The organism is Bacillus paranthracis (assembly GCF_001883995.1).
GTDB classification, from domain to species: Bacteria; Bacillota; Bacilli; order Bacillales; family Bacillaceae_G; genus Bacillus_A; species Bacillus_A paranthracis.
In genome coordinates this window covers 57672-111843 of record NZ_MACE01000008.1, presented here as the reverse complement: position 1 = coordinate 111843, position 54172 = coordinate 57672, and the positions used below count along the sequence as shown (strand labels likewise).

At 36.2% G+C, this 54172-nt stretch carries 56 protein-coding genes and 2 pseudogenes; 23 read left to right on the top strand and 35 right to left on the bottom strand.

Annotation, left to right across the window (positions count from 1 at the left end):
• Positions 1-55: 55 nt before the first annotated feature.
• The 7 genes from BAQ46_RS02285 to BAQ46_RS02255 form a co-directional block, all read right to left on the bottom strand.
• Positions 56-802, bottom strand: coding sequence for a YjbA family protein (locus BAQ46_RS02285; protein ID WP_061131542.1), 747 nt, complete (start codon positions 800-802; stop codon positions 56-58).
• 143 nt (positions 803-945) lie between these two features.
• Complete coding sequence (locus BAQ46_RS02280) at positions 946-1734, bottom strand: DUF2268 domain-containing putative Zn-dependent protease (protein ID WP_000539323.1); 789 nt, start codon at positions 1732-1734, stop codon at positions 946-948.
• A gap of 106 nt (positions 1735-1840) precedes the next feature.
• Complete coding sequence (fabF, locus tag BAQ46_RS02275) at positions 1841-3079, bottom strand: beta-ketoacyl-ACP synthase II (RefSeq protein WP_000412651.1); 1239 nt, start codon at positions 3077-3079, stop codon at positions 1841-1843.
• Positions 3080-3110: 31 nt separating this feature from the next.
• The gene (gene fabH, locus BAQ46_RS02270) at positions 3111-4043 is read right to left on the bottom strand and encodes a beta-ketoacyl-ACP synthase III (RefSeq protein WP_001100536.1); all 933 of its coding nucleotides are present in this window, start codon (positions 4041-4043) and stop codon (positions 3111-3113) included.
• Positions 4044-4293: 250 nt separating this feature from the next.
• Positions 4294-4470, bottom strand: coding sequence for a ComZ family protein (locus BAQ46_RS02265; protein WP_009879752.1), 177 nt, complete (start codon positions 4468-4470; stop codon positions 4294-4296).
• Between the two features lie 53 nt (positions 4471-4523).
• Entirely contained in the window at positions 4524-5396 is an 873-nt protein-coding gene (locus tag BAQ46_RS02260) for an NAD-dependent epimerase/dehydratase family protein (RefSeq protein ID WP_061131540.1), read from the bottom strand.
• Positions 5397-5425: 29 nt separating this feature from the next.
• Positions 5426-6160, bottom strand: a complete 735-nt coding sequence (locus BAQ46_RS02255) for a lipase family protein (protein WP_000028699.1) — start codon at positions 6158-6160, stop codon at positions 5426-5428.
• 156 nt (positions 6161-6316) lie between these two features.
• Here BAQ46_RS02255 and BAQ46_RS02250 point away from each other — a divergent pair, with 156 nt between their 5' ends.
• A complete protein-coding gene (locus BAQ46_RS02250) occupies positions 6317-6499 on the top strand; it encodes a YjzD family protein (RefSeq protein WP_001211114.1) in 183 nt (60 codons plus the stop codon).
• Between the two features lie 37 nt (positions 6500-6536).
• On the opposite strand, the gene clpB is transcribed toward BAQ46_RS02250, so the two are convergent.
• Positions 6537-9137 carry an ATP-dependent chaperone ClpB gene (clpB, locus tag BAQ46_RS02245; protein WP_071741568.1) on the bottom strand — a complete coding sequence of 867 codons (2601 nt, stop codon included), beginning with the start codon at positions 9135-9137 and terminating at the stop codon, positions 6537-6539.
• A 211-nt stretch (positions 9138-9348) separates the two neighbouring features.
• On the bottom strand, positions 9349-9528 hold the full coding sequence (locus tag BAQ46_RS02240; RefSeq protein ID WP_000531418.1) for a YjzC family protein: 180 nt from the start codon (positions 9526-9528) through the stop codon (positions 9349-9351).
• A 280-nt stretch (positions 9529-9808) separates the two neighbouring features.
• On the opposite strand from BAQ46_RS02240, the gene BAQ46_RS30875 reads away from it, so the two are divergent.
• The 4 genes from BAQ46_RS30875 to BAQ46_RS02220 all read left to right on the top strand — a co-directional run bounded on the left by BAQ46_RS30875 (position 9809) and on the right by BAQ46_RS02220 (position 11274).
• Positions 9809-10009 (top strand): hypothetical protein, encoded by a 201-nt coding sequence (locus BAQ46_RS30875; RefSeq protein WP_211275841.1) that lies wholly within the window; start codon positions 9809-9811, stop codon positions 10007-10009.
• Between the two features lie 11 nt (positions 10010-10020).
• Positions 10021-10830, top strand: coding sequence for a Cof-type HAD-IIB family hydrolase (locus BAQ46_RS02230; protein ID WP_001041235.1), 810 nt, complete (start codon positions 10021-10023; stop codon positions 10828-10830).
• Between the two features lie 105 nt (positions 10831-10935).
• Positions 10936-11076 carry a hypothetical protein gene (locus BAQ46_RS02225; RefSeq protein WP_000516816.1) on the top strand — a complete coding sequence of 47 codons (141 nt, stop codon included), beginning with the start codon at positions 10936-10938 and terminating at the stop codon, positions 11074-11076.
• Positions 11077-11274 (top strand): DUF3813 domain-containing protein, encoded by a 198-nt coding sequence (locus BAQ46_RS02220; protein ID WP_000527400.1) that lies wholly within the window; start codon positions 11077-11079, stop codon positions 11272-11274.
• Between the two features lie 25 nt (positions 11275-11299).
• Here BAQ46_RS02220 and BAQ46_RS02215 read toward each other — a convergent pair whose 3' ends face one another.
• A complete protein-coding gene (locus BAQ46_RS02215) occupies positions 11300-12157 on the bottom strand; it encodes a YitT family protein (protein WP_000364453.1) in 858 nt (285 codons plus the stop codon).
• 100 nt (positions 12158-12257) lie between these two features.
• Between BAQ46_RS02215 and BAQ46_RS02210 the strand changes: the two genes are divergently transcribed.
• On the top strand, positions 12258-12389 hold the full coding sequence (locus BAQ46_RS02210) for a DUF3941 domain-containing protein (protein WP_001120845.1): 132 nt from the start codon (positions 12258-12260) through the stop codon (positions 12387-12389).
• Positions 12390-12518: 129 nt separating this feature from the next.
• Positions 12519-13376, top strand: coding sequence for a peptidylprolyl isomerase PrsA (prsA, locus tag BAQ46_RS02205; RefSeq protein ID WP_001214229.1), 858 nt, complete (start codon positions 12519-12521; stop codon positions 13374-13376).
• A 49-nt stretch (positions 13377-13425) separates the two neighbouring features.
• Here the strand turns inward: prsA and BAQ46_RS02200 are convergent, their stop codons facing one another.
• On the bottom strand, positions 13426-14280 hold the full coding sequence (locus BAQ46_RS02200) for a CvfB family protein (RefSeq protein ID WP_000281266.1): 855 nt from the start codon (positions 14278-14280) through the stop codon (positions 13426-13428).
• 245 nt (positions 14281-14525) lie between these two features.
• Here BAQ46_RS02200 and BAQ46_RS02195 point away from each other — a divergent pair, with 245 nt between their 5' ends.
• Positions 14526-15017, top strand: a complete 492-nt coding sequence (locus BAQ46_RS02195; protein ID WP_001040153.1) for a YajQ family cyclic di-GMP-binding protein — start codon at positions 14526-14528, stop codon at positions 15015-15017.
• Between the two features lie 840 nt (positions 15018-15857).
• Here the strand turns inward: BAQ46_RS02195 and BAQ46_RS02190 are convergent.
• Positions 15858-16742: a helix-turn-helix domain-containing protein gene (locus BAQ46_RS02190; RefSeq protein ID WP_071741567.1), complete on the bottom strand. Its 885-nt coding sequence runs from the start codon at positions 16740-16742 to the stop codon at positions 15858-15860.
• A 316-nt stretch (positions 16743-17058) separates the two neighbouring features.
• Positions 17059-18360, bottom strand: coding sequence for an alpha-amylase family glycosyl hydrolase (locus tag BAQ46_RS02185; protein ID WP_050552161.1), 1302 nt, complete (start codon positions 18358-18360; stop codon positions 17059-17061).
• Positions 18361-18573: 213 nt separating this feature from the next.
• On the opposite strand from BAQ46_RS02185, the gene BAQ46_RS02175 reads away from it, so the two are divergent.
• Positions 18574-19806, top strand: a complete 1233-nt coding sequence (locus tag BAQ46_RS02175; protein WP_001091646.1) for an ammonium transporter — start codon at positions 18574-18576, stop codon at positions 19804-19806.
• Positions 19807-20081: 275 nt separating this feature from the next.
• Here BAQ46_RS02175 and katB read toward each other — a convergent pair whose 3' ends face one another.
• The 3 genes from katB to asnB all read right to left on the bottom strand — a co-directional run bounded on the left by katB (position 20082) and on the right by asnB (position 24603).
• Positions 20082-21548, bottom strand: a complete 1467-nt coding sequence (gene katB, locus BAQ46_RS02170) for a catalase KatB (protein ID WP_001069173.1) — start codon at positions 21546-21548, stop codon at positions 20082-20084.
• 59 nt (positions 21549-21607) lie between these two features.
• Entirely contained in the window at positions 21608-22567 is a 960-nt protein-coding gene (hemH, locus tag BAQ46_RS02165; RefSeq protein ID WP_071741566.1) for a ferrochelatase, read from the bottom strand.
• A gap of 188 nt (positions 22568-22755) precedes the next feature.
• Positions 22756-24603: an asparagine synthase (glutamine-hydrolyzing) gene (gene asnB, locus BAQ46_RS02160; RefSeq protein WP_071741565.1), complete on the bottom strand. Its 1848-nt coding sequence runs from the start codon at positions 24601-24603 to the stop codon at positions 22756-22758.
• Positions 24604-24841: 238 nt separating this feature from the next.
• On the opposite strand from asnB, the gene BAQ46_RS02155 reads away from it, so the two are divergent.
• Complete coding sequence (locus tag BAQ46_RS02155) at positions 24842-25396, top strand: DUF2777 domain-containing protein (protein WP_061131532.1); 555 nt, start codon at positions 24842-24844, stop codon at positions 25394-25396.
• A gap of 60 nt (positions 25397-25456) precedes the next feature.
• Here the strand turns inward: BAQ46_RS02155 and BAQ46_RS02150 are convergent, their stop codons facing one another.
• The gene (locus BAQ46_RS02150; protein ID WP_000233491.1) at positions 25457-25822 is read right to left on the bottom strand and encodes a YisL family protein; all 366 of its coding nucleotides are present in this window, start codon (positions 25820-25822) and stop codon (positions 25457-25459) included.
• Positions 25823-25972: 150 nt separating this feature from the next.
• On the opposite strand from BAQ46_RS02150, the gene rocD reads away from it, so the two are divergent.
• Complete coding sequence (gene rocD, locus BAQ46_RS02145; protein WP_000616655.1) at positions 25973-27163, top strand: ornithine aminotransferase; 1191 nt, start codon at positions 25973-25975, stop codon at positions 27161-27163.
• A gap of 110 nt (positions 27164-27273) precedes the next feature.
• Positions 27274-27558: a hypothetical protein gene (locus tag BAQ46_RS02140; RefSeq protein WP_000926868.1), complete on the top strand. Its 285-nt coding sequence runs from the start codon at positions 27274-27276 to the stop codon at positions 27556-27558.
• Positions 27559-27594: 36 nt separating this feature from the next.
• Here the strand turns inward: BAQ46_RS02140 and BAQ46_RS02135 are convergent, their stop codons facing one another.
• The gene (locus BAQ46_RS02135; protein ID WP_000945298.1) at positions 27595-28497 is read right to left on the bottom strand and encodes a fumarylacetoacetate hydrolase family protein; all 903 of its coding nucleotides are present in this window, start codon (positions 28495-28497) and stop codon (positions 27595-27597) included.
• Between the two features lie 244 nt (positions 28498-28741).
• On the opposite strand from BAQ46_RS02135, the gene BAQ46_RS02130 reads away from it, so the two are divergent.
• The 7 genes from BAQ46_RS02130 to gerPF all read left to right on the top strand — a co-directional run bounded on the left by BAQ46_RS02130 (position 28742) and on the right by gerPF (position 31003).
• Positions 28742-28921, top strand: a complete 180-nt coding sequence (locus tag BAQ46_RS02130; RefSeq protein ID WP_071729538.1) for an aspartyl-phosphate phosphatase Spo0E family protein — start codon at positions 28742-28744, stop codon at positions 28919-28921.
• A gap of 96 nt (positions 28922-29017) precedes the next feature.
• Positions 29018-29239: a spore germination protein GerPA gene (gene gerPA / locus BAQ46_RS02125; RefSeq protein WP_001111188.1), complete on the top strand. Its 222-nt coding sequence runs from the start codon at positions 29018-29020 to the stop codon at positions 29237-29239.
• 14 nt (positions 29240-29253) lie between these two features.
• Entirely contained in the window at positions 29254-29460 is a 207-nt protein-coding gene (gene gerPB, locus BAQ46_RS02120; RefSeq protein ID WP_001012508.1) for a spore germination protein GerPB, read from the top strand.
• 67 nt (positions 29461-29527) lie between these two features.
• On the top strand, positions 29528-30142 hold the full coding sequence (gerPC, locus tag BAQ46_RS02115) for a spore germination protein GerPC (protein WP_001070747.1): 615 nt from the start codon (positions 29528-29530) through the stop codon (positions 30140-30142).
• Between the two features lie 6 nt (positions 30143-30148).
• Positions 30149-30343, top strand: coding sequence for a spore germination protein GerPD (gene gerPD / locus BAQ46_RS02110; protein WP_001052802.1), 195 nt, complete (start codon positions 30149-30151; stop codon positions 30341-30343).
• Between the two features lie 15 nt (positions 30344-30358).
• Entirely contained in the window at positions 30359-30745 is a 387-nt protein-coding gene (locus tag BAQ46_RS02105; RefSeq protein WP_061131530.1) for a spore germination protein GerPE, read from the top strand.
• A gap of 42 nt (positions 30746-30787) precedes the next feature.
• Positions 30788-31003: a spore germination protein GerPF gene (gerPF, locus tag BAQ46_RS02100; protein WP_001141566.1), complete on the top strand. Its 216-nt coding sequence runs from the start codon at positions 30788-30790 to the stop codon at positions 31001-31003.
• Positions 31004-31107: 104 nt separating this feature from the next.
• Here gerPF and BAQ46_RS02095 read toward each other — a convergent pair whose 3' ends face one another.
• The 7 genes from BAQ46_RS02095 to BAQ46_RS02065 all read right to left on the bottom strand — a co-directional run bounded on the left by BAQ46_RS02095 (position 31108) and on the right by BAQ46_RS02065 (position 41673).
• A complete protein-coding gene (locus tag BAQ46_RS02095) occupies positions 31108-31395 on the bottom strand; it encodes an RNA polymerase alpha subunit C-terminal domain-containing protein (RefSeq protein WP_061131529.1) in 288 nt (95 codons plus the stop codon).
• A gap of 12 nt (positions 31396-31407) precedes the next feature.
• Positions 31408-35133, bottom strand: coding sequence for a helicase-exonuclease AddAB subunit AddA (gene addA / locus BAQ46_RS02090; protein ID WP_071741564.1), 3726 nt, complete (start codon positions 35131-35133; stop codon positions 31408-31410).
• Positions 35130-38645 (bottom strand): helicase-exonuclease AddAB subunit AddB, encoded by a 3516-nt coding sequence (gene addB / locus BAQ46_RS02085; RefSeq protein ID WP_071741563.1) that lies wholly within the window; start codon positions 38643-38645, stop codon positions 35130-35132. The genes addA and addB overlap by 4 nt, the downstream gene beginning before the upstream one ends.
• Before the next feature lie 116 nt (positions 38646-38761).
• The gene (gene lepB / locus BAQ46_RS02080; protein WP_000751900.1) at positions 38762-39325 is read right to left on the bottom strand and encodes a signal peptidase I; all 564 of its coding nucleotides are present in this window, start codon (positions 39323-39325) and stop codon (positions 38762-38764) included.
• Between the two features lie 56 nt (positions 39326-39381).
• Positions 39382-39975, bottom strand: coding sequence for a TVP38/TMEM64 family protein (locus BAQ46_RS02075; RefSeq protein ID WP_000347516.1), 594 nt, complete (start codon positions 39973-39975; stop codon positions 39382-39384).
• Positions 39976-40281: 306 nt separating this feature from the next.
• Positions 40282-40878, bottom strand: a complete 597-nt coding sequence (locus BAQ46_RS02070; protein ID WP_071741562.1) for a DUF4306 domain-containing protein — start codon at positions 40876-40878, stop codon at positions 40282-40284.
• Between the two features lie 213 nt (positions 40879-41091).
• Positions 41092-41673: a competence protein ComK gene (locus BAQ46_RS02065; RefSeq protein WP_000444431.1), complete on the bottom strand. Its 582-nt coding sequence runs from the start codon at positions 41671-41673 to the stop codon at positions 41092-41094.
• Between the two features lie 284 nt (positions 41674-41957).
• Here BAQ46_RS02065 and BAQ46_RS02060 point away from each other — a divergent pair, with 284 nt between their 5' ends.
• Positions 41958-42143, top strand: coding sequence for a hypothetical protein (locus BAQ46_RS02060; protein WP_048557245.1), 186 nt, complete (start codon positions 41958-41960; stop codon positions 42141-42143).
• Positions 42144-42450: 307 nt separating this feature from the next.
• Positions 42451-42654, top strand: a complete 204-nt coding sequence (locus BAQ46_RS02055) for a hypothetical protein (RefSeq protein WP_000412673.1) — start codon at positions 42451-42453, stop codon at positions 42652-42654.
• On the opposite strand, the gene BAQ46_RS30870 is transcribed toward BAQ46_RS02055, so the two are convergent.
• On the bottom strand, positions 42655-42840 hold the full coding sequence (locus BAQ46_RS30870) for a hypothetical protein (protein WP_211275840.1): 186 nt from the start codon (positions 42838-42840) through the stop codon (positions 42655-42657).
• A 14-nt stretch (positions 42841-42854) separates the two neighbouring features.
• A complete protein-coding gene (gene cspA, locus BAQ46_RS02050; RefSeq protein ID WP_000301522.1) occupies positions 42855-43058 on the bottom strand; it encodes an RNA chaperone/antiterminator CspA in 204 nt (67 codons plus the stop codon).
• Between the two features lie 284 nt (positions 43059-43342).
• Here cspA and BAQ46_RS02045 point away from each other — a divergent pair, with 284 nt between their 5' ends.
• On the top strand, positions 43343-43837 hold the full coding sequence (locus tag BAQ46_RS02045; RefSeq protein WP_071741561.1) for a DUF6584 family protein: 495 nt from the start codon (positions 43343-43345) through the stop codon (positions 43835-43837).
• A gap of 19 nt (positions 43838-43856) precedes the next feature.
• A complete protein-coding gene (locus tag BAQ46_RS02040; protein ID WP_071741560.1) occupies positions 43857-44648 on the top strand; it encodes a phosphotransferase in 792 nt (263 codons plus the stop codon).
• 183 nt (positions 44649-44831) lie between these two features.
• Here the strand turns inward: BAQ46_RS02040 and aceA are convergent, their stop codons facing one another.
• The 8 genes and pseudogenes from aceA to BAQ46_RS02000 form a co-directional block, all read right to left on the bottom strand.
• Positions 44832-46109, bottom strand: coding sequence for an isocitrate lyase (gene aceA / locus BAQ46_RS02035; protein WP_000787354.1), 1278 nt, complete (start codon positions 46107-46109; stop codon positions 44832-44834).
• 23 nt (positions 46110-46132) lie between these two features.
• Positions 46133-47722, bottom strand: coding sequence for a malate synthase A (gene aceB, locus BAQ46_RS02030; protein ID WP_071741559.1), 1590 nt, complete (start codon positions 47720-47722; stop codon positions 46133-46135).
• A 204-nt stretch (positions 47723-47926) separates the two neighbouring features.
• Positions 47927-48705: pseudogene (locus BAQ46_RS02025) on the bottom strand (S-layer homology domain-containing protein).
• Positions 48706-48834: 129 nt separating this feature from the next.
• Positions 48835-49491 (bottom strand): S-layer homology domain-containing protein, encoded by a 657-nt coding sequence (locus BAQ46_RS02015; protein WP_061131522.1) that lies wholly within the window; start codon positions 49489-49491, stop codon positions 48835-48837.
• Positions 49492-49885: 394 nt separating this feature from the next.
• Complete coding sequence (locus tag BAQ46_RS02010; protein ID WP_071741558.1) at positions 49886-50788, bottom strand: DMT family transporter; 903 nt, start codon at positions 50786-50788, stop codon at positions 49886-49888.
• A 212-nt stretch (positions 50789-51000) separates the two neighbouring features.
• On the bottom strand, positions 51001-51792 hold the full coding sequence (locus BAQ46_RS31635; RefSeq protein WP_404978332.1) for a methyl-accepting chemotaxis protein: 792 nt from the start codon (positions 51790-51792) through the stop codon (positions 51001-51003).
• Positions 51793-51948: 156 nt separating this feature from the next.
• Positions 51949-52728, bottom strand: a pseudogene (locus BAQ46_RS31630) (MCP four helix bundle domain-containing protein); the annotation flags it as partial.
• Positions 52729-52864: 136 nt separating this feature from the next.
• Positions 52865-54133 (bottom strand): M48 family metallopeptidase, encoded by a 1269-nt coding sequence (locus BAQ46_RS02000; RefSeq protein ID WP_061403220.1) that lies wholly within the window; start codon positions 54131-54133, stop codon positions 52865-52867.
• Positions 54134-54172 lie beyond the last annotated feature (39 nt).

Here is a 54172-nt window from a genome sequence, read left to right as displayed (position 1 = left end):
CTTGCCGCTGGAGCTAGACTACAACAAATAAAAAAAACCGCCAATCGGCGGTTTTTTAATTTACCTTTTGCTCGTTTTCCATTTCCCATAACTTTTCAAAAAATGGCTGTCCTTTTACGAGACGCTCGCATAATTGTTCGTGCTTCTCAGACCAACCTGCTTTCGCTTCATCATACAGCTTAGCCCAAATATCTTCAAATTCCATATGTTGAACCATTCCGTATGCTGATGGATCCCACTCTGTGAACCAATAGCGAATTTCTGCTGTGTTTTTCGTTGTATGTAATTGATCTAACGCCATAAATAATAATTGTTTAAGCTGTCTTTCTTTACGAGTTAAGCCATTCATAATGAAAGGTGATGGTGATAAAATATGATGTTCTTTTTCCATTTCTTCTACTTGGAACTCATACTTTTCTGCTTGTACGTTTTCTACCATCTCATATACCATCTGCTCTTGGCGCGGTATAAGTCTGCTCTTTCGAATTGGCACATTGTAACCAATTGTATCGATTGCAATAATTCCTTTTCCATCTGTAACTACAAAGCAATACTCTTGCTGCAAACGTTCATGATTTTTACGAATATAAGCCTTATGATGTACGTCTTCCAACATTTTTTGCGGAAGCTCTAACAATTCGTTCTCGATGTAATGATATAATGTGGAATCTACTTTTAATAATGGCACTTGATCTAATAGCTCAATCGTATCATCTTTCCGCCATTCGTAAAAATGACAAACGTTATACCCATTTTCTTCACCTTCAAACCAATTTACCCATACATCATGTAGATATAACATTCACTACCCCTCACTTCACTACTGTTTGTATCCATCATTATGTTCAATTTTTCTTAACTTTATTCCACCTAAGGAAATATATTCTAATTATTATTTTTTCTTCTATTAATACTAAAAAAACAGGAAAGAGAGCTCCTGTTTTTTTATATATGAAATGTTTTTGCTTTATTCAATATTTCTTTTGCATCTATAGGTAATAAAGAAAGTGTATCTTCTCCTTCCAAAGTTACACAATCTTTGACAATATGAAATCCAAGCGCATAGCCAAGCATCTTCGGATAAGAGTGAAATCCATTTAATAAGATGTCGTGCTCCCTTGTTCCTCGCTTTATACTTATTCTTTCATATACAACGTTTTTCCAATAATATATAGCCTCTTCTTTTGAAAGATACGTCGTCCACGGTGCATTGTTTTTTTCTGAATATCTTTCCGTTACCGCTTGCTCAGCTAACCCTTCCATAATCATCGTATCAAGTAATGTATATTCCGTTTCTTTCGTCTCAATTTGATGCAACCTGCATATATGATGATATTCATGCGCCAATAGCACTTTTAATTCTTCCACCGAATTCCGTCCACATACGAATAAGAAAATAACGTGACGCATAGATAATCCAGCCCTGCCGTTATACTCTTCTTGTACAGTTCGATTATAGGAATCTGATAATAGAATAAAGACAGGGACATCTGGACCTTTTAACCAATTTTTCAGTTTCTCATACTCTGCACGTAACTCTTTCCAAACTTCCTTTTTCTCTAACTCTTTAATTTCTCGTTCTCCTCGCATAACAGGGCGATACATACCTTTAGAAATTAAAAAGCGATACAACCTTTCTTTTGGCAGCGGGATATACTTCGTAAACTTCTCACACAGCTTTTCTGGCCGTCCATAATATAGATGTAACCACTCAGCAGTTTCAACAACCCCCATCTTTATCCCTCCTTTTTCTTATGTATATGCAAAAAGAGAAAAAGACGTAAAAATAAATAAGGAGTTTTTTCGCAATATATCGCGAAAAAACTCCTTATCTCATCTATTATTTATACGCTTTAAATACTAATACTGCGTTATGACCACCGAATCCTAATGAATTACTTAACACCGCGTTTACTTCTTGATGTCTCGCATTATTCGGTACGTAATCTAAGTCACATTCTGGATCTGGTGTCTCATAGTTAATTGTTGGAGGAATTACTCCGTCTGTAATTGATTTAATAGAGAAGATCGCTTCAACAGCACCAGCTGCTCCTAATAAGTGACCTGTCATTGATTTCGTTGAGCTGATTGCTACTTTATACGCATGCTCTCCGAACGTTTCTTTAATTGCCATCGTTTCATACTTTTCATTCGCATCCGTACTTGTACCATGCGCATTAATGTAATCAATATCTTCTGGCTGTAGACCTGCATCCGCTAAAGCTTGACGCATTGCGCGCACGCCGCCTTCACCGCCAGGAGCTGGCATTGTAATATGGAATGCATCACCAGTTGCACCGTAACCAGCGATTTCCGCATAAATGTGAGCACCACGAGCTAATGCGTGCTCTAATTCTTCAAGAATTAAAATACCTGAACCTTCACCCATTACGAAACCACTACGGTTTTTATCGAATGGACGGCAAGCTGTTGCTGGATCTTCATTGAATGTTAATGCTTTCGCTGAGCTAAATCCTGCGAATGCCATACTTGTTAACGGCGCCTCTGCCCCGCCCGTAATCATTGCATCAGCATCACCACGCTGAATTGCTTTAAACGCATCACCAATTGAGTTTGCACCAGATGCACAAGCCGTTACAGAACAAGTGTTAATTCCTTTTGCTCCTGTTGCGATTGATACTTGGCCTGCTGCCATATCTGGAATCATCATCGGTACGAAGAATGGGCTCACGCGGCGCGGGCCTTTCTCAGTAAAAATCTTAAATTGTTCTTCGTATGTTTCCATACCACCAATACCAGAACCAATCCATACACCAATTCGAGGTCCATTTTCTTCTGTAATCTCAAGCTTTGCATCTGCAACTGCCATTTTCGCTGCTGCTACTGCATATTGTGTAAAGCGATCCATACGACGCGCTTCTTTTTTATCAATATATTTCTCGACTTCAAAATCGTTAATTTCTGCTGCTACTTTTGCTGGAAATAGTTCCGGATCAATTCTTGTAAGTCGTCCGATTCCAGATACACCTTTTTTAATGTTTTCCCACGCTGTTTCAACATCTGTACCGACCGGTGTAACAGCTCCTAATCCTGTAATTACGACCCTCTTTTTTTCCATACAAAATACACTCCTTTTTTTCTCTCAGTCCTTATTTACCCCAACGAAGAGCGACTGCTCCCCATGTTAATCCGCCACCAAAACCAACAAGTATAATTAAATCACCATCTTGAATACGTCCGTTTTGCAATTCCTCTACCATTGCAATCGGAATGGAAGAAGCTGATGTATTACCGAACTTCTCAATTGTCATACTCATTTTTTCTTGTGGTAAATTTAATCTCTCTCTTGCAGATTCCATAATACGAATATTCGCTTGATGCGGTACTAAGAAATCCACATCTTCTTTCGTAAGACCAGCTTTATCTAGAACGCGAAGACAAGAATCCCCAAGTTGACGAACAGCAAATTTAAAGACTTCTCTGCCATTCATCATAACATACTCATCTTGATAAAGATGCTTACCGCCACTTCCGTCCGCTCCTAATTCGAAAGATAGAACGCCTTTACCTTCTGAAACAGCTCCCATTACGATCGCACCGGCTCCGTCTCCAAATAGTACTGCTGTATTTCGATCGTTCCAATCTACAATTTTAGATAGTTTATCACTACCAACTACTAGTATATTTTTATAAGTTCCCGTTTGAATAAATTGCTGCGCTGTAATCATTCCGTACATAAAACCAGCACATGCTGCACTTAAATCCATTGCAGCTGCATGTTTTGCGCCAATCGCTTCTTGAATAACACAAGCTACTGCTGGAAAAGCACGATCTGGCGTTACTGTTGCTACTAAAATAAGATCGATATCCTCTCCGCTAATCCCTGCATCTTCAAGTGCTTTTTTAGAAGCCTCTACGGCCATATATGAAGTATCTATTGTATCATCGGCAATGCGTCTTTCCGCAATACCTGTTCTCGTACGAATCCATTCATCGGATGTATCCATTATTTTCTCTAAATCGTGATTTGTGACTACTTTTTCCGGCACATATCTTCCGATCCCTAAAATGCCCACGTTCACATCGCAGCCCTCCGTTTTATATCAATTATTATGACTTGGTACTAATTTTAAAACATAAATGTATTTTTGTCTAGAATATATTTCTGCTAAAACATAAAGCGAACGCATTATTCACCTTATTGTTTATGAAAAGAAACGGAAACATACCTTTACCTGTTCTTTCGAAATATAAAAAGGCCCTGACCGCTTCTATCCACGGTTCGGGCCTCTCTTCCATCTCAAAAGATGCTTTTTATTCTTTTTATGCTTTTTATTCTTGATCTGCTTTCCCAAGCTCATATGCTTCGTTCATAACTTTCATCAATAACTCTAATACTGGTTGAGCTTTCTCCATATCAAGCGCAATTCCATTATCATCTAAAATGGCCTTTGCTTCTGGTAAATGCTTCATTGCGATTTGTAAAAATTGCATGCTTTTCTCATTCATATTATGTTCTTCCTCTCCATTAAAACTTTCACATACATAGTGTAACACGCTCTCTATCCTTCGTATAACTCTTTATATTTTTTCATATGTGCCAATTGTTTATTTAAACCGTATTCTAACGGAGTATTTCTTTTTATCGAAATAACCTCTACTGTTCCATCTCTTTCTTCCAGATTCTCTTTTTTCACTTTATCCTCTGCACGTAAAAGGTTCATACCTTTTTTCCATAATGATTTTTTACCACTAAGTAAATTATATATACCGAGATATTCCTCGTTCATGCCATTTTCCCATAAGTATTCACATACATCTTCAACGTACAGTAGATCACTGGCGTTTTCCTCACTTGTATAATGGCACTCTTTCTCACCCAGTTCTGATAACATGAGCTGATGATACATCATAAAAGATGGTTGCCATGGCCCATATAATGTAGGAACTCGAAATACACTATATTGTACCTCTCCTTTTTTCAATCCTTCTTCCACTTTCGCAAATAGACGTTTATTTTCGGACTCATCTACGTTTCCTACTTCAATAGAAGAAATTAGATTTAACTTCACTTTATGTTCTTCACACAGTCTTATCATTCGCTTTAAATACTGTAATATAACTCTTTCATTTCGAAAGCCACTTTGTTGGTTAGGCTCATACAGACAAAAGTAAACGGCATCAAATTTCTCTTCCTCTACGGATCTCCATCCGTCTTCATCTCTTATCGAATAATACGTAAATAACGCATTTCGCCCAATTAACAATAACTTCTCTTCATTAATTTTTGTCATACTATCGAATTCATCAAAATCAAGACCATATACTTCTACTTCTTCTGCAATCATTTTATTCACAAGGTGATAACCTACAAACGTAAGTGCACCTATAATTAGCACGCGTTCCATACCACCCACCCTTTCTCCTTGAAACAAATAGCTCCTCATTTATGTATATGGGAGCTTCACAATTCTTCTTCATATTTTTTAAAGAAATCAGTCGTTTGCCTAACCATTTTATATTTCACATCTTGCAGATGGAATAAGACAGAAGTATCGCATTGGTTCAATTGCCTCATTTTCTCGTATTTACGTAGCAACTGTTTTCTTCCTCTTTTTTCTTGTGTTGATACAAAAATTTTAACAGGTACACAAGACGGAAGAAGCGTAAATGATTTCTTATTTATTTTCGATTCTAATTCTTCTTCTTTAGCATCATACGCTAAACTTAATTCCTTCAAGAGTCTCTTGTAAAAAAATTTATGCTCTTTCTCAAACTCCACATATTCTGGTAAATCTAAACACGGATTTAACATAATGACAGAACGTATACATTCAGGGTATTTGTTCATCATTTCAAGTGCTACAAGTGCCCCCATACCATCTGCCATAATGTGCATTTTCGCATTCAATGTCTCTTTTCTCAGAACAACGTCATATAGGCGTTTTGCTAGACGAACAGATTGATCGTTTCCCCAATGTCTTCCGTATAAATTAGAAGAAAAGACCGTATAGCCTTCCTCAATAAGGCCATGTAAAAAATAAGATCTACCCGCATGCTGTGTCCATAAACTTGTACCATTCTCAATAAAGTAGTTGTAATCACCTAGAAGCATGACAGAAAATCCATTTGGCTTCTCCGGTAAATAAATGACACATGGTTCTTTTTCTAAGTAAAAAAAACGTTCCGTAATACTCATTTTTCCCCCGCCTTATTTTCTAAACGTATAAAAGTACTCTTTTATAATGTATGAACGGAATGCAAATTTGCGTTGAAAAATCTACAAATATTTTTCTATATTCTTTTTTCAATTGTGTTACAATAAGGACAGATTGAACGAATAGAGGTGTAAAATATGCGTTTCATTTGGGCATTAATTTGGTCGTTCTTGCTTGTACATATGATGAGCTACGTAATCGGCTCTATGACTGGCGGTACATACGATTTTAACCAAGCGTCTATTTTCTCAGTTGTTCTTGCGGTATTCGTACTAGCAATTGCAGCTGCAATTCCAAACGAGCCAGTAGAACAACACTAAAAAAAGAGTCCGGATTTTATCCGAACTCTTTTTTGTTTTACTTCACATGAACGACTAATTCGTTATTTTCTACATCAACAACTACATGACTATTGTCAGTAATCGTTCCTGCAATTAATTCTCTCGCTAATTTCGTCTCAACTTGACGCTGTACATATCGTTTTAATGGACGAGCTCCGTACATCGGATCGAAGCCAGCTTCGACAACAAACTCTTTCGCTACGTCTGTTAATTGTACCGTAATATGACGGTCAGCTAAACGGCCTTGTAATTCTTTTACAATTTTATCAACAATACCTTTAATTTCATTCGTTGTAAGAGGTTTGAATAAAATAATTTCGTCGACACGATTTAAAAACTCTGGTCGGAAATGTCCTCTTAATTGCCCCATGACAAGTTCTCTTGATTCCTCTTTAATTGAGCCATCTTCTTCTAATCCATCTAATAAATGAGCAGATCCAATATTTGACGTCATAATAATAACTGTGTTTTTAAAGTCTACTGTACGTCCTTGCGAATCTGTAATGCGTCCGTCATCTAACATTTGTAATAAAATGTTGAATACTTCTGGATGTGCTTTTTCGATTTCATCTAACAAAATAACAGAATACGGTTTACGTCTTACTGCTTCTGTTAATTGACCGCCCTCTTCATATCCAACATATCCAGGAGGTGCACCAATTAAGCGTGACACAGCGTGTTTCTCCATGTACTCAGACATATCAATACGAATCATTTGCTCTTCACTATCAAATAAAGACTGCGCTAACGTTTTTGCAAGTTCTGTTTTACCAACACCAGTCGGTCCTAAGAAGATGAAGGAACCAATTGGACGGTTCGGGTCTTTAATACCAGCACGAGCACGAAGAACTGCGTCTGATACTAGGCTTACCGCTTCTTCTTGTCCGATAACACGCTCTGATAAAATTTGCTCTAATCGTAATAATTTCTCACGTTCACCTTCAACGAGTTTTGCGACAGGAATACCAGTCCAGCGTGAAACAATATCAGCAATCTCTTCTTCACTTACTTCCTCACGTAATAAACGATTTTCTTGTTTATTATTCGCGCCCATTTCTTCTGCTTCTTTTAACTCTTTTTCAATTGCAGGAATTTTTCCGTGGCGAAGTTCCGCTGCTCTATTTAAGTCGTAATTACCTTCTGCTTCTTCTAATTCACGGCGCAGACGCTCTAAATGTTCACGTAAGTCACGAACTTTGTGAATATCTTCTTTTTCTTTCTCCCATTTGGCTCTCATGCCACTTGCCACTTCTTTTAAATCCGATAATTCACGTTGCAATGTTTTTAGACGTTCTTGGCTACCAAAGTCTTTCTCTTTTCCAAGAGCTGCTTCTTCAATTTCCAGCTGCATAATGCGACGCGTTACTTCATCTAATTCTGTTGGCATAGAATCAATTTCTGTACGAATTGTTGCGCACGCTTCGTCAACAAGATCAATTGCTTTATCCGGTAAGAAACGATCCGAAATATATCGATCTGATAAAACTGATGCTGCTACAATTGCGCGGTCATGAATATTTACACCATGATAAATTTCAAAGCGCTCTTTTAAACCACGTAAAATGGAAATTGTATCTTCAACAGTTGGTTCTTCTGCTAATACTTGTTGGAAACGTCTTTCTAGCGCTGGATCTTTCTCAATATATTTACGATATTCATCTAACGTCGTCGCCCCGATACAATGCAGTTCACCACGCGCAAGCATCGGTTTTAACATATTTCCTGCATCCATTGCGCCTTCTGTTTTACCAGCGCCGACGATTGTGTGAAGTTCATCAATGAATAATAAAATGCGTCCTTCACTCTTTTTAATTTCATTTAATACAGCTTGGAGACGCTCTTCAAATTCACCGCGGAATTTCGCTCCAGCTACAAGCGCACTCATATCTAATGCAAAGATTGTTCTATCTTTTAAGCCTTCAGGTACATCTTTTTTCACAATACGCTGTGCTAACCCTTCAACGATTGCTGTTTTACCAACACCTGGTTCACCAATTAAAACTGGGTTGTTTTTCGTTTTACGTGAAAGAATGCGGATTACGCGGCGAATTTCACTATCGCGGCCGATAACAGGGTCAATTTTCCCCGCTCTTACTTCCGCTACTAAATCACGACCATATTTTTCTAACGCTTCATAAGTTGCTTCTGGATTTTGACTAGTCACTCTTTGATTCCCCCGAACTGTCATTAAAGACTGTAATAAGTTATCTTTCGTAATATGAAATCTTGTAAATAATTGGTTTATATCGCCTTTTTCTTCAGTAAAAGCAAGTAATACATGTTCCACTGAAATGTAATCATCTTGCAATTTCTCTGCTTCTTTTCCTGCTCTTACAAGTAGTTGTTGCAGAGCACCTGTTATATATAATTTACCTGCTTCTGCACCGCTCCCCGTTACGGAAGGCTTTTTCTTAATTAAATTTTCGGCGCCTTGTTTTAATGCTTCTATATCGACGTTCATTTTTTGAAAAATACGTACTGCTAACCCATCTTGCTCTTCTAATAATGTAAACAAGAGATGAACAGTATCTACTTCTTGATGGTGATGAGATACCGCTAAAGATTGGGCACTCATAATCGCCTCTTGTGTTTTTGTTGTCATTTGATTTAAGTCCATCTTTACAGTCCTCCAAATGTTTGACTTTCTTTGACCTTTGATTTGATTATACGCCAACTGACTTTTTTATACAATAATTTTGCTTATGTATTTTCAAACTTATTATTTGAAAAAGAAAAAAGGAGCATTCATGATACAACTGAAAAATATACGGTAAATGAAATTAAAATGTGTAACGACAAAAAAGCCGCAATAACGATTGCGGCTCCTGTTACGGTTTTCTTTTATACGTCCACTGACGGTTATGATTTGTGTTATCTGGAAACTTGTCACCAGCAGTTAGTTTCACCATTTGCGGGTCTTTTACCATACTTCCCGTTTCACCAATTTCTACGTAAATGCCATCATTCGGCGCTTTTTGTCCAGAACGAAACCTGCGATTTTGTCCCATTTCCATTCTCCTTCCATGACGTCTTTGCCTCATTAGTATATCCATTTTAAAAGAAAGCTTTTCTGTCATGTTTAGGAAACAGGTACTACATTTCGTTCTTGTACATATACATGAATGACACAAGCTTAAAGCAGGGATTTCTTTCCTATTTGTAGAAAAAAAAGAAACCAACCTACTATAGGCCAGTTTCAAAGGAGAGTCAAACATATACGAGAAGATTACATGTTCATTATAAGCCTCATCATACGAGAAATGTAACCCTTTTCACAATTTGTCCATAATGAAAGAAACATTGTTTGAACTTTCTAAAAAGATGTTGACTTTTCTTAATTTCCAACGAGAAATAGTAGACACCGCAGCACTTTGCGACGTAAGATGGATATATAGTGAACTTTCCATCTTTGGTGGTCTCACCCAGTCTAACCTCTTATTTCTGCAGATTAAAAACGGAAATACAGATAAAAACAAAAAAATATTATAAGAGGTGAAATTATGAACAAACAACATTTAATCGCACTAGACTTAGACGGCACTTTATTAACAGACAACAAAATAATTTCCACTCGAACGAAACATACAATTGCAAAAGCAAAGGAACAAGGACATATTGTTGTTATCTCAACAGGACGTCCATTCCGCGCTAGTTATGATTACTATAAAGAACTTGGTCTAAATACACCAATCGTAAACTTTAATGGCGCTTACGTACATCACCCTCTTGATTCAAAGTGGGGCACACATCACTCTCCTCTTGAGCTAGCAACAGCGCAAGAAATTGTCCGGGCTTGCTTTGATTTTGGCGTAAAAAACATATACGCTGAAGTAATGGACGATGTGTATGTGCGTGAAATTGATGAAGATAAAAAACATATTTTCGAATTCGGTTCTCCAAACATTTTTACAGGAGACTTATTAAATATTTTAAATGATCATCCAACTTGCTTATTAATTGACGCACATGACGAGCATTCCAGTGCAATTCGTCAACATTTAACTGATATGCACGCTGAAGTAATCGACCATAGAAAGTGGGGCGCACCTTGGCCGATTATTGAAATTGTAAAAAGCGGATTAAATAAAGCTGTTGGACTACAAAAAATTTCTAGTCATTATAACATTCCACAAGAGCGAATCATCGCTTTCGGTGATGAAGATAACGACTTTGAAATGATTGAATTTGCTGGTCACGGCATCGCAATGGGAAATGCCATCCCTGAATTAAAATCACTCGCAAACCATACGACGCTAACGAACGAAGAAGATGGTATTGCACTATATTTAGAAGAGGTTCTTGGGTTGTAATCTAAAAATTCCCTGCTTATAGTTTCTCGCCAAACGCTCATACTATCATTAGACGCACAAGTCAGCGCGTCGATTGTTTTCAGCTAAATAAAGGGGGTTTTTCGAATGGGTAAAAAGAACAAATCAAAACGTTTTATCCAACAAGGAGCCGATGCTGTTATGAAGCATGATGCAAGATTCCCGTACCGAGGTACATTAGCTGAGGCAGAAAAAGCGAGAAGTAACTCTTCTTTTGGAGGGGTCTAAATGGGGAACTTACTATTTCAACAAGCTAGAGATGCTGTTGCAAATGCTGTATCTTGTTCAAGCGGCGTCGAGCAACAAGATCTCGTATATAGAGCAAAAAATGCTTTGCAATCCGCTTACGCAAATTCTTCAACTGCTGAAAAAGTTCAGCTACGTGAAATGCAAGAGCAGTTGCAAAACATTACGAATGCACATTAAAAAAGAGGACCAGCTTTGGTCCTCTTTAATCTTTTCGAAACAATCCGAACACCCCAACTGTTTGCAGTACGTTTGTAAATGCACCTGGGTCCACTTGTTTAATAACCCTCTCCAATTCGTACAGTTCGTAACGGGTAATAACAATCATTAACATTTCCTTATTTTCATTCGTATAAGCACCAGTTGCTGGTATAGTTGTAATCCCCCTCACTAAGCGTGAGTGAATCGCCTTTCGTACATCCGCCCCATTCTTCGTAACGATTAATGCCGTAATCTTCACATGACGCGTATGAATTGCATCGATGATTCGCGTTGACACATACAAAGTCACTAAAGTATATAATGCTTTTTCCCATCCATACACATAGCCGGCAGCGATAATGATCAGTGCATTAAAGAAGAAAAAATACGTACCGACAGGCTTGTCTTTAATCTTTGATAAAATCATGGCGATTATATCTAAACCACCTGTAGAAGCCCCCCACTTCAACGCAATCCCTACCCCGATTGCTGAAATAAGCCCACCAAAAATCGCATTTAATATGATGTCGTTTGAAACTGCTCTAACTGGAATAATTTCTAAAAACATAGTCATAAAGATAACGCAAAGAAAACTAAAGAAAGTAAAGGCCTTTCCAACCTTTTTCCATGCTAAAATAACGACTGGAATATTAAACAAGCTAAATAATACCCCGGTTGATATGTGAATAGATAAAAAATCACCTAATATTTGTGATAGCAATTGAGACAATCCAGCAAAGCCACTTGCATACACTTTCGCTGGCGTTAAAAATAAATTCATTCCAATCGCATTTAACAAACCTGCGACGATTACAACGATTAACTTCTTTATAAGTTCGGTATAATTCAACTTCAAATCCATTTCCAATCCACCTTCATTATTCATGAATACACTGCTATACATAGTCTTTACGAAAAAGGAAATGATAAACGTACAACGTTTAGAAATGGAGTTGATACATATGCCACATACGAGTGATAACGACAAAAAAGCACGCGATAATAATGCAAAACGCGCGCAAAAAAATGAGCAAGAACAAAAGAATATAGAGCAAGGTAAGCGTGCTTATTCCAAAAAGACCGATCACCTTTGATTCCATCGTACATCAACAATATTGTTGATGTACTTTTTTTACATTTCACAGGAAAAAACATTAAAAATTCACTTCATGTTCACTTCTATATTCTACAATAGCGATAACATATTCGGATGAGGTGTTAGCATGAGAGGAAAACACATTTTCATTATTACTGCACTACTAAGTATATTAATGCTATCTGCTTGTGGACAAAAAAACGACTCAGATACAGTCGCTACAGCAACAGACTCAACCATTACGAAGAGCGACTTCGAAAAACAGTTGAAAGATCGTTACGGAAAAGACATGCTGTACGAAATGATGGCGCAAGACGTTATCACGAAAAAATATAAAGTATCTGACGATGATGTAGATAAAGAATTACAAAAAGCAAAAAATCAATACGGAGACCAATTTAAAAACGTATTGAAAAACAATGGTTTAAAAGATGAAGCTGATTTCAAAAATCAAATTAAGTTCAAACTTGCTATGAATGAAGCGATTAAGAAAAGTATTACAGAGAAAGACGTGAAAGACCACTATAAACCAGAAATTAAAGCAAGCCATATTTTAGTAAGTGACGAAAATGAAGCGAAAGAAATAAAGAAAAAATTAGATGCTGGTGCTTCATTTGAAGAACTAGCAAAACAAGAATCGCAAGACCTACTATCAAAAGAAAAAGGCGGAGACCTCGGATATTTCAATTCAGGTAGAATGGCACCTGAATTTGAAACTGCTGCCTATAAACTAAAGGTCGGACAAATTAGCAATCCCGTTACATCACCAAACGGTTATCATATTATTAAATTAACTGATAAAAAAGAATTAAAACCCTATGATGAAGTGAAAGACTCTATTCGCAAAAACTTAGAAGAAGAACGTATCTCTGACCCTATATTCGGTAAAAAACTATTGCAAGACGAATTAAAAAAAGCAAATATTAAAATAAATGATAGTGAGTTGAAAGATACGTTTACTCTTGTACATGAGCAAGGGAATTAAAAAAGCACCACCTTATAGGTAAAATATAAGGTGGTGCTTTTTATTTCCTTTATTTCTTAAAGTACGTCCAACCTTCTTCTTGGTAAACCTTTTCTTCTTTCATCAACTTACCAAGTGCACGCTTAAATGCAGCTTTACTCATATTGAAACGTTCTTTAATGTCTTCTGGATAACTCTTATCCCAAAACGGCATTGCTCCGCCTCGTTCTTCCATATATGCATAAATCACTGCAGCATCATCTTCCATTCCTTCTTCTTTACGAGGAAGAAGTGAAATGTTAATTGTACCGTCATCTTTTACATCAATAATTCGTCCCGTTACACGTTGACCGATGCGAACTTGTTCTTTTCTTTCTGTATGATGTAAAAATGCACGGAAATGCTCATCTGTTAATACGAACGAACCAACTTGAAGTGAACGATACACACGTCCGTTTACGTTTTTATTACGCATAGATGGTGTCGCATCTACAACGATTTCTTGCATATCACTATCTCTTGCCGGAAGAGCAATTAAACGATCACGATTCGTTAATTTTAACGTACAATATAATTCATCTCCAACTTCAGGCCATACTGGCATATAAATTGGGAATTCATCAGCTGGAATTAGTATATCTTTTGATACACCAATATCAACAAACACACCTAAACTAGGAATAACTTCTACAACCTTTACCCAGTTCCAATCATATGTTGTAATAATTGGCTCCTTCATTGTTGCCGAAATACGATTTTGGTGGTCAAGGTATAAGAATACATCAATCGTATCGCCTTCTTCAATTTCTCCAGCTACTTCATTTTTATGTAGGAAAATTTCTTCTTCTTCATTTCCAACCATATATCCAATTTCCGTTTCGCGTAAAACAGTTACCTGTTCAATCGATCCTATTTGTAAATACATATTTTTTAATTCCCTTCTATATATATAAAATGAACTTTTTAACTTTTTATATTTTTATCATTCCAAACAAAAGTTAATTATAACACGATTTTCTCTTTATTTGTCCAACTGCCCAAAATTCACTATAATAAAATGAGGTTACATCATTATAAGTATGAAAACACTTAAGTCTAAGCTCGTTTTCAGCTATACTTTAGTATGTACAGTACATAAAAAGAGTAGAAATTTATTTGGAGGTGCTAACTATGGCAAAAGATAGTTCTTTTGACATCGTTTCGAAAGTAGAATTACCTGAAGTAACAAACGCAATTAACACTGCATTAAAAGAAATCCAAAACCGATATGACTTTAAAGGAAGTAAAAGTGATATTAAACTTGAAAAAGAAGTACTTGTTTTAACTTCTGACGACGAGTTCAAATTAGAGCAAGTAAAAGACGTTCTTATTTCTAAACTCGTAAAACGTAACGTTCCAATTAAGAACTTAGATTACGGAAAAGTTGAAGCGGCAGCTGGTAACACTGTTCGCCAACGTGCAACACTTCAACAAGGTATCGATAAAGATAACGCGAAAAAAATTAACAACATCATTAAAGAAATGAAATTAAAAGTAAAAACACAAGTACAAGATGATCAAGTACGTGTTACAGCGAAAAGCCGTGATGACTTACAAGCAGTTATCGCAGCAGTTCGTAGCGCTGATTTACCAATTGACGTACAATTTATTAACTACCGCTAAAAAGAAAAACATCCTCTATGTAGAGGATGTTTTTCTTTTTAGCGGGTAGAAACAATATGACGAGGCCAAGAAGGTATTTGCAGTGAAAATTGCTGAGCGAACAGTGTTTATTCATGCGAATATCTTACAGGTGACCGCGTCGTTAGACTAGGTACTAGGTCTCATTGTAGAATTTTTTTATACATGGAATTGAGCATGTCCTTTTAAAAATAAGGAAAAGACACCTTAGAACATTTCCCTTCAACTTAAAGCACTTTCTTTATCAATTGAATCCCAAACCAAAATCCCTCTCCTACTCAAGCGTAACAATTTATGAGTATAAGAATATTTTCCACCCTTCAATGTAATGTAAAATTAATAAGGAATCTTATTCCATGAAAAAAGTTAATTATAAAAGAGTTAGAAGTGGTTATTTGAAGAAGTTAATATTATGTTTTTTATTGGCTATACTCTCTCTAAATATTACAGGATGTTCTAATAATATAACTACACTAAAGGATAAATCTAATTGCATTCACAAAGCTTGGTACAAAAAAACTACGTTATGTACTAATTTAAAGAAACACTAAATAGTTGATGATAAAGCTCATAAAAAAACACTTTAAGTTGCATTCCTCTTACTTGAACCATCTTAATTTTAATATGGAAGGAAGAGAAGTATAAAGTGTTAATAAGAATGCAAATTTCAAAATAGAAAGTACGTTAAGTAAACTTTCATTAAAAAATTCATATTAAGTAATAATATTTTAGAATCAAGTTTATAAAAAATATTAAGAGGTTTATAAGTGTAAAACCTACAGGAACTTTTCCTGTGGGTTTTATTGTACTATAAGTAGTTATTTAGCAATTATGTTTTTTGAAATATTCTTCTTTAATTATTTGTAATTTTTTTTCGTTTTTTGTTAATTCAAATATAAATAAAGCTGTTTTCATGTTATCAGCAACTTCTTCTTTATTAGATTGTTCAAGCTTTAGTAAATTCGAACCTTTTTCATAGTATAGTTCACCCAATAAGTATAAAGTATTTAGATTAATAGCTAATTTGATACCCTTATCAATGTATTTTTTTGCTTCTTCGTATTGATATGTGTAATTTAAACATTTTGCTAAATTATAAATGATTTTTAATTTAATTTCTTTATCTCTAGGAAAATCTAACTTATCAAAATTACTTAAACATCTTTTTAATATATTAATGCTCTCTTTATATTCTTTATTTTCTGCATGAAATATAGCCATTGTCTGCATAATATCTATTTCTCTCTCTGTTAAAAAATCAATATTCGTTACAGTTATTTTTAATGCATTATTCAAAAGAGTTAAAGCTGTTTTTATTGAGTTATTCACACGATATATAGCAATTGCTTCATGCCATATTAGAAATTGTTTATCTTCTTTCATTCGAAAATTATTTAAGTTTTTTTCTTTTGTTACTATTTCATAAAGCTCTTTATATTGATGTTGTCTTATGCAGTCTTTCATTACACATTTTACATTTTCTATATATTTTAATTTTTTGTTTTGGGTTAGTGCAAATATATTATTTGGATCAATACCAAGCCTTTCTGATAATTGATATAACAATATGCTAGATGGATAAATCACACCTTTTTCAATCTTGCTAATTTGACTTTGTGAACATATTCCATGACATAATTCGGATTGTGATATATTTTTTTTCATTCTAAGTTCTTTAATGGTAATACCCAAATCGTAAAATTCCATTTTTCCTCCTCAAATATAGCCCTCAATGAGTAACAAAATACTTTTCACCCTTTAATGTAATGTAAAATTAGTATATTTTCAATTATTGTTTCTTCTATCGATTTTTTTACTTCTTTGCTCGGTTGCATTTCGAGGTGAGAGTCTTACTTCAAAGAAAAACAGACTAGGGAGAAAGTTTTCTCCTTAGCCTGTCCCACCGAACAAATTCCCCATCGTCACTATTATCCCCAAAATACAGAATTACGAATACGATAAGAAGACTTAAACATCTCACCTCATCACGCACTTTTAATTGAACACAAAAGAGAATATCCCCTTATTTCCGCTTCTTTTTAACCACAATTAAAAAAGCAATAAACAATACGTTCACACCGACGATTAAAGAAATAAATAGCCAATTCACACCTGTTTCCCCGTTAACTTTATACACATTTGATTCTTCACGCTTTAAAACGAGATAAAATTTTCCGTTTTCTTCTCTTATAATTTCATCTTCTAACAATCCCCTTAGCTCTTGTTTTTCACCAATCGCACTTGCAGGTAAAGCAACTTTTTGTGTTTCTTTCGTATTATTAATCGCTACTACTGTCACTTCATCTTTATACTTTCTCTTTAGTACACTCATTCCATCTTTATCGTATAGAAGCTCAAACGTACCGCGACGTAAAGATGGCCTCGCTTGTCTAAGCTCACCGAGTTTCGTTATATGTTGCATAAACTTTTCATCTGATTTGAAGTCCATTAATCGTCTATTATCTGGCGTACCTCCTCCATCCAATGCAATTTCAGTTCCGTAATAAAAATTCGGAATACCTGGTGTTGTTAATAAATATGTAAGAGCTAGTTTCAAACGAGATGGTGGATAATTCATATTCTCTTTTGCAATACGAGCAAATCTTTTTGTATCTTGATTATCTAAAAATGTAGCGGCTGCTCCGTCTTTTTTACTTACATCATATAAAGGTTTCACCGATACGTCCGCTTTGGAAAACGCATCTACTATTTTTTCGTTGTATTCACTATCTTCTTTTGTCATAACTCGAAAATCTTTCTTTATCACTTGCATATCTTTTTGCACATCATCCCAAAAAGCAGGCGATTTTTTTTCACTATGTATTACATAACTTGCATCTAAATCAACTTCTTTGATCCACCATTTCATCGAGTCGATTACTTGTTGTTCGTTTTCTCCAAGCGGAAATTGAAATACAACTTTCATTCCTTTTGCATGAGCTTCTTGCACAAGTTCTTTCACATCATTTTCTGTTCCGAAATGTTCATTTACCTTCTGAAAATTGCGCACGTCTAACCCATCGTATTTTACACTTTCAAAAAGCGGCGAAAGCATAACAGTAGTAAATCCCATTTTTTTTATGTAATCCATTCTTTTTATAATACCTCTTATATCTCCGCCCTGATATCCTTCTAAATTGCCAACTTCTAACTGTTTGTCATTTTTCGGTTCCCCATTATTAAAACGATCAATCATAATGGAATATATAACTTCGTCTCGCCACTCTCTTTTTTCGTCTGCAAATGTATGTATTGGTACAAACAAAACGACAGCTAAACAAAAACAAATGAATAGTTTCCTAGTATGTATTTTCCCCACACGCATCCCCCATGTATTTTAATTGTAAGAATATTATACCAATTACCCGAACGAATCGCATACGTTGATTTCATTCTTATCAAATTAATACATGTTAGGTTTTCTAACATTACATATAAAATTTTCTGAATTTTTAGTTGATTTTTCTTTTTATTTCGAATATGATATGAAACATAACGAATTGATGTTATTTTTTCTAACATTACAGGAGGAGAGAGAATGAATACAGGAGATACGGTTTTTATGTTTGTAGCGACAGTAATGGTCATGTTAATGACACCAGGATTAGCACTTTTTTATGGAGGTATGGTTCGCAGTAAAAACGTACTCAGTACGACAATGCATAGTTATAGCGCAATGGCTATCGTTTCGATTCAATGGATTTTAATTGGTTATTCTTTATCATTCGGACCAGATTGGCACGGACTTATCGGCACACTCGATTGGTTCGGTTTAAATGGAGTTACCTACGCACCAAATCCAGACTACTCATCTACTATTCCTCACAATTTATTTATGATGTTTCAACTCATGTTTGCTATTTTAACTCCCGCTCTAATTTCAGGAGCATTTGCCGAAAGAATGCGATTTTCAGCTTTCCTTATTTTCATCCTTCTGTGGACAACAATCGTTTACAATCCTGTCGCTCATTGGGTATGGGGCGTTGGTGGATGGCTAAGAGAACTTGGCACATTAGACTTCGCTGGCGGTAATGTCGTTCATATTACATCTGGCGTGGCTGGCCTCGTATTAGCTATTTTCCTTGGAAAACGCAAAAACATAAACGGTTCGTCTCCTCATCATTTACCATTTACGATGTTAGGCGCTGGTTTACTGTGGTTCGGCTGGTTCGGTTTTAACGTCGGAAGCGCATTATCTTTAAACGACGTAGCTTTAACTGCATTTATTAATACAAATATAGCCGCCGCTGCCTCCGCATTAACTTGGATGCTTTCAGAGTGGTTCTTCCAATCAAAACCGACCGCGATGGGAGCTGCTTGCGGCGTTGTTTCCGGTCTAGTCGCTATTACACCAGCTTGCGGGTTCGTTACACCTTTCTCAGCTCTTCTTATCGGAGCAATTGGCGGCGTATTATGCTTCGGAGCGGTCTTTTTCTTAAAAACAAAATTCGGATACGACGATACACTCGATGCATTTGGATGTCACGGCATCGGCGGAACTTGGGGCGGCATTGCGACAGGACTATTTGCAACTACCACCGTAAACAGTGATGGCGCTAACGGATTATTTTACGGGAACGCCGCGCTGCTGTTGAAACAACTTGTAGCAATCGGCGCAACATATGCGTTCACAATTATAATGACGTACGCGATTATTAAAGCAATTAACTTCTTCCTCCCTGTCCGGGTAGATGAGCACGAGGAACATATGGGACTTGATATTTCAATGCACGGAGAGAAAGCTTATGAATATACTGAGCGAGTGAACTAAAAAAGAGATGCAATCTATTGATAGTAGATTGCATCTCTTTTTTGCATTTATCGGCACTGCATACCCCAGCTAGTATTCCTGTAAATATATCAGCGATTCTTCGGATATATCGACGATTTTTCAAATATATCAGCGATTATTTCAATATATCGACGTTTCGACACGATATATCGATTTACCAACAAATTCCGACATAATGAAACTGAAGAATACCCGTGTGTAACTTTACATAAACAAAAAAAGACGACCGTTTCATAACAGTCGTCTTTTCCAATTTATTTCGGAGCATTTCCTACATATTGCGTAATATCAACGTTTAATGCTTGCGCTAAACGCATACCGTACTCTTGATCTGCACGGAAGAAGTTACATACAGCTAGTAATTTCGTACGTTCATTTACGTCTTTTAAGTCATTTGTTAAGTTTGCAATTAAGTTGTCTTGCTCTTCTTTAGAGAATGAACGGTAACGCTCACCCGCTTGTTTGAAATCATTTGGTTTGTCAATTTTCTCACGAGATACATAGCCTTCTACTTTCATAGTTGAATCGCGGTAAGCTGGGTCTTCAACTGGATTTTCAGCATGACGGCTCGGTTCATAGTTAATTGTAGATGGGTTTTGATTGATTTGCATCGCACCATCACGTTGTTGATTATGAACAGCTGCGTATGGACAGTTTACAGGAATTTGTAAGTAGTTTGCACCAAGGCGGTAACGCTGTGTATCTGGATAAGAGAATAAACGACCTTGTAATAATTTATCTTCAGATGGTTCAATACCATTTACAGTTGCACTTGGAGAGAACGCTACTTGTTCTACTTCCGCAAAGAAGTTTTTCGGGTTACGATTTAACGTCATTGTCCCTACTTCCATTAATGGGAAACGATCTTCTGGCCATACTTTCGTTGGGTCCAGTGGATCAAAGTCTAAAGAATCCATTTCATCTAGTTGCATCACTTGTACGTGTAAATCCCATTTCGGGTAATTTCCTTTTTCGATTGCATCGAATAAGTCACGAGTTGCATGGTTGAAGTCTTTTCCTTGTACTTCTTGCACTTCTTTTGCACTTAAGTTACGTACACCTTGCTGTGGCTTCCAATGATATTTAATGTAGACGATTTTACCTTCCGCATTAATCCATTTGAATGAATGTACACCGAAACCTTCCATTTCACGATAGCTTGCTGGTGTACCGTAATCAGAAAATACCCATGTCATCATATGTGTAGATTCTGGACTTAACGTCATGAAATCCCAGTAACGATCTGGTGTTTGAATATTTGTATCAGGTGCTGGTTTTAAAGAATGCACCATATCAGGGAATTTAATTGCATCACGAATGAAGAAGACTGGTAAATGGTTACCTACAATATCGTAATTTCCTTCTTCTGTATAAAATTTAACAGCGAAACCGCGTGGATCACGTGCTGTTTCAGGAGAACCTTGACCATGAATAACCGTTGAAAAACGAACAAATACAGGCGTTTCAGTTCCTTCATTTTGTAAAAATGCTGCTTTCGTATATTGCTTCATGCTATTTTTCGTAACGAATACACCATGAGCACCTGCACCACGTGCGTGCACAACACGCTCTGGAATACGTTCACGATCAAAGTGAGCCAATTTTTCTACTAAATGATAGTCTTCTAATAATACCGGTCCACGGCGACCAGCTGTACGAGAATTTTGGTTATCTCCGACCGGAGCACCTTGGTTTGTTGTTAAGCGATTATTTGGATTCATCTAGGGGGATCCTCCTCTTTCTTTCATAGTAATTATTATTTATTTAAAATTATTATAAATTAATTATTATTCAAAATTAGTTCTTTGTCAACTATTTCTTTCATTTTTCTGGAAACAATTGTAGCTAAACAATCAATAAATGTAGATTGTGCATTCGGCATATTTGGTCTAAAATACGCAGCATTTAATTCATCCGTCACAACTTTACACTCGTAATCGTTGTCATATAAAACTTCTAAATGCTCTGCCACAAAACCAACTGGGCAATATATGAAAGATTTATATCTATGCTCTTCAAATAAATCTCTCGTTAAATCTTGTACATCCGGTCCAATCCATGGATCAGATGTATTTCCGGCACTTTGCCAACCTATTGTATAGTTTTGGATGTTTGCAGCTGCTGCGATTAAATCCGCCGTATGCTGCAATTGCTCCACATAAGGATCACCTGCTGCAATAATTTTTTCTGGTAAACTATGCGCTGAAAAAATTACAACCGCTTTCTCTTTATCTTCAATTTTTGTAAATGTTTCTTTTATTTGATCTGCCCAATACGAAATAAACTTCGGTTCATCGTACCATTGGTCAATCGGCTCAATAACAGGACCACCTATTTTCTCCGAGAGACGAATTGCACGCTCGTTATATGCCTTAATGCTAAAGGTAGAATAATGCGGCGCTAATACGATACTAATCGCTTGCTCAATTCCATCGCGCTTCATCTCTTCTACTGCATCTTCTATAAACGGAGCAGTATGTTTTAAGCCTAAGTAACAATTAAATTCATACTCTGTAAACATATTATTCATTGAGTCTGTTAATTTATGCGCTTGCTCTTTCGTAATTTTTGCAAGCGGTGAAATTCCACCAATCGCTTTATAACGTCCAATTAAATCTTGGAGTGCTTCTTCGGACGGCTTACGCCCATGACGAATATGTGTATAATATGCCTCTACTTCATCTAATGAATCCGGCGTTCCATACGCCATTACGAGTAAACCTATTTTTTTCTTTTTCATCTATATAACACCTCAATTTTATAAATGAGAATCTTTTTCAAGAACATTTGTTTCCAATTATAACAACTAATAATAAGTACGTAAAGATAATTATTCTAAATAAGTATTTTTTCTAATATGATTTTGAATTTTATATGACAATTTATTTAATAAAAAGCGACTTACTTATAAAGTAAGTCGCTTTTCTCCTATTCTTTAATATTTACTCCATATTCTTTAAACCAAACGTGAATTTGTGCTAAATGAGCTAAAAGTTGTGGCCCAGTCATTAATTGACCATACCATGGCGTTTGGAATGCACTGCCGCCTGACTCAATTAATCCGCTCAGCTGTTCTTTATCAAATAGTTCGTGTAAAATCGATCCTTTATCTGTTAATAAATCTTGTAGCCATACTGTTACTGCTTTCGTATAGTGCGGATTATGTGTTTTCGGATACGGGCTCTTCTTTCTATATAAGATGTCATTTGGAAGTAATCCTTCTAACGCTTTACGTAATAGACCTTTTTCGCGATTTTTATACATTTTCATTTCCCAAGGAATATTCCAAGCATATTCGACAAGTCGGTGATCCGCAAATGGAACGCGTACTTCTAAGCTTGCACCCATACTCATACGGTCTTTTCTGTCTAATAATGTTGTCATAAACCATACCATATTTAAATAAAATAATTGTCGTCTCTTTGCTTCAATTGGGCTTTCTCCCTCTAAAATAGGAACTTCTTGAATGGACTCTTCATAGCGCTGTTGTACATATTGTTGTAAGTTTAATTTATTTCTCCATTCTTTCTTTAGCAGTTGTTCACGCGCTTCTGTAGAGCGCATCCACGGAAATGCACTCGATTGTAAATCATCCTCTCTATAAAACCACGGATAACCACCAAATATTTCATCTGCACATTCCCCAGATAGACCGACGACAAAATCTTGTTTAATCTCACGACAAAACCATAATAATGACGAATCAATATCTGCCATACCAGGTAAATCGCGAACGAGTACTGCTTCTGTTAAATACTGCGCTAATTGTTCATTTGAAATGACGCAGCGATGATGGATTGTTTGAAACGTTTCAGTCATCAAATGAATAAATGGTGCATCTGAATTTGGCTGAAACGCATTTGCTTTAAAGTATTTGTCATTATCTTCGTAATCAATCGAATATGTGTGTAATTGCCCTTTTCCTGATCTTTCGTATTCTTTTGCAGCAATTGCTGTTATAGCGCTTGAATCTACACCGCCTGATAAAAAAGTACATAATGGTACATCAGAAACGAGCTGCCTTGTAATCGCATCTTGTAATAAAAAGCGTGTTTTTTCTACTGTTTCTTCAAAGGAATCTTCATGCTTTTTACTTTCTACATTCCAATATCTCCATATGCATAAACCGTTCTTTGAAAATGTCATCGCATGACCTGGACGTAATTCTTTTATACCAGCATAAATTCCGTGACCAGGCGTTCTAGATGGTCCAAGGCCAAATATTTCAGATAATCCTTCTAACGTCACTTCCGCCTTCACATCTGGATGCGCCAATACCGCTTTTAACTCTGAGCCAAATAGTAATCGCCCACTGTCATATTTATAAAATAGCGGTTTTACACCTAATCGATCACGTGCAATAAACACTTGTTCTTTCTGTTCATCCCATACAGCAAACGCATATATACCGTTTAAATGATCGACACATTCTTCTTTCCATTCCATATACGATGCTAATAGTACTTCCGTATCAGAATGACCTTTGAACGTATATCCTCTTCTTAATAGTTCCTTTCGAATATCTTCCGTGTTATACAGTTCGCCGTTATAGCAAATTGCATAATTCGCTTCGTCCTTTAAGCAAGTCATCGGCTGCTTACCACCTTCAGGATCAACAACGATTAACCGTTTATGCCCAAATGCGACATTGCCTTTAATCCAAACTTTATTATCATCTGGGCCACGCTTCGCTAACGTCTCAGCCATCTTCGTAACGACATCCCGTTCTCCTTCTAATGAGCGTTTATAATCCACCCATCCTGTAATCCCGCACATATAAATCATCCTTCCATCTTATTTCTTTTCTTGAACGTGCAGTAATCCCCACCCTAAGAGGTGCGGATTACAAAATGAAAAACTTGACGATAACCTACTATCCATATACGGAATAGCATTTTCACTCAGTAAAACGTGTTTTATTGTATGCCCACCTATGTGTAGATGTGTCTAGTTATAAAGAATGCACGAACTGTCTATAACAGGAATAACTACTTTTCAAAAGGAGAAATCGTGTATGATACAACGTAACCATATTTTATATAACCAGCCTCGCGCTCATACGGTCGGTAATGTAGAATATATAAACAATGAATGGGTATTCTTTGATGATGAAAATGAGGAAGCATTTTTATTAGAAGATATTGCCGAAGATGGATTTGAAATTTTATATAACAACAACTGGCTACCGGCTCGTTTCTATGAACAAGATATATTACAAATTGCCAACGAACAGCACCATTTGCAAAATGGGGAAATGATACGCATTCGTAAAAAATTACTCCTTAGCTATACAGAATGGCTTGAGGAATTACCTGACTCTGTCTTCGCCTTATTAACAGAGGCATTGCAATCACTTCATTACTCTTTATATGATTGCATGTATTGTCATAATTATTTATCCTTTTTATCGAAAGAGGAAGCATGCGAAGGAGTAAATATTCTTTTATTTGATAACGAAGAGATGATTTGTACACTGCAGCACCATTTCGTTCGTCACGCTACGTCAAATAAAAATATGTTTCGTTTTACGAAAGTAAACGGAGAAGAGTTGCATATCGATGCAACATAAAATAAAAAACCACCTTATCTCCCAAACATTTGAGATTATAAGGTGGTTTTATTTTCTTTATTAGAATACTTGCCAACCAATCGGTAATTTCAGTCCTAGATAAAATACCGCTACAAGCGCGATAATAAATAATCCCCAGAATGCCCCCGTTGCCTTGTTCTTGCTCATTTTCACAAGAACCATTTCCATTCCAGCGATAACTAAAATACCAGCTAGCATTTTTAAACCATACCACATGTGCATGTTACTTGTTGCAGTCTTCATAATACCCATGTACAACATGAAACCTGTCACAATAATGATAATGTACATAAGACGAAGCCCCATATGTACACCTTTCCCTTTTCTTCCTGCTGAATAAAGTGAATACGCAACGAAGAATAAAATTAAACCTAACGCCCATGCTGTAATATGCATATGTACCATCGTATCCCTTACCTCCTCTTTTCACACTTTTTCACTCTATATGATAACATGTTCATTTATTTTCAGGAAATGTTTCGCTTTTTTACATTTAAATGCTATAATATTTAGAGTATTTACAAACTTCTTGTAATAACAAAAGGGGGAACAATCATGATTCAAACTAAGGATATTATCGAACTTACAGACACATACGGTGCAAATAACTATCACCCACTTCCAATCGTTATTTCTAAAGCAGAAGGCGTTTGGGTAGAAGATCCTGAAGGAAACCGCTATATGGACTTATTAAGTGCATATTCTGCAGTAAACCAAGGTCATCGTCACCCAAAAATTATTAACGCTTTAATTGACCAAGCTAATCGTGTTACGTTAACTTCTCGTGCTTTCCATAGCGATCAATTAGGTCCTTGGTACGAAAAAGTTGCGAAACTAACTAATAAAGAAATGGTACTTCCAATGAATACAGGTGCAGAAGCTGTTGAAACTGCAATTAAAACAGCTCGCCGCTGGGCTTATGATGTGAAGAAAGTAGAAGCAAACCGTGCTGAAATTATCGTTTGTGAAGATAACTTCCACGGACGTACGATGGGTGCTGTTTCTATGTCTTCAAACGAAGAGTACAAGCGCGGATTCGGTCCAATGCTTCCTGGCATCGTTGTAATTCCTTACGGTGATTTAGAAGCGTTAAAAGCTGCTATTACACCAAACACAGCTGCATTCATTTTAGAGCCAATCCAAGGTGAAGCAGGGATTAACATCCCCCCAGCTGGTTTCTTAAAAGAAGCTCTTGAAGTATGTAAAAAAGAAAACGTTTTATTCGTAGCAGATGAAATCCAAACTGGCTTAGGCCGTACTGGTAAAGTATTTGCTTGTGACTGGGACGGTGTAACTCCTGACATGTACATACTTGGTAAAGCGCTTGGCGGCGGCGTATTCCCAATCTCTTGCGTTGCAGCAAACCGCGACATTTTAGGGGTATTTGAGCCAGGTTCTCACGGTTCTACATTCGGTGGTAATCCACTTGCATGTGCTGTTTCTATCGCAGCTCTTGAAGTGTTAGAAGAAGAAAAATTAACAGAGCGTTCTCTTCAATTAGGTGAAAAATTAGTTGGACAATTAAAAGAAATCGATAACCCAATGATTACTGAAGTTCGCGGTAAAGGTTTATTTATCGGTATCGAATTAAACGAGCCAGCTCGCCCTTACTGTGAACAACTAAAAGCAGCTGGACTGTTATGTAAAGAAACACACGAAAACGTAATTCGTATCGCACCACCTCTAGTAATCTCTGAAGAAGATTTAGAGTGGGCATTCCAAAAAATTAAAGCTGTATTATCGTAATAATAGAGAGGTTGTCCTACATGTTGGGACAACCTCTTTCATTTTATATTGATTTATACTAAAATAAAATTGTAATTTTCTGTATTTTAAATTCATAAAGGAGGTGCGATATGTTATTAAGATACGGCAAACATATTAACTATTTAGCTACAACTTTTCTTTTAGTTACATTCTTTGGCTTCCTACTTTCCGTAACATCGCTTAGTCACTACTCAACTCCCACTACATTCACACTACTGAAAGCATCATTTTGGACTACTGTTATTCTTACTATCATTGGTTTTGGACGCGAAAAAAGCGCACTTACGGTTATACTATTTGGCATTTGTACACTTGCAGTCATTGGTCTTTACACTTTTTCCGTTATCGATTACCTCTATCACCCAAGACCATAGAAAAGAGCTATCTTATTAATAAGATAGCTCTTTTCTTCACTTCACTACATTTCGCAAAGTACCAATTCCTTCTACTGTAACAACTACTTCATCACCGGCATGCAAAAACTTCGGTGGTGTGAAACCTTTTCCAACACCAGCCGGGGTTCCTGTTGCGATAATATCTCCTGGTTCTAATGTCATTCCTTTACTTATCGTTGAAATGATTTCTTCTATTGAAAAAATCATTTTATTTGTATTTGAAGTTTGTCTTACTTCTCCATTTACTACCGTTTCAATGTGTAACGCATTTGGCGCACTAACCATCGATTTATGAATTAAATACGGTCCCATCGGACAAAATGTATCGAAACTTTTTCCAAGGAAAAATTGCTTATGCTTCCTTTGAATATCGCGAGCAGTTATATCATTTATAATGGTATAACCAAAAACATGCTCAAGCGCTTTTTCTTTTTTTATTTGTTTCCCTCGCTTACCAATGACGATAGCTAGTTCCCCTTCATAGTCTAATTCATTTGTTGCGTGGGGATGACTATTAATTTTTTCATCCATTCCAATCACTGTCGTTGGTGCTTTCGTAAAGATCATTATATTTTCTGGAATTGACTCTACGCCGCCCATTTCCATCGCATGCTCACGATAATTTTTTCCAACGCACAAAATATTCTTCCTTGGCCTTGGAATTGGTGCTAATATTTTCACCTCAGTTAACGGGTAATACGCCGTTCCTTCATTTTCCTTCGCCCAATTGACAATTTCACACATTTTTTCAACACATTCGGTTCCTCTTTCAATACATTCTAACATTGTAATAGGGATTGTAACCTTTTCTCCCTTTTGCCTTTGCGCTTCTCTTAAGTGCAATACCTTTTCTTCTTCTTCATCCACAATACCTACAAATACCTTTTCTTCTTTTTTCGCCGTTACCAAACGCAACATTTCCACTCTCCATCCTAAAACTCATACCTTTTAATTGTATTCGCATCCGTAAGAAAAAAACCTTCTCATACACGCTAATTTTTACAATATTCTTCTCATACCCTATTCGTTACTCCTTTATTATTTGGCATAAAATGTAGAAATTTTACTTTTTTTAGCGAACATATTTCTTTTTTATGGAATTTTCGTATAATATGTACTACATATATACTAAAAATTTCATTTAGAGATGGAGCCGATTTCAATGTTTGAGCAAGCGATTGAAAAAAAACGTGAAAAAATGATTTATTTTGCTGAACGCTATGGAATGACTTCTCAAAAAACAGTGGACTGCAGCCAAGAACTGGACAAACTCTTAAATGTAATTTGGCATGTACATACGGATGTTCACCCTAACCAAACACTCGACACGCACACACAATAACGTGTGTGTTTCTTTTATTTCAAAAAAACACACATTTTATTGAAAACGCCCATACAATAATAGAAAAGAAAATTTTAAAAACGAAAGGTGTTTTGTATGCCAGCTATGGTCGGACATATTCGTATCGTCAATATTGGATCAAGTGGTATTTTTCATATTGGAGATGTATTTGCGATTAGGCCTATTAGTTATTCACGCGCTTTCGCTGGGGCCGGCTCTTTTAACGTTGGAGATAACGTTTCTGTCTACAATTATCAAAGCGCAACGACTGTTAATGATTCAGATGTCGTTGATCAAGCGATAATTGGTTCAACTTAAAGGGGGCGATTGTATTGAATTTTTATGTAAACCAAAGCATCATCATTAACAGTATTAAAATTGATAGCATTACAACCTCTTCTGTATTCCAAATTGGTACTGCCGGAAGTATTAAAGCCCTATCTAAATTCTCAAATACTGGTGGATTTACAGAACCCCTTCGCCCATTACAGGCAAAAGGACAAATTATTTCTATCAAACCATCAACTAGTTCTTCTTAAGACATCCTTGTCATAAATATATAGTAGGAATATATTTACCCTCCCTATTGAAAAGGAGGTTTCACAAATGAATCAAGATATATATACTTACTTACACCAACTTCAACAAGCTCTTCAAGCACAACAAGCGACCATTCTTAACTTAGAAGATCAAGTTCGTCAATTACAAGAAGAGCTTAATGAATTAAAAAGTCGCCCCTCCTCTTCTATAGGAAAAGTGGAATATAAATTCGATCAATTAAAAGTAGAAAATTTAAATGGCACTTTAAATATTGGATTAAATCCATTTTCAACAAAAGGACAACAAATTGAGGATTTTCAAGTTGACACGGAAACTTTGAAGGTCAATCCTGAAACAGATACAAACCCAGACTTTTACCAAGGTATCCTTCAGGAAATGCATCGTTACTTAGATGAAGAAGCATATAATCGAATTCTCCATTTTGAACAAGAAGAGAGAACGCCGCTCGATGAAATGTATCGACAAATGATGGTTGACGACATAAAGAAACAGATGGAGCATAGACTTCCTTATTATTTATCACAAGCACAATCACATGAAGGGATTTCAACAGATCCAGATTATTTACGAGATATCATTATCCAAGCTATGAAACATGATATCGACAAAGCCTTCCTCTCTTTTATTCAACACATACCGGGCAATTTCCGAAAGGAGTAAGTATGTATGAACCTTAACGTTGTAAACCGCGAGTTCAAAGTCGGACAGATTAAAATGAACGGTGTATCGTCGTCCGCACTCTTTTTAATTGGGGATGCAAATTTCCTCATTCTATCTTCTATTCTTGATACGCCGTTTGAAACTGTTACAGAGGGTCCATTTGTGCCATTAGTAACAGATGTCCCTCCTACTCCAGGTTAAGGAGACTGAGAAATTATGTTACATCACGTGTCTATTGTCCAAAATGTTTCTATTGTTTCGTTAGGGATTGCTGCCGTATTTCAAGTTGGAGATGCCAATCAAATGGAATTAAAAAGTAGAGCTCTTGCCGTTCACCGGGAATTCCCTTGTTATATAAAAGACGAAGGTCGCTTAGATGCATTTGAAATCTTTACAGATGAACACATCACAATCCCAAAACGAACGACAGATGTAAATTTAAACATTGTAAATGAATGTCCTTTTATTGAAGTAAATAATGTTGAATTGCGCACACTTTTAAACTCTGGTGGATTTCAAATTGGAAATGTTGATTATGTTTTTAATAACTCTCGTATTATGCAAATTCGCCAATATATTACAGATGAACCTTCCGCACAATAATTCATATAGTAATTACAAAGTTTAGTAAAGTAGGTGGATGGTATGCCTTCTGTTGTTGGAAATCTCGTCGTGCAAAACAGTAATGGTTCTTTCAATTTAGGGGATTTTTATAACGTTTCTCCGAAAGAAAATACGAAAGCTTATAATGGATCTGGAGCTTCCAATGTTGGATTTGTCGTGAATACTTTTAACGGTGTTAGTGCAACAAATACGTTTGATTCTGATGTGGCGGATCAAGACCAGATTGGAACAGCTTAATCAAACAGTTACCCTGTAATTACTCTTTATAGGTAGATAGTAAAAGAGTCCATCTAACGTGATGGACTCTTTTCTATTTCTTCTAGAAGAGCATAGCACTCTTTTTATTTAAATGATAATCCTTGTTCCTCCAAAGCCTTTCTAAGCTTCGGCATCGACGCAGGTCCCATACCATGTAGTTTTAAAATTTCTTTCTCGCTATACTTTGAGAGTTCTTCTACAGTATGAATTCCATGATGCTCTAGCGCCCTTCTTGCTGGCGCTGAAAGAAGGGAAAGAAACCCTTCTTTTGGCGTTCTCTCTTTCTCACAGGTTGGGCAAGTTGGACAATCGCTACTTTTATAGTACTCATGTCCTTTTTCACACGTTCTTAACGTTTTTTCCGTTACCATTTGCAAGCCCCTCTATTCCTCAACTTTTATAACATGATTACCATCAAAGAAGTATAAACATTTCTCTTTCACAGGATGTTGTAAGCTTTTCTCAAGTGCCTTTGCATATAACGAAAGCTGGACTTTATATCGCTCTTCTAAAATTGGTTTCGCTTGATCAAATCCACCTGGGAACTTCCCTTCAATCGTATCCGTTTTAAAGTCGATTAAAGTAATACCATCTTCCTCTTCAATCATGCAGTCAATAACCCCTTGGACAAGAATGGATTCCCCGCTCTGCCCTTGCCAATCTTGATACGCTTCTTCTGCTGCAAGCATCATCGTAAATGGTACTTCACGCTCAACACTTTTCGCCGCTAATACCCTTTTACCTAGGTCACTATCAAAGAATGAAATTACTTTTTCAATCGCAATTTCTTCCGCCTGCTCGAATGTTAATAATTCTTTATTTACCATTCCAGCAATTTGCTCCCGAATCACTTCTTCTGTAATCGACTTCTTCAAATCAACATGCTGCATAACGGCATGTACTGCTGTTCCGCGCTCTGCATATGTTAATCCCTTTTTCTCCATAAAACGAGGACGTGTCCTAATTGGTGCACGTATTTTTTTAATAAAGGCATTATCGCTACCTTCTTCAGATTGATAATTTCTCTTTATTTCTGTAACAGATTGCTTCGCACGATGAGATGTCGCTTCCTCATATCCGTACTTCCACATTAATCTATCGTACACCTCTTCTTTCCGTTCACTTTGCAGGGGAACGGCCTTTTTCTCACGAAGTGCTTCTAACAATTCTTGTTTCTCTTCTTGAACCGGTTCTGGCGCGAGTAACGTGTTACCGTCAACAACTTCTACTTTCCAGCTAGTGTCATACCCATAAATTTCATCTGGAACACTTCCTTGTCCTAATTCAAGAAGTATTTCACTATCACGGTGCCTATATAATGAAGGTGCAATCCAGTCTAAGTAGCAAGACGCTCCGGCACGTATATGATCTGGTAATAACCATTCACTATGCTCTCTCGCATCCAGCCATTTTTCCATTTCCTTAGTTGCATCCTTAACCGTTCCAATTAAAATTAACTTCTCTTTTGCACGTGTTAACGCTACGTATAAGACGCGCATTTCTTCCGCGATTAATTCCATTTTCATTTTACGCTTAATTGCAAGTTGTGATAATGTCGTATATTTAATTCGTTTACGAGGATCGATAAATTGCGAACCAAAACCGAAGTCTTTATGCAGTAAGAAACGCTTCATTAAGTCTTGTGTATTAAAGCGACGACCAAGTCCAGCGACAAATACGACTGGAAACTCAAGTCCTTTACTTTTATGAATTGTCATAATGCGAACGACATCTTCTTGTTCACCTAAAGCTCTCGCCGTACCCATATCATCACCGCGTTCTAAAATACGCTCAATAAAGCGTAAGAAGCGGAATAGTCCTCTAAACGATGTTGCTTCATATTGTCTTGCACGGTCATATAGTACACGCAAGTTTGCTTGCCTTTGCTTTCCAGCTGGTAAACCACCGACAAAGTCATAATAACCTGTCTCACCGTACACTTTCCAAATTAAATCAGAAAGAGACTGTTGGCGCGCAAATTCACGCCATCCTTGTAATAAGTTATAGAACCACTCTAATTTATCATGTAGTTCTTTTTCTTCTTCAAGCGGTGCCCCTTTTAAGAATGAGCTCATTACTTCATAAAACGATCCTTTCTTCCCATGAGCACGAAGCGTTGCAAGTTCTTCATCATTTAATCCAACGATTGGGGAACGAAGTACTGCTGCAAGCGGAATATCTTGCATCGGATTATCAATAACGCGGAATACGTTCATCATAATATTTACTTCTGTCGCTTCAAAGTAACCAGTCGCAAGATCAGCGTATACTGGAATTCCTTGCAATTTTAACTCTTCCATAATTTGCGGTGCCCACGGCATGGAGCGAAGTAAAATAACGAAGTCGCGGTATTGTACAGGGCGCATACTATCCGTTTTACGATCATACACTTCATAACCTGAATCAACCATCGCTTTAATGCGCTGCGCCATAAGACGTGCTTCAAGCTGTGCTTTTTCTACTTCCGCACCTTCTTCACCGTCTATTACTTCTTCTTCTGTTTGCTGAATGCACAATAGTTCAGCTGCTACATCTTCACCTTCTGGATAGCTAGCACCTAGCTTTAATTCAGCGTCAGCATCGTAATCGATTTCCCCAACTTCTTCGCCCATAATTTGTTTGAAAATAAAGTTGGTACCCGCTAACACTTCATGACGACTACGGAAGTTTTTCGCTAAGTCAATTTTCATTCCGCCGCCTAATCCTTCTTGCGTGAAGCGTTTATACTTTCCTAAGAATAATCCTGGTTCTGCTAGTCGGAAACGATAAATCGACTGTTTCACGTCACCAACCATGAATAAGTTTCCTTCACTCTCAGAATCTTTCGTTACGAATTTAATAATTGATTCTTGTACGAAGTTCGTATCTTGATATTCATCGACTAATACTTCAGCAAATTTATTACGATATTGAAGCGCTACTGCTGATGGCTTCATTTCACCATTTTCACTTTGTTCACTTAAAATTTGTAAACAGAAATGCTCTAAATCTGTGAAATCGACCATTCCTTTATCTCGCTTCATCGCTTGGAAACGTTCTGTAAATACTTTTACGAGCTGAACAAGCTTTTCTAATACAGGATGCATATCTTGAAAATCTCGTAAGAAACTTTCAGGCTTACGGCTAAATAGCTCTTCTTGTAATTTTTTCACTTCATCTTTCGCTTTATTACGAAGGGAGTCTACTTGTTTTACAACATCCTCGTTGTAATCACTTTTCTTAATACGCTTTAACGTTTGCCACGATACGTTTTGCATCGCTTCATATACGCTTGTCCATGACTCACGAGCAGCTGATGATAACGTTCCAAGTAAAACTAAATCTGCTTGCAGGGTTTCAACACGGGGCGCTGGACCGTCAGGAAGCATTGCGAGTTCCGTTGCTTTACGAATATGCTGTTCCGCTGTTTCAAGCTGGAATTTCACATCTTCTAATAAGTAAGAGGCGTACACTAAATCTTCAATTGTCTTTCCTTCGACGTCATATGCTTCTACTAATTTATCGAGCCATTTTTCCGGATTTGGATGCGCTCTTGATTCTGTATGAAGCGCTAAAATCATACGTTGTAAATCATCGTCACTGCGGTCACTCGTATAACGATCAACGAGTTCAAAGAATATCGTATTATCTTCTATCCCATACTCTTCTTCTAATATGTCATCTAACACTTCTTCTTTTAACAATTCATTTTCTGTTTGATTCGCAATGCGGAAACGAGGATCAACATCAAGCATGTAATAGTATCCTCTAATAACTTGTAAACAAAATGAATGGATCGTTGAAATGGAAGCTTTATTTAATAAGCTCAGCTGCTTTCGGATGTGCTGAGAGCCAGGCTCATCAATTAATACTTTTTCTAATGCTTCCCCAATTCTGTTTTTCATCTCTTGCGCCGCTGCATTCGTAAATGTTACAACGAGCAGGCGGTCGACATCGACTGGATTCTCTTCATTAATAATCTTTTTAATAATACGTTCAACTAATACTGCTGTCTTACCTGATCCTGCTGCAGCCGCAACTAAAATATCACGCCCGTTCGCTACAACGGCTTTCCACTGGTCATCTGTCCACTGACTACCTTCTGGTTTTTTAGGCCAATTTTCTATCATTCTCCGCCAACCTCCTCTCTAATTTTCTCCATCGCTTCGCTATCTTTCATATCTTTTAGCGTACGGAATTGGTTATCTTCAAGTGATTCATCAAACTGACAAACAGATTTGAAGTTACAGAACGTACATGCCGCTTTATTCCCCTTTTTGTAAGGAGCAATATCAATAACGCCTTCTGTAATGTCTTTCCCGATATTTTCAAACGTATGGTGTACGTATTTTTGCAGGACGTTAAACTCTTGTTCACTGGCAATACTTGAACGCGCACTAAAACTACCGTCTTTTTTCAGACCAGCAGAAATAATATCAGAGCTTCCTGTTGAAAGTTTGTTATCCATTAAACGAACAACGTCAGCATCTCCTAGTACGAGACCTTTCATTTTGAATTTCTTTAAAATTTCCTTTTCAATTTCTGCTTCAGATGCGTCACCTTTTACCTCCACAATTGGGTTATGAATGTGGAAATACAATACACCAGCTGGTGATGCCGTGCCGCCTTTTTTCATCCACGTATGCGCATTTGAAGTAACAACATCTAAATACGTTAACATTTGAAGTGCTAATCCGTAATACACTTCCGTTAAGTCTAACGCTTTTGAGCTTGATTTATAGTCAATAATACGTAGGAATGTTCCCTTTTCATCTTCTGCCTTATCAACACGGTCAATACGGCCAACTACTTCCATCTTCACACCATTAGGTAAGGAGAATTCCATTGGCGGAAGTGATCCTGTACCGCCCATACCAAATGGCACTTCTAGATCAACTGGTACGAAACCGCTAGACTTCGCATGTTCACGAAGAATGATTGACGTACGGAAAATGATTTGTTGTAGTTTTTGTTTTAAATAGAAGTGACGGTTTGAACTTAATAAAATTTGTCTTTGTAATAACGGTGCAATCTCTTCTATTACTACAGTAGAAAGATGCTCACACTCTTTTATTGATAAATCCGCCCAAGTACGATTTTCACGTAATAGCCTATCTGCAATTCTCTTCAGCGCTGCATGGAAGAGCTCTCCGATATCTGGCGCATCAAGTTTGAAAATATCACGCTCTCTTAACGATAAACCGTGCTGCGCAAAATGAGCGTACGCACAACGGTTAAATAATTCCATACGAGAAACGCTTCCTTTTATTTTATCTCCGTATAAATCTCTACTTACAGCTGTACTTAGCTTTTGCGCACGATTTCGGTAGAATAAGCTTGATAATACGCGGCTACTTTTTTGCTTCCATTCATCTGAAGTAACGTAGAAATTATATACATCCCACCAAAAGTCTAAGTTGCCTTCAAATCCATATCGCTTCCACGTTTGAAGTTGCTGCATAACATATGACAACGTTACTTCTGGTGTTGCTACAAATGAAATTTGTTCCGAACGTGATAAATCATTTACGTCGTTCGTAATAAATGTATCTTTCACATCAGGGAACATTCTTTTTATTTTCTTAATAAAGCTAGAAGCAAGTAACGTCTTCCCTTCCTCATCTGCAAGCGGGCATGAAATGTATAATTTCTCAGTTGCTCTCGTTACCATTTGGTACATAACAAACTGTTCTTCTAATAAAGTTTGTCTCGTCGTTGGTGCGAGTTCGATACCTGCAGCGCTAAGAACATCTCTTTCTTCATCAGAAAGCATACCTTCATCCATCGGTGCTGCTGGAATCACACCTTCATTCACTCCAATGACGAATGTTGCTTTCACATTTGATAATCTAGAACGATCAATATTCGCAATTAACACTTGGTCTAATGACGGCGGAATGTTTGCGAATTGAAGCGCCTCAAGACCTGTCGACATAACGTCTGTGAACATAGAAAGTGACATTTTTTCTTCGCCAAGCATCTCAACGAACGTATCAAGAAGACTCATTACTTCTTCCCATACTTGTTCATGATCTGTCGCAAATAAGAAATCTCCGCTCTCTTCTGCACGAATACGTAATGCTTCTAATTTTTTCGGAACGTCAAGCTCTTCTAAAAATAAGTAAACAGCTTCGCACATTTGCATAACTGTTCCCGCGCGCTTCAGTCTTTTTTGCATACGAATAACAGGCGTTCTTACAACGTCACGCAATCGATTTATTTTCTCTTCCATTTCACGTTCACTGTCTGTAATCATCCCGTCCGTATCGTCAAGAGAACGATAGCGGCGATACATCCACGGATCTTCAGAAGTCCATCTTTTCCCTTGTACACCGTACGCTAAACAGTAGTTTTCAAACTCATCCATCTCTTCGCGCATCGTTTCTTTTCTTACGTCTAATGGATATAAAAGCTCTGTTTTCACGCAGCGAAATACTGCATCATAACGCCAATTCCCGCTAATAATCTCGAGTGCAGAACGAATGCATTCTACTAACGGATGATGTGACATCGGGCGTTTTTCATCGATAAAGTGCGGGATATTATAATCTGTAAATAGAGTCCGCATTACATCGTAATAACTTTCTCCGTTACGAAGAAGAACTGCAATATCTCGGTAACGATAGTTTTCATCTGCCACAAGTCTACGAATTTCACGAGCAACGCCTTCTACTTCAGCTCGTAAATTCGCGGCCGTATGAATCGTTACACTTGCTTCCCCGTTAAATTTCTCATTCGGACGCGCTTCATAATGAGCTTCTAAATGCGCTAATGCTGGAGAATGAAAACGCGGTTGTTCCATAAGCGGAATCGTTTTTTCAATTTCTATTTTCTCCTCACGCGCTACTTGTTTTATTTTTTCATACGTTAACGTCGTTTCATAAAATAAATCTAGTTCATTTACTGGCTGCGCTAACGTTTTTTCATCTATCGTTAATGTAATTGTCACTCTCGCACCGCAAATCATAAGCTGTCTTACAATTTCTAGTTCTTGCGGTGAAAACGAATGGAAACCATCTATATAAATTTCAGCTCCCTTTACATATTCAGACTGCGGAAGCTTTTCCACTAGCAATTGCAGATAGTCTTCTGAATCTAAGTACTTTCCGATTAAAGCACGTTCAAAATCATCATATAATAACTGTAAGTCATACACTTTATTCGCTAATAGCTTTTGTTCAGCACTGCTACTATGTGCATCTAATTGTTGCCACATTTCATATACGTTTGATGGCGTCACGTTATATCGTTTAAACTCCGCAATCATACTGCCAAGATGTTCAAAGAAACCATTTTGCTCCGCTGCTTTTTGGAATACCGATAATCCATCTTTACGAGACTCTACAATTTTACGAAGTAACATATGTACGCCCGCTTCATCAATGTGAAGACGACTCGCTCCGCCAACTTCTTGCAATACTTTCCACGCTAATCGTGAAAAACTAAAAACTTGTGCCCGAATAGAACCTCTAACATCCTCACTACCAATTAACGCCTGCTGCGTTTGGAATGTCATCTGTTCTGGCACAAGATATAATATTGTTTCCCCTCTTGGACGCTGCTTTAACTCTTCTTGCACTTCGTGTAAACAAAGTGTACTTTTTCCACTTCCCGCTCTACCAATCACAAATCGAAGTGACATGTAACCCCACCTTTCACTTACATAACGAACGTTAGTTTGCTACTATAATTGTATTATAGGACACGAAAAAAGACAAACGGAGTAGTTTGTCTTTTTCTATACTTCTACCTATTATATCAACCTTTTGAAAAATTCGTTTGCACCTCTTGAATTGGCCAATATCGTAAATCAACTTTACCGACAACTGTATCAGCTTTTACAAAACCAAAATGTCTACTATCCCAGCTCCCGAGGCGGTTATCACCTACTACAAAAATATATCCAGGTGGCACCGTTTTTTCCTTCGTTAACTCTTCTAGCGTAAAGTCACCTGTTAGTTGTCGTCCATTTATCTCTTTCTTATATTTCTCTAGATAAGGTTCATCCACGAATTGTCCGTTTATATATAGTTTATCATGCTTATATTCAATATGATCCCCAGGTAAACCGATAATTCGTTTTACGTAGTCCTCTTTTTTGTTCGCATGAAATACAACAACATCAAACCTATTCAAGTCCCCCACTTGATAACTCACCTTATTTACAACGAGCATATTGCCATCTTGCAATGTCGGCATCATTGATTTCCCCTCTACAACGTACGTTGAAAAGAAAAACGTTCGAAAAAATACAGCTAATAATACACCAATTAAAATTGTTCGTATCCACTCTATGCCTTCTTTTTTCAAAGTTTTCTTCATCCGCTTCTCCCCTTATCCATTAATAATGAAGCTTTCCTTTACAAAGAAGACTATTCTTAATGTAGTTCTAACTTTACTTCGATTTTCTTACCGACATACCATAAAATAAAAATACCAATTGCTACAATGACTGATTTCACCGGATTATGAATAAATGACATTAAATCATGACCGATATACGTTAAAATAAAAATCATCACAAGCTTTCCGAACGCGAGCGCAAGGCCAAACTGTTTTACACTAATGCGAGATAGACCAGCAACAACATTTATAAGCGCAGATGGTGTAAACGGAAAACAAAAGATGACGAAAATCGGTGCGAACCCTTTCCTTTCAATCCACCCCATTGCCTTTCGTACTTTCTCATGCTTATTCACAAAAGAAAAGAAACGACTTCGGCCAAAATGGCGGATTATGAAAAAAACAAGTAAGGCACCCATTACTGATCCAAGCCAAGAATAAAGAAAACCGAGCCAAAATCCAAATGCAACAGCATTCGCCAGTACAAATACGATAAGTGGCAATGCTGGAATTAGCGCCTCTATCATCGGTAACCCAATACCAAGAAGTGGTCCGAACGCTTTATAGCTTTCAACAATATGATCCATATTTTCTGGTGAAAAATACTCTTTGATCGTCTGAAAATCCATTCTACACTTTACCCCTTTACTCTAAGTACTACCTCTACTGTATCATTGCCTATATGAAAGAGGAAATGGTAGATACGACATATGGAGATGTAATTATTAAGTTTCCATATCTTTCATGAGAATTCCTTCATTATTATGCTATGATAATCTATCAATATTCGACAGGACGTGAAGTTATTTTAAATAACACGCGCCGATTATAGCTTAATGGTTACATTTTATGAGAAAGAAGAAAATGCAAAAAGTAATAATTAGTCTTTTTCATATAGGTAGCGACGGATGATTATTTTACCCTCAAACAATCCTCTAATGGCTAGTTCTTACAAGCAATTTTTTTAGCAAGCGTACACTGTCAATCACGATAAGTATTAACATATGTAAGAAAGATAGTATTAATAATGTACTCCGAATAGGTACCATTCGAAATTTGTATAAAAATTTATCAATCATATATATATCTTCTTCATTCGTTATAGTTGCAGGAGTGAAGATAAGATAATCTTTCCAGTTATCTATCCACGTTAAATTAACTGCGGAAAATTCCATCGTTCCTAACCACAAATAAAGAAAAATTGGTATAAGAATCATATATTGCAGGCTATGTAATATCTTTCTTTTCTTCTTACATTCAATAATTTGAAAGACAATAAGTGTCAGTACATACACGATTGACAGAAAACATACTATAGTGACAAACGGTTGAATTGAAAAAGCAAATAGCAATTTATCAATTTCACTAATTTGACTATAATCTGTCGTATTTTGAGGTGTGAAAACAAAATATTGTTTATCAGCGCCTATCATCAACTGACTACCAGTGAAACTAGTAAACACAAATGTAAGAAAAAATATAGGCAAAGCAAGAATATATTGCGCCCAAAATAACAGGTTCCTTTTCAACATACCATCTCCTTTTTATACAGGATGAAAAAAACATACTGTATGTTCACACTATAGTGAATATGTATAATTTTCCCATTATATTGTAATTATATATTATCTTGAACCCTTCGAGAACAAAAGTTTGTACATTCTCTCATTTTGTTTATAAATCTTACAGCGTAAACTGTATATATAATGAAATCAAAAAGGATGAGTCACCTCATCCTTTTCCTCTCATACATCCTCTTCTCTAACAACATACACTCTCTCATAAGCTGGTCTTAATGTTGATTCATCCCTTTGATCAACCTCTTTAAAGCAAGGATTCCCTTGTTTTTTCCTACGATCTTCATACTCCGTTCGCAATTTCGCAGTACGATTTTGTTGATTTTCAAAACTAGTTTTCGATATCTCTAACTTCACAGCAAAACCATTTATAAATCGGATAATAAGGTTTCCATCTTTTAATTCTTTATTGCTTTCAATATAAAAATGAGATAACCACGCGCACTCTTTTCTAGAATACGAATAGGTAGGGAAAAAATAAAGTTGATCGGTCGGACTAATTGCAATTGGTGCTTTATGTGTAATGTGAGTTAACTCTTTCGTTCCTTCTTTTCTGCCTAAGAAACTAGAACCATGCTTGCGACAACTTCTTTCTATAATATCTAGAGGTTTTTGAAATACGAAAAAAGAGTCTTGCACTTCAACAACTCGCGTAACAATTTTCTTTTCACTGAGAATTACAGGAAGTAAGGCCATTGTATTTTTATTTACAACATAGTTTTCGACGTAGCGTTCTACTTTACTTTCCATATTCCACTATCTCCTTTTTTCTATTTATATTAGCAGCTGCATGTATAATTTTAGCATCTATGAAAAGGAAATGGCTTACAGATTCCGCTTTTTTACAATACTTTATTATTTGTCAAATACCTTTTAAATTATAAAATAAAAATATATTATTTTTATAATAATAAACCTATACAAAATCTATTTATACTACCTATAAATATTTACAACTACTTCCTCATTTCGCATCATTAAGACAATTAACTTTGCTATAATTAAAATAAAAATCCAATATATGGAGGTCCACTATGAAAGAAAAAGAAATGCAACCAACGATTCACATGAAAAATAGCAGCATTGTGATCGTGAACAACCCAGCTAGCATTATATTCGCTTTATTTTTTATTCTATTATTTTTTGCAAAGCCTTTTCGTAAATCGAAATGCTCTGAATGTAAGAAAAGCGCGAGGAAAAAAGTTGAAAAAGAAGAGTAAAAGGCTTTCTATTTGGGAAAGCCTTTTACTCTTCTTCATATTCATATTTTCTTCCGAGTGTCCCTGTATCCCCTTTATTTTCTAATATTATTACATATAAAAAATTATCCACTACGTTAAAAAGTACTTGTACGTGTTACCCATTTTTATTAAGAACTTCACCTTTATAAATCACTAGCAACTTTTTAACTCGTTAAATCTGCAATATAAGTTTTGTATATAATTCCACTTCAAAACACAAAATATGTAAGTGATTATTTATGATTACATTCGTTTTTTATCTAATTCCAAAAAGGAGCTGTATAATATGGAGAAAAAAAGTCTATTAAGCCAACAGATTAATAGCGTCCCATCAGATGCTCTGAATACCCCTAGTAAGGAGCAAGAACAAATGTTAGAAACATTATCTCAAGACGAACAAAATTCTAACAACAATGCTAACAAAAAAGATGATACTCAAGGTCTATCTGGAAAAGATTTCCCCATTTCAACAGAGAATACAAATTTATAGTTATTTACTATCATACGCAGCAAATGCTCTTGCTGAACTAATTCTTCTACAGAAACTAATACGCATTCCAGATAATTTTTCACCCGTTGTAACATAGAAAAAGAGATTTAGATATAAAAAACAGGCTCTGGGGAAACTTTCTCCACAACCTAAAAAAAGGATGGCATTAGCCATCCTTTTTTCCATCATCAACTATAAAATTATAGTTTGATTACGTTTTTAGCTTGAGGTCCACGGTTACCTTCTTCGATTTCGAAGCTAACTTTTTGACCTTCTTCTAGAGATTTGAAACCTTCAGTTTCGATTGCAGAGAAGTGTACGAATACGTCGTTTTCGCCTGGAACTTCGATGAAACCGAAGCCTTTTTCGTTGTTAAACCATTTTACTTGTCCTGTTACTGCCATAATTATTTCCTCCTAAGAAAATACATTTTTTAAAATTTTTAGTTTTCCTATCTAAAAAAAGAATCCACACATTATCAAATACGAAACATAAACTAGTTCTCACATACTTTTTCTCGTTCGTTTTCAGCACTTGATAATATATGGATTGCTTAATTTAACTATTCAACTGATATTATCATAGCATACTTAAAATGAAATGTACAATCTTTTTTGAAAATAGAATTTCTAATTTTTAGTATTTCTTATAAAATATAATTATCTCTATACAAAATAAGGAGGAGTTTATGACCAATAAAATCCCTGGAAAAACATTAAAAAGAATTGAAGAGGATATTGAAAAGAATAATCTTGGAAAAGCAAGAGATAGATTGCATGGCCTCATTTTTACATACCCAAATGAATTACATCTTCGAAAACAACTCGGAGATATTTATTATAAATTACAATATCCAGAAATGGCTGGACGTTACTGGTATCTAGAGAAGCATAAAACAGATATTATGCATGAATCATGTTTATTATTTGAAAAATCAATGGGAAATAATCCTCATCATATTGCACGTGCTTTAAAGTTTAAAGGCGATTCTAACCATTTAAAAGGTTTGTATAAAGCTCAACCGTTATCTTCCGTGCAGATGAAAGTAGCAGAGGAGCTAATTTATGATTATAAAGAAACATGGCAAGATAAGCTAGTTCCTTTTGGCTGTCTAGCATTGCTTGCTTCCCTTCTCTTTTCTACCATTGTTGGTCTATTCACTATTTGGAATTGGATTTTTTAATCACAGGGGGAATTTTCACATGTCAAACTACGCCAAAGAAGAAAAGCTTACAGGGGGAAACGTCTCAAACGTATATCGTTCTAAAAATACTGTTCGGCGAGAATTGAAGCCAGACAGTGTAAAAATTCATAAGTTATTACAGCATTTAGAAAACAAAGGTTTTCATTACGCACCAAAATTTTTAGGTATAGATGAGAAAAATAGAGAGATTTTATCTTTTATTGAAGGAGAGGCTGGGAATTATCCTTTAAAAGAATATATGCGATCTAATGATGTGTTAAAAGAAATAGCAAAGATGCTTCGCCTTTATCATGATGCTGTAAGTGACTTTCCGTTATTAGATGATTGGAAACCTATGGACCATACCCCAAATAATATTGAGGTTTTATGCCACAATGATTTTGCTATATATAACATTATATTTAATAACGAGAAGCCAGTAGGAATTATTGATTTCGATGTTGCTGCCCCTGGACCAAGAAGTTGGGATATCGCTTATACACTGTATACTTGCGTGCCTTTAAGTAGAGTGTATTATACGGAATCAGACGAGACAATTCATTATGAATCGGCACAACATGCTGGCCGTATGAAAGAAAGAATAAAATTATTCGTCCAGTCCTACGGTAAAAGTATGGATGAAGATTACTTAGGTATGGTACTACTACGTCTAGAAGCATTATGTACATATATGAAAAGAAAAGCAAACGAAGGCGACGTAAATTTCCAAAGAATGATTGACGAAGGACATTTAGAACATTATGAAAAAGATATGAAGTTTATTCGTGATCATGGAGCTGAGTGGATTTGATCATATTGTCTTTTTTTGTCGGTAAGTCGATATCCTTTGTCGAATCGTCGATATATTAGAAAAATCGTTGATATATTTTAAGTTATGATAGATATATCGAGAAAATCGTCGATATATTTTTATTTACTCTCGAATCGTGCGAAAAATAATAAGGGGCACCCTTCAAAAAGGGGCCCCTTCCTTTTATTTCGTAAACTGCGCCTCTTCCGTAGATCCTTTTAATGCTGTCGTTGATGAAGTACCACCTGTAATCACTTGTGCTACTTCATCAAAGTAACCTGTTCCTACTTCTCGTTGATGGCGAGTTGCAGAGTAGCCATGTTTTTCTGCTGCGAATTCTGCTTGTTGTAGTTCAGAGTACGCTGCCATGCCGCGCTCTTTATAGCCGCGTGCTAATTCGAACATGCCGTAGTTTAATGAGTGGAATCCAGCAAGTGTTACGAACTGGAACTTATAACCGTAAGATGCGATTTCTTTTTGGAAGCTCGCAATTGTTTTCTCATCTAGTTTTTGTTTCCAGTTAAATGAAGGTGAACAATTGTATGCAAGCAATTTCCCTGGATGCTCTTTATGAATTGCGTCCGCAAATCGTTTTGCATCTTCTAAATTTGGTTCAGATGTTTCACACCAAACGAGGTCTGCATAAGGAGCGTATGCTAAACCACGTGCAATCGCTTGGTCAAGACCTGCTTTCGTACGGTAAAATCCTTCTGGTGTTCTTTCTCCTGTAATAAACGCCTTATCAACCGGATCAATATCGCTCGTAATTAAATCAGCTGCATCCGCATCAGTTCTTGCAACGATAATTGTCGGTACTCCCATTACATCTGCAGCAAGGCGTGCCGAAATTAAATTACGTACCGCTGTTTGCGTTGGTAGTAATACTTTTCCCCCTAAATGACCGCATTTCTTCTCTGACGATAATTGATCTTCAAAGTGCACGCCAGATGCACCTGCTTCAATCATACCTTTCATCAGTTCAAATACGTTTAATTGTCCGCCAAATCCAGCTTCTGCATCTGCTACAATTGGTACGAAATAATCTGTATCACCGCTTCCTTCCATATGCTGAATTTGATCCGCACGTTGAAGCGTTTGATTAATTCGTTTTACGACAGCAGGTACGCTGTTTGCTGGATATAAACTTTGGTCTGGATACATATGTCCAGAAAGGTTCGCATCTGCTGCTACTTGCCATCCACTTAAATAAATTGCTTTTAACCCAGCTTTTACTTGTTGCATCGCTTGGTTTCCTGTTAATGCGCCAAGTGCGTTAATGTAATCTTCTGTATGAAGCGACGCCCAAAGCTTTTCAGCACCGCGGCGCGCTAATGTATGCTCGATATCAATTGACCCGCGCAGGCGAATTACATCTTCTGCCGAATATGGACGTGTGATCCCTTTCCAGCGCGTATCTAGTTCCCAGCTTTCTTGTAATTTCTCGATTCTTTCATTTTTCATTTGTTCCATCCCCTTTTCACTTTTTATAAAATTTCATAACCCGGTAATGTTAAAAATGGTACGAATTCATCATTCCGAACGAGATTTGTAAATAACGTTGTCGCCTCTTGGAATCTCCCTTTCTTAAAGGCTTCTTTACCAATCTCTCTTTCTATTTTTGCTAACTCTTCTTCTTTTAGCTCTTCCATTAATTCAAGTGTAATATTACGGCCATCATTTAATTTTCCACCTTCATGGCGAATCCATTGCCATACTTGTGCCCTAGAAATTTCCGCTGTTGCTGCATCTTCCATTAAGTTATAAATTGGTGCTGCTCCCCGTCCGCTTAACCAAGATGCGATATATTGAATGCCTACGCTAATATTCATACGAAGACCCTCTTCTGTAATCGTTCCCACTGGTACTTCTAATAAATCCTTTTCTGTAACATGTATTTCTTCACGTTTTCTAAAAATTTGATTCGGCGTTTTCATAATGTGATTAAATACTTCCATCGCGACTGGCACAAGTCCCGGGTGGGCAACCCAAGTCCCGTCATGACCGTCTAAAGCTTCGCGCTCCTTATCCGCACGTACTTTTTCAAAAGCTGCTTCATTCGCTTTTGGGTTGTTTTTAATTGGAATTTGTGCTGCCATTCCTCCAATAGCTGGTGCATTACGACGGTGACACGTTTGAATGACTTTCAAAGAATACGCGCGCATAAACGGCGCCGTCATCGTGACTTGCGCTCTATCTGGAAGTAAAAATTCATTATGATTACGGAAACCCTTTAGAAAACTAAAAATATAATCCCATCTTCCGCAATTTAATCCAGCAGAATGATCTTTAAGCTCATACAAAATTTCATCCATTTCAAACGAAGCATGTATCGTTTCCAGTAACACCGTGGCTTTGATCGTTCCGTTTGGAATACCGATATATTTTTGAGCAAATACGAAAACATCATTCCATAACCTTGCTTCTAAATGGCTCTCCATTTTCGGTAAGTAAAAGTATGGACCGCTTCCTTTTGCTAAAAGAGCTTTCGCATTATGGAAAAAATAAAGTCCAAAATCTACTAAGCTACCAGACATATTCTTTCCGTCAACTTGCATATGTTTTTCTTCTAAATGCCATCCTCTTGGACGCACAATTAATACTGCTGTTTTACTATTTAAACGATATTCTTTTCCGTTTTCATTTTTATGTGAAATCGTTCCCTTTACTGCATCTCGTAAGTTTATTTGACCTTCAATCGCATTTTCCCAAGTTGGTGAATTCGAATCTTCAAAATCCGCCATAAAAAGATGTGCTCCTGAATTTAAAGCGTTAATAACCATCTTTCTATCTACTGGGCCAGTAATCTCTACGCGGCGATCCTCTAAATCTTTTGGCAATTTAGCAATTGTCCAATCAGCTTCACGTATGTGCTTCGTTTCTTCTAAAAACTTCGGAAACTCCCCTGCATCAATCCTCTTTTGTTTCTCCGCACGCTTTTGTAAAAGTTCTATGCGGCGCTCATTGAAATTTTCATGTAGTTCCTTCAAAAAACTAAGCGCCTCAGGTGTCAATATTTCGTTGTACGCTGGTAACATTTCTCCCACGAGTGTAACCCGTGAAGTTTGCGTCGACATATTAGCATCCCCTTCTTAAACTGTTTTATAACAGATTTGATTTTATGTTTTATATTATATAACAAATCTTCAGAAAAGGAAGTTTTTTTTGAAAATTCATTTCGTTTTTTTTCAAAATGCCTTTCTTTCGCGCTTTATTCCATACAAAAAAGGCCACTGTTATACAACAATGACCTTTTTATACATTCTATTTTACTTATTTAATTATTGCTGTTCTTCTTTAGCACCATGCAACATTGCTTTGTATAAAAACTGTGCGTATTGTTCTCTTGTTACTTTCATAGATGGGCCAAATTTATTATCGCCAATTCCCGCTGTAATACCATTTGTTTGTATTGCACTAATTGCATTCTTTGCCCATGAATTTGCTGGAACATCATTAAACGTATGCGATCCCTTCGCCTGTAAATCAAAAGCATTCGTAAGAACTTGCGCCATTTCTGCACGAGTTAACGTTGCTTTCGGTCTAAAGTTTCCATGCTCGTCTCCCATGAAAATTTCTAGTTCCGTTAAAGCTAATATCTCTTCAATAAAGTTTGTTGAATTTTCATCAATATCTCCATATGGGTTTTCATATTCATCTTGTTCTTCTATATCAAACACACGATAAATTAGAGCTGCAACTTGTTCACGTGTTACGTCATCTCCAAAACCGAAAATTCCATCCCCATATCCAAATATAATTTCGTTTGCCGCTAAATTATGAATTGCTTCTTCTGACCAATGTCCTTTTGGTACATCTTTAAATACAATTGGATTTGTATTTTGTAGCGGTGCACTTTCCGCTTTTACATAATTACTCTCTGCTGAGAATAACACTCCACCCATAATTGTTAATGCCGTAGCTGTTTTTAATAATTTTTTACTCATCAAATTATCTCCCCAATATGTATATGTTTTTTTAAAATATACATAACAAATGATATAGTGACAATAGATCTTTCGACAAATTTCGTGACATTTCTGTGAATCATATTACACATCATGTCTTTTTTACGGAGTTGATTATAAAGCTTATGCACAAAAATAAAAATACATAAAAACGAATAATAATTCTGATACGAACAAACAAAAAAGCACAAATAGTTCTATTTGTGCTTTCCTATTTCACTCTATTTCCAATCCTCTTTCAAATGATAATTAATAATCGCATTGTTTATAAACTGAGCATATTGTTCTCTCGGTACAGGGCGATTTAAGTCATACATATCTTTTCCAGTTCCTGTAACAACTCGATTGGATTGCAGTGCACTAATTGCTTCTTCTGCCCAATGTCCTTTTGGTACATCTTTAAATGTATGCTTTTGTTTTGCTTTGAAAGTATATGCCTTTTGAAGTACTACTGCCATTTCAGCTCGAGTAATTGGCGCTTTCGGTCTAAAGTTTCCATTTGTATCACCTTTAAAAACACCACGTTTTGTTAACGCTAAAATTTCCTTTTGAAAATCAGTTGAACTGCCAGAAATATCTTTGTATGGATTCGTTGTTGCCCCTTCGCCTTTCATTTCAAGTGTTTTGTAAATAACCCCAGCTACTTGTTCACGTGTTGTAAGGTCTCCAACACCATACTTTCCATTTCCGTACCCAACTATAATTTTATTATAAGCTAAATCTAAAATAGCATCATATGCCCAAAATCCGTATGGAACATCATCAAATACAATCATTTCCGGATATTCTTCCGCTTTTACAGGGGCCACATTCGTCCCTGCAAATATACCACCTGCCATTGTCGCAATCATCATTACACCCAATATTTTTTTCTTCATTGTCCTCTCTCCCTATTTCTATTTTATGTTAAATAGAAAAATAATAGATAATACGAAGTTATCCATACTACATATGTAGTATTTTCAAATAAAATGAACTTCATTATTTCAGGAGTATTAATTTGCTGGTGAATGTAAGATAAAATGAAACTTTAATCAGTGGGGGTCTTACTGCCCATTAAAGTCGGATAAAATGCACATCTTCTAGAAGGAACATTTCGATTACCTTTCTGCTTTATACCTCCTTCTTTCTTATTTCAAAAAGGAAGCTGTCACATCTAAGGTGTTATATATTAAAAATTCTACAATCTCTTTGTGAACTCCTTTACATTTTTAAATTTCACTTTATTGACACAAAAAGACGCAAATCGTATATAGTTGCGTCTTTTCAAAATTATAAAGTAGCACTTTCCTTCATCGATAATTCCTTCTCTGTTCCCTTGCGAAAAGTAAATGCCATTCCTACAAATATAAGAACAATTCCTACTATTTGCATACTAGTCGGTCTAAACCCGGTAAAGACTGTATCTAATAGTATTGCAACCGCAGGATCTAAGAACACTAATACAGAAATTAATCTCGTCGATAAATCTCTTAAACTGTCAAAAAATAAGTAATATACAAATCCCGTATGTATAAGACCTGTCGCTGTAATCATCATCCAATTCATCTCTGTTAACCCTTGAAACTTGCCAAAGTCTACGAATGGTAGCAATAAAAATATACCTAAAAATGTTTGTAAAAATGTCATCGCATATGCGCTCGTATGCTGAATTCCTTTTCCTAATAAAGTGGTAAAAGCATAAAATAGTGCCGCAAGTAGTGCCCATACCATGCCAGATGACATCAGTTTTTCAAGTGATAGACTTCCATCTACTCCAGCCACTAACACTGTACCGATAAAACAAATGACAATGGACAAAACAGCAAACATTGTAAGTTTCTCTTTAAATACGATACTACCAATCATTAATACGATAATGGGTGCCAGATGGTAAACTGAAATTGCAATTGTAATCGACATAACTTCAAACGCTTTAAATAAAAATACCCAGTTAAAAACGAGAAATACACCGCATGCTAATATTTGCATGACTTCTTTTTTATTCCATTGCTCACTTTTATACTGTCCTGTTACGAGCCAACATAATGCTAAAAATATTGTCGCACAAATGCAACGAACGAATACTAATTCAAAAGACGGTAAACCTGTTTGAACAGAAAAAAATCCAATTGACCCGAAAATAGACATCGAAAGGATCATTTTTATAGCCGGCATTGATTTTTTATTGAACACCCTTTCTCTCCTCCTAAAATCAATCTTTTACAAACGAAAAATCTCCAAAACATTACGTATTATTATATATTACAATCGGAAAATTGTAAAAAATTAGAATATAATAAGTAATAACCGTACAAAATTCCCATAAAAAAATCATCCTTTTTTACATGGGATGATTTTTTTATTTATTGAGAGGAATTTCTCTATATTAAAACTGCAATATACTACTACTTTTGAAGAGTAAATTGAGCAACTATTTGTTTTAATTCTCCTGCTGCGTTATGCACATGTTCAATTGAAATCGAGATCTCTTGAACAGATTTTTCTTGCTGTTGAATAGACTCTTTTACCCTATCAGTTCGGTCAGATGATCTTTGGGAAATTTGAGCCATGTCTTCTGCAGACGCCGAAATCTCCTCACTACTCGCTGCAATTTCATCTGTAGACATAGATACCGTTTGAATTTGCTCAGATACTTGCTGTACTTTTTCTGTAATTGTTCCAAATACTTTTTCTGTATGCATTACCACTTGTGTGCCTGCTTGTACCTCATTATCTACTTTCTCCATCATATCTACGGTATGGCTCGTTGTTCCCATAACTTGAGTAATAAGCTTCTCAATTTGTTTTGCAGAATTACTAGATTGTTCCGCCAATTTCCGCACTTCATCTGCTACAATTGCAAATCCTCTACCACTCTCCCCAGCACGGGCAGCCTCAATTGCGGCATTTAATGCTAATAAGTTAATCTGAGAGGCAATACCTTGCATAACATCGATGATTTTAACAATTTCTTCTGATTGTTCTTTCATAGTCTCTACTTGTTTAACACCGCTATGTACTGAATTTTGGATTATATTCATCTGTTGAATCATTTGTTTCATTAACTTATTACCACTCTCTGCATCTAATGCTGATTGAGCAGACAATTCATTTACAGATGATGATGTATTCACTATACTCTGCATTCCCTGTGTCAACTCTTCCATCGCACCTGCAGTTTGTTCCATTGCTTGCATTTGGCTCTCTGCACCATTTGCAACTTCTTCAATATCCATCGTTATTTTCTTCGCCGCACTGCTAGATACTTCTGATGCAGATACCACTCCGTCTGCATGTTGGAATAAAAACTGAATGTTATTATCTACTTCTTTCATATTTGTTCTTAGCCCTGTAATCATTTCATTAAAATCACTTACTAATACACCTAATTCATCTTTAGCATTATACTCACCATGTACAGTTAAATCCCCATTTTTTGCTCTTTCCATCATACGACTAACCGTTTGTAAAGGAGCAACTATAAGCTTGCTAATAATATAACTTACTATACATATAACGATTGTAGTAACTACTACGAGAATGATAAAAGTAATAACTGACCGATCTATCATTTTTTGAGAATCTTTAAATACTTGATCAGCTAAGTTTGAAACATACGATTCTAGATCCACTGCATATCCAGCTAACTCTACTCCCTTCGGTTTTAATTCCTTCTGAAATTCGTTTACCATTTGTGACTCAGTTGTTACCTTCGCCTTTTCAAACAATTTTTTATATGTACCCATATAACTTGGCAAAGATTTCTTCATCTTCTGAAACAGTTCATCCTCTTGCTTACTTAAATTAAAGCCATCATCATATTCTTTTAATAAAGAATCATATTTTTTTAGATCCTTTTCAATATTATCAATTATCTCCGCCTTATTTGTCCCTTCATTTTGTGATGCCGTAATTAATTCTAATAAGTTATATTCTAATGAATTTTGTGTACGAAGCATTCCTTCTAATAAAATTGTAGAATATTGATAGTCATCTACTACAACCTCTGTATTGTGCTTAATCTTATTAATAGAATGAATTGCTACATAGCTCATAATTACCATGCCTAAAACTGCTAATGAAATAAGTGACAATAATTTATATTTCACTTTTAAATTTTGTAAAAAATACATTTTTCCACCTTTATTCCTTTATATATAGATTTTTAGAATTTTATAGCTTATTATTTACAAAATCACAATAAAAAGCAATGATAAATATTCCCAATATCAAACTTATATCTCCATAAAAAAAGAAGTAGCATAATATCTACTTCTTTTTGCTTTGTTTCTCATATTGTTCAAACGTATGAATTCTTTCAAAAATTGGTGGATGCGTGTATAAAAAAAACTTCACTAACGCAGGCGGATTTACTTGGCTTAAACTCGTTTTTGATAAATATTGAAACGTCTTTACACCAGATTTTCCGTCCTTCGTCATATCTAGAGCGTATTGATCTGCCGCTCGTTCTTCTATACGAGAAACATAGTTTGTTGCTGGCTGTGATGCAAAAGAGAGTACAGAAGAAATTAAGAAAAATAACGGTAAAATTGAGAAACATGCTGCTTTTGACATTTGCAGCGTATCCCCCCATTTTCGAATACACATATTTATAATACAACTAATGAGGTACATCCCTATAAACGATAGCAACACATAACTGGCAACGCCCCAATATATATGTTTCATAACATAATGCCCCATTTCATGAGCCATTATAAATAAAATCTCTTTATCTTTTAATTGCTTAAGCGTTGTATCCCACATTACAATTCGGGCATTAGGCCCAATTCCTGTTACGTAAGCATTTAACGCATTCGTTTTTTCCGACATATTTACTTCATATACGTGTTTTGCTGGAATATCGGCTTTGTCTGCTATCGCTAAAATTTTCGTTTCTAATTCTTTATTTTTCAGCGTCGAGAAGTCGTTATATAGCGGATCAATCACAACAGGTTGTATAAATGTTAAAAAGATTGTAAACGGAACAGAGAGCGCCCATCCTGCTAACCACCATCTCTTCGGGAATTTACGGATAAGCCATAGAAGAACCGTAACTACAATTAACATAGTCGCATAGCTCTCCCAAAAACCGATAACATGATCTTTTATCCAGCTTTGTGTACTTTGCGTTGAAATACCGTAATCAACAGAAACTTTTCGGCTAATCCATTGCATTGGCAGGGCAAGAACTGTTGTAAGTAATGATAAATAAAAGAAATAAATCGCAACTTGCAGGACACTTATTTTCGTCGTTTCCTTCGACCATTTCTCAAACTTTTTTGAAATACCGAGCACAAGTACAAATAATAAAATAATCCATTCAAGAGGCGTCGCTAAAAAATACAGTAAATTTTTCACGCGCGAATAATCTTGGCTTAGCGTAAGCTCTCTTGCATTCATAAACGTTTCTGGATCTGCACTCGTTCCTTTATACATGTCCGGAACCAGTTCATGATTCCATCCAAATAAATACCAATATATAAATAACGCAAATCCAACGTACAAAAAAAGCGACCACCCAATAACCTTCCTCACGCTATTCCCTCCTCTATGCTGCCTGTCTATTATTATTGT

What these genes read in the sequence shown, in the direction of transcription:
- BAQ46_RS02285 (WP_061131542.1), bottom strand. Translation starts at nt 802, where the DNA reads ATGTTATATCTACATGATGTATGGGTAAATTGGTTTGAAGGTGAAGAA.
- BAQ46_RS02280 (WP_000539323.1), bottom strand. Translation starts at nt 1,734, where the DNA reads ATGGGGGTTGTTGAAACTGCTGAGTGGTTACATCTATATTATGGACGG.
- fabF (WP_000412651.1), bottom strand. Translation starts at nt 3,079, where the DNA reads ATGGAAAAAAAGAGGGTCGTAATTACAGGATTAGGAGCTGTTACACCG.
- BAQ46_RS02265 (WP_009879752.1), bottom strand. Translation starts at nt 4,470, where the DNA reads ATGAATGAGAAAAGCATGCAATTTTTACAAATCGCAATGAAGCATTTA.
- BAQ46_RS02255 (WP_000028699.1), bottom strand. Translation starts at nt 6,160, where the DNA reads ATGAGTATTACGGAACGTTTTTTTTACTTAGAAAAAGAACCATGTGTC.
- BAQ46_RS02250 (WP_001211114.1), top strand. Translation starts at nt 6,317, where the DNA reads ATGCGTTTCATTTGGGCATTAATTTGGTCGTTCTTGCTTGTACATATG.
- clpB (WP_071741568.1), bottom strand. Translation starts at nt 9,137, where the DNA reads ATGGACTTAAATCAAATGACAACAAAAACACAAGAGGCGATTATGAGT.
- BAQ46_RS02240 (WP_000531418.1), bottom strand. Translation starts at nt 9,528, where the DNA reads ATGGGACAAAATCGCAGGTTTCGTTCTGGACAAAAAGCGCCGAATGAT.
- BAQ46_RS30875 (WP_211275841.1), top strand. Translation starts at nt 9,809, where the DNA reads ATGAAAGAAACATTGTTTGAACTTTCTAAAAAGATGTTGACTTTTCTT.
- BAQ46_RS02230 (WP_001041235.1), top strand. Translation starts at nt 10,021, where the DNA reads ATGAACAAACAACATTTAATCGCACTAGACTTAGACGGCACTTTATTA.
- BAQ46_RS02225 (WP_000516816.1), top strand. Translation starts at nt 10,936, where the DNA reads ATGGGTAAAAAGAACAAATCAAAACGTTTTATCCAACAAGGAGCCGAT.
- BAQ46_RS02220 (WP_000527400.1), top strand. Translation starts at nt 11,077, where the DNA reads ATGGGGAACTTACTATTTCAACAAGCTAGAGATGCTGTTGCAAATGCT.
- BAQ46_RS02215 (WP_000364453.1), bottom strand. Translation starts at nt 12,157, where the DNA reads ATGGATTTGAAGTTGAATTATACCGAACTTATAAAGAAGTTAATCGTT.
- BAQ46_RS02210 (WP_001120845.1), top strand. Translation starts at nt 12,258, where the DNA reads ATGCCACATACGAGTGATAACGACAAAAAAGCACGCGATAATAATGCA.
- prsA (WP_001214229.1), top strand. Translation starts at nt 12,519, where the DNA reads ATGAGAGGAAAACACATTTTCATTATTACTGCACTACTAAGTATATTA.
- BAQ46_RS02200 (WP_000281266.1), bottom strand. Translation starts at nt 14,280, where the DNA reads ATGTATTTACAAATAGGATCGATTGAACAGGTAACTGTTTTACGCGAA.
- BAQ46_RS02195 (WP_001040153.1), top strand. Translation starts at nt 14,526, where the DNA reads ATGGCAAAAGATAGTTCTTTTGACATCGTTTCGAAAGTAGAATTACCT.
- BAQ46_RS02190 (WP_071741567.1), bottom strand. Translation starts at nt 16,742, where the DNA reads ATGGAATTTTACGATTTGGGTATTACCATTAAAGAACTTAGAATGAAA.
- BAQ46_RS02185 (WP_050552161.1), bottom strand. Translation starts at nt 18,360, where the DNA reads ATGCGTGTGGGGAAAATACATACTAGGAAACTATTCATTTGTTTTTGT.
- BAQ46_RS02175 (WP_001091646.1), top strand. Translation starts at nt 18,574, where the DNA reads ATGAATACAGGAGATACGGTTTTTATGTTTGTAGCGACAGTAATGGTC.
- katB (WP_001069173.1), bottom strand. Translation starts at nt 21,548, where the DNA reads ATGAATCCAAATAATCGCTTAACAACAAACCAAGGTGCTCCGGTCGGA.
- hemH (WP_071741566.1), bottom strand. Translation starts at nt 22,567, where the DNA reads ATGAAAAAGAAAAAAATAGGTTTACTCGTAATGGCGTATGGAACGCCG.
- asnB (WP_071741565.1), bottom strand. Translation starts at nt 24,603, where the DNA reads ATGTGCGGGATTACAGGATGGGTGGATTATAAACGCTCATTAGAAGGA.
- BAQ46_RS02155 (WP_061131532.1), top strand. Translation starts at nt 24,842, where the DNA reads ATGATACAACGTAACCATATTTTATATAACCAGCCTCGCGCTCATACG.
- BAQ46_RS02150 (WP_000233491.1), bottom strand. Translation starts at nt 25,822, where the DNA reads ATGGTACATATGCATATTACAGCATGGGCGTTAGGTTTAATTTTATTC.
- rocD (WP_000616655.1), top strand. Translation starts at nt 25,973, where the DNA reads ATGATTCAAACTAAGGATATTATCGAACTTACAGACACATACGGTGCA.
- BAQ46_RS02140 (WP_000926868.1), top strand. Translation starts at nt 27,274, where the DNA reads ATGTTATTAAGATACGGCAAACATATTAACTATTTAGCTACAACTTTT.
- BAQ46_RS02135 (WP_000945298.1), bottom strand. Translation starts at nt 28,497, where the DNA reads ATGTTGCGTTTGGTAACGGCGAAAAAAGAAGAAAAGGTATTTGTAGGT.
- BAQ46_RS02130 (WP_071729538.1), top strand. Translation starts at nt 28,742, where the DNA reads ATGTTTGAGCAAGCGATTGAAAAAAAACGTGAAAAAATGATTTATTTT.
- gerPA (WP_001111188.1), top strand. Translation starts at nt 29,018, where the DNA reads ATGCCAGCTATGGTCGGACATATTCGTATCGTCAATATTGGATCAAGT.
- gerPC (WP_001070747.1), top strand. Translation starts at nt 29,528, where the DNA reads ATGAATCAAGATATATATACTTACTTACACCAACTTCAACAAGCTCTT.
- gerPD (WP_001052802.1), top strand. Translation starts at nt 30,149, where the DNA reads ATGAACCTTAACGTTGTAAACCGCGAGTTCAAAGTCGGACAGATTAAA.
- BAQ46_RS02105 (WP_061131530.1), top strand. Translation starts at nt 30,359, where the DNA reads ATGTTACATCACGTGTCTATTGTCCAAAATGTTTCTATTGTTTCGTTA.
- gerPF (WP_001141566.1), top strand. Translation starts at nt 30,788, where the DNA reads ATGCCTTCTGTTGTTGGAAATCTCGTCGTGCAAAACAGTAATGGTTCT.
- BAQ46_RS02095 (WP_061131529.1), bottom strand. Translation starts at nt 31,395, where the DNA reads ATGGTAACGGAAAAAACGTTAAGAACGTGTGAAAAAGGACATGAGTAC.
- addA (WP_071741564.1), bottom strand. Translation starts at nt 35,133, where the DNA reads ATGATAGAAAATTGGCCTAAAAAACCAGAAGGTAGTCAGTGGACAGAT.
- addB (WP_071741563.1), bottom strand. Translation starts at nt 38,645, where the DNA reads ATGTCACTTCGATTTGTGATTGGTAGAGCGGGAAGTGGAAAAAGTACA.
- lepB (WP_000751900.1), bottom strand. Translation starts at nt 39,325, where the DNA reads ATGAAGAAAACTTTGAAAAAAGAAGGCATAGAGTGGATACGAACAATT.
- BAQ46_RS02075 (WP_000347516.1), bottom strand. Translation starts at nt 39,975, where the DNA reads ATGGATTTTCAGACGATCAAAGAGTATTTTTCACCAGAAAATATGGAT.
- BAQ46_RS02070 (WP_071741562.1), bottom strand. Translation starts at nt 40,878, where the DNA reads ATGTTGAAAAGGAACCTGTTATTTTGGGCGCAATATATTCTTGCTTTG.
- BAQ46_RS02065 (WP_000444431.1), bottom strand. Translation starts at nt 41,673, where the DNA reads ATGGAAAGTAAAGTAGAACGCTACGTCGAAAACTATGTTGTAAATAAA.
- BAQ46_RS02060 (WP_048557245.1), top strand. Translation starts at nt 41,958, where the DNA reads ATGAAAGAAAAAGAAATGCAACCAACGATTCACATGAAAAATAGCAGC.
- BAQ46_RS02055 (WP_000412673.1), top strand. Translation starts at nt 42,451, where the DNA reads ATGGAGAAAAAAAGTCTATTAAGCCAACAGATTAATAGCGTCCCATCA.
- BAQ46_RS30870 (WP_211275840.1), bottom strand. Translation starts at nt 42,840, where the DNA reads ATGGAAAAAAGGATGGCTAATGCCATCCTTTTTTTAGGTTGTGGAGAA.
- cspA (WP_000301522.1), bottom strand. Translation starts at nt 43,058, where the DNA reads ATGGCAGTAACAGGACAAGTAAAATGGTTTAACAACGAAAAAGGCTTC.
- BAQ46_RS02045 (WP_071741561.1), top strand. Translation starts at nt 43,343, where the DNA reads ATGACCAATAAAATCCCTGGAAAAACATTAAAAAGAATTGAAGAGGAT.
- BAQ46_RS02040 (WP_071741560.1), top strand. Translation starts at nt 43,857, where the DNA reads ATGTCAAACTACGCCAAAGAAGAAAAGCTTACAGGGGGAAACGTCTCA.
- aceA (WP_000787354.1), bottom strand. Translation starts at nt 46,109, where the DNA reads ATGAAAAATGAAAGAATCGAGAAATTACAAGAAAGCTGGGAACTAGAT.
- aceB (WP_071741559.1), bottom strand. Translation starts at nt 47,722, where the DNA reads ATGTCGACGCAAACTTCACGGGTTACACTCGTGGGAGAAATGTTACCA.
- BAQ46_RS02015 (WP_061131522.1), bottom strand. Translation starts at nt 49,491, where the DNA reads ATGAAGAAAAAAATATTGGGTGTAATGATGATTGCGACAATGGCAGGT.
- BAQ46_RS31635 (WP_404978332.1), bottom strand. Translation starts at nt 51,792, where the DNA reads ATGCAAGCAATGGAACAAACTGCAGGTGCGATGGAAGAGTTGACACAG.